Genomic DNA, 56,029 nt, shown 5'->3' on the forward strand with positions numbered 1-56,029 from the left:
GCCGGCAACCTCAAGCCCGGGGATGGACGGCGCGCCGGGGGGCGGCGGGTAATTACCCGCGCGCTGGAGCAGGTCGGGCCGGTTCACGCCGGCCGCCGCGACCCGGATCAGCACCTCGCCGGGTCCGGGCTGCGGCACCGGACGCTCGGCCGGCACCAGCACCTCGGGCCCGCCCGCCACCTCCGGGTCGATCGCGATCATGGTACCCGGAGTGCTCTCGGGAAGGTTCATCGGCATCTGGCTCCCTTTGCTTCCCCGCGCGTTGCCCAGCGTTATTGACATCGCGCAAAGGAGGGTCAACGCTGTGCCGATGGACGCCGAGGAATTTCTGCCGCGTCGCAAGGACGATCCGCTGGCGCAGCTGGCCCGCGAGGACCTAGACCCGTTGTCGGTCGCGGAGCTTCACGCACGCATCGCGGCGCTGGAGGCGGAGATCGCCCGGTGCCGAAGCCAGGTTGAGCGGGCGACGACCCATCGGGCCAGCGCCGACGCGCTCTTTCGAAGGTGACCATCGGGGCACTGGTCACGGGAACGTTCCTGGAACGCCGGGGCCGGCAGCCGCTTGATGTGGGCCCCTTGCGTTCCGACATAGATGCAAACGGCCGATGCACGCTCGTCGGCCCGGTTGGAGTATCCGTCTGATGCCATCCTTTGCCTCCGCCCTCGAAACCACGCTGCACAAGGCGCTCGAGGCTGCGTCCACCCGCCGGCACGAATATGCCACGCTCGAGCACCTGCTGTTCGCGCTGGTGGAGGACGAACATGCGTCCAAGGTCATGAACGCCTGCGGCGTCGACCTGGGCGAACTCAAGGCGACTGTCGCCCAGTATCTCGACACCGAACTCGACGCGCTGAAGGTCGACTCGGCCACCGATCCCTCGCCCACCTCCGGCTTCCAGCGCGTCGTCCAGCGCGCGATCCTTCACGTCCAGTCCTCCGGCCGCGACGAAGTGACCGGCGCCAACGTGCTCGTTGCGCTGTTTTCTGAACGCGAAAGCTACGCCGTCTACTTCCTCCAGCAGCAGGACATGAGCAGGCTCGATGCGGTCAGCTATATCAGCCACGGCGTCGGCAAGGGCGGCTCGCCGTCTGAGGCACGCGAAGTGAAGGGCGCCGACGAGGAAAAGCCCAAGGCCGATCCCAAGGGCAAGGGCGAGAGCGCGCTGAAGCAGTTCTGCGTCGATCTCAACGAAAAGGCGAAGAACGGCAAGGTCGATCCCCTGATCGGCCGCTCTGCCGAGGTCGATCGCACGGTGCAGATCCTGTGCCGCCGCTCCAAGAACAACCCGCTCTATGTGGGCGATCCCGGCGTCGGCAAGACCGCGATCGCGGAAGGGCTGGCGCGCAAGATCGTCGAGGGTGACGTGCCGGAAGTGCTGCTGCCCGCCGTCATCTATTCGCTCGACATGGGCGCGCTGCTCGCCGGCACCCGCTATCGCGGCGATTTCGAGGAGCGGCTGAAGCAGGTCGTCAACGAGCTCGAAAAGCTGCCGCACGCGATCCTGTTCATCGACGAGATCCACACGGTGATCGGCGCGGGCGCGACCTCGGGCGGCGCGATGGATGCGTCCAACCTCCTGAAGCCGGCGCTGTCGGGCGGCGCGATCCGTTGCATCGGCTCGACCACCTACAAGGAGTTCCGCAACCACTTCGAAAAGGATCGCGCGCTGCTGCGTCGGTTCCAGAAGATCGACGTCAACGAGCCGTCGGTCGAGGACACGATCAAGATCCTGACCGGCCTGCGCACCGCATTCGAGGGGCACCATTCGGTCAAGTACACCCCCGACGCGATCAAGTCGGCGGTGGAACTGTCGGCGCGCTACATCAACGACCGCAAGCTGCCGGACAAGGCGATCGACGTGATCGACGAGGTCGGTGCGATGCAGATGCTGGTGGCGCCGAACAAGCGCAAGAAGACCATCACCACCCGCGAAGTCGAGGCGGTGATCGCCACCATGGCGCGCATTCCGCCGAAGTCGGTGTCGACCGACGACACGCGCGTGCTCGCCAACCTCGACACCGATCTCAAGCGCGTCGTGTTCGGGCAGGACCCGGCGATTGAGGTGCTGTCCTCGGCGATCAAGCTCAGCCGGGCGGGCCTGCGCGATCCCGACAAGCCGATCGGCAACTACCTCTTCTCCGGCCCCACGGGCGTCGGCAAGACCGAGGTTGCGCGCCAGCTGGCCGAGATCCTGGGCATTCCGCTCCAGCGCTTCGACATGTCCGAGTATATGGAGCGCCATTCGGTCAGCCGGCTGATCGGTGCCCCTCCGGGTTATGTCGGCTATGACCAGGGCGGTCTGCTGACCGATGCGGTCGACCAGAACCCGCATTCGGTGCTGTTGCTCGACGAGATCGAAAAGGCGCATCCGGACCTGTTCAACATCCTGTTGCAGGTGATGGACAACGGCAAGCTGACCGACCACCACGGCAAGACCGTCGATTTCAGGAACACCATCCTGATCATGACGACCAACGCCGGTGCGTCGGACATGGCCAAGGAGTCGATCGGCTTCGGCCAGATCAGCCGCGAGGACGTGCAGGAGGAGGCGGTGAAGAAGCTCTTCACCCCTGAATTCCGCAACCGCCTCGATGCGATCGTGCCGTTCGGCTACCTGCCGACCGAGGTGGTCGAGCGCGTGGTGGAGAAGTTCATTCTCCAGCTCGAGCTCCAGCTCGCCGACCGCAACGTCCACATCCACCTGGATGAGGCCGCCAAGGCGTGGCTGACCGAGCGCGGTTATGACAAGCTTTATGGCGCACGGCCGATGGGGCGCCTGATCCAGGAGAAGATCAAGCAGCCGCTCGCCGAGGAGCTGCTGTTCGGCAAGCTCGTCCACGGGGGCGAGGTGTCGGTGAAGCTGAAGGACAGCGCGCTCGCCTTCGAGATCACCCCGGCAGCTCCGCGCAAGCCCAAGAAGGGCGGCCGGGCCAAGGCACCCGCCAAGGCGTAACCAATCTCCGGCCCCGGTCCTCGTGACCGGGGCCCAACTTTTTCCCTTCTCCGCGCTTAACGGATTTTTCGCACCGCGCGCGATAGGTCCGATCGCGTGAGCTGGAGCCTGAATCGACTGGCGCGGATCGTCTGCGCACTGGTGCTGGCGGGTCTCGCCCTCACCCAGCAGGCCGCCGCCGCCCCATCGCAACGTGCCGCATCCCTCCGGGCCTGCGTCCGGCCAGATGCGGATGGGCTAACGCCCGGGAGCCTCTTCTCACAGCCTCAAAGCTTCGACTGCGCCACTCCGCAGCGATCCTGGGGACCAGGCGACTATTGGGTCCTGTCCAGCCCGGTGACGCTCCGTCCCCCGGCCGACGAGCCGCTTCGAGTCCGGTCCGGAAGCGTCTGGATCCGCGGCATGTCGGTGTACGTGCTCTATGCCGACGGACACATCGCCTCGGTGACCGTCGACCAGCGCGGGCTCACGCAGCACCTCCAGCTCGGTGCGCTGATCGAGTTCGCGCTGCCCTCGCGGAGCGCGCCCGTGACACGGCTGCTCTGGCACGTTGAAGGAGCGGCGAACGTCCGGGGCATCGTGCTCGGGCCGCGGCTCCTCACCCGCGCCGAGGCCGAACGCCAGACATTGAAACTGGCGGCGATCTACGCAGCCTTCGCAGGTCTCTGCATCGCGCTCATCGTCTACAATCTCGCGCTGTGGAAGGCGCTGCGCCACCGCTTCCAGCTCGCCTACTGCGCGATGCTGCTTTGCCTGTTGTTCTACGCGGCATCTTCCTCGGCTGCGCTCGCCTGGCTGCTGCCGGACATCCAGAACAACCAGCGGATCACGATCAACTATGTAATGCTCGCCTGGGCCGGCGCGGCCGCGCTCGCCTTCAGCCGGAGCTTCTTCGAGGCGCGGATCTTCGATGGCTGGGTGGGCCGACTCACGGAACTGTCGGCGGCGGGCATGGCGGTGCTGGGGCTCCTGTTCCTGCTGATCGCACCGGTGAACATCCACGCTCTCGACGCGCTGTTCTCCCTGTCTTTCCTGGCACTGATCGGCGTGATCGCCCCGATCCTGTGGCGGGCGTGGCGGCGGCGGAGCAACTATCTGTGGCTGTTCGCGCTGACCTGGTCGTCACCGGTCGTCATGGTGATCGTGCGGGTGTCCAGCAACTTCGGGCTGCTTTCGTGGAGCTTCTGGATCGACAACAGCACCGTGCTCGCGATGAGCGCCGAGGCGCTGCTCACCAGCCTGGCGATCGCCTATCGCATCCGCCTGCTGAGCATGGAGCGGGATGCGGCAATCCGCCAGGAGATCAGCACGCGACGCCTGGCCGATACCGATCCGCTCACCGGCCTGCTGAACCGCCGCGCCTTCCTGGCCCAGGCGATCGGCCGCACGGCGGAACAGCAGCTGCTGGTCGCCGACATCGATCATTTCAAGCGGATCAACGACGCCATCGGCCACGACGGCGGCGACGAAGTGCTGCGGGTGGTGTCGCGCACCCTCCGTCGGGCAGCGCCGGCAGGCACGTTGATCGCGCGGATCGGAGGCGAGGAATTCGCGATCCTCGCCGATTCGCGCGCGGCACTGAACCCGGAGGCGCTGCTCGCGTCGCTCCGCACGGCGGCGATGCCCTATGGGTTGAAGGTCACGGCGAGCATCGGCAGCTGCATCGGGCCGTTGGCGACGGAAGCCGACTGGCAGCAGCTCTATCACCAGACCGACGCCGCACTGTTCGCTGCCAAGCACGCTGGCCGGGATCGGGTGCACTGGGCCGAGCCGTCGCGCAACGCCGCATGAGAAAAGGGGCGACGCTCCGGCGCCGCCCCATCGATGCTATTGCTCGTCGCCCATCCGCAAGGCGGCGATGAAGGCTTCCTGCGGGATGCTGACCGAGCCGTACTCGCGCATCTTCGCCTTGCCCTTCTTCTGCTTCTCCAGGAGCTTGCGCTTGCGGGTGGCGTCGCCGCCATAGCATTTGGCGGTCACGTCCTTGCGCATCGCGCTGATCGTCTCGCGCGCGATCACCTTGCCGCCGATCGCCGCTTGGATCGGGATCTTGAACATGTGCCTGGGGATCAACTCCTTCAGCCGCTCGACCATGCCGCGACCGCGCACTTCGGCCGTGCCACGGTGGACGATCATGCTGAGCGCATCGACCGGCTCCTCATTGACCAGGATGCTCATCTTGACGAGGTCGCCCTCCCGATAGCCGATCTGCTGGTAGTCGAAGCTCGCATAACCCTTCGACAGCGACTTCAGCCGATCGTAGAAGTCGAACACCACTTCGTTGAGCGGCAGTTCGTACGTCGCCTGCGCGCGACCGCTGACATAGGTCAGGTTCTTCTGGATGCCGCGCCGATCCTGGCAGAGCTTCAGGATCGAGCCGAGATATTCGTCGGGGACGTAGATCGTGGCTTCGATCCACGGCTCGCTGATGCTCGCGATCTTGTTGGGATCGGGCATGTCGGCCGGATTGTGCAGGTCGATCTTGGTCACACCCGCGGGATCGGGATGCGTCAGTTGGATCTCGTACACCACCGACGGCGCGGTGGTGATGAGGTCGAGGTCGTATTCGCGGGTCAGCCGCTCCTGGATGATCTCCAGGTGGAGCAGCCCAAGGAAGCCGCAGCGGAAGCCGAAGCCCAGCGCCGCCGAGGTCTCCATCTCGAAGCTGAAGCTCGCGTCGTTCAGCCGCAGCTTGCTGATCGATTCGCGCAGCTTCTCGAAGTCGTTGGCGTCGACCGGGAACAGGCCGCAGAACACCACCGGCTGCACTTCCTTGAAGCCCGGCACGGCTTCGGCCGCGGGTCGCTTGGCATCGGTGATGGTGTCGCCGACCGCGGTCTGGGCGACTTCCTTGATCTGCGCGGTGATGAAGCCGATCTCACCCGGACCCAGATCGGTCAGCTGCTCGATCTTCGGCCGGAAGCAGCCGACGCGGTCCACCAGGTGCGTGGTGCCGGCGTTCATGAACTTGATCTGCTGGCCCTTCTTCAGCGTGCCGTCGATCACGCGAACCAGGATGACGACGCCCAGATACGGGTCGTACCAGCTGTCGACGAGCATCGCCTTCAGCGGCGCGTCCGCATCGCCCTTGGGCGCGGGAATCCGCTCGACCACCGTGTCGAGGATTTCCTCGATGCCGATCCCGGCCTTTGCGGAGGCAAGCACTGCGTGGGACGTGTCGAGGCCGATCAGGTCCTCGATCTCGGCCTTCACGCGTTCGGGCTCGGCGGCGGGCAGGTCGATCTTGTTGATGACCGGGATGATCTCGTGATCGTGCTCGATCGACTGGTAGACGTTGGCGAGCGTCTGCGCCTCTACGCCCTGCGCCGCGTCCACCACCAGCAGCGCGCCTTCGCACGCGGCCAGGCTGCGCGAGACTTCATAGGCGAAGTCGACGTGGCCCGGCGTGTCCATCAGGTTGAGGACATGGCCCTTCCATTCCAGGCGCACGGTCTGCGCCTTGATGGTGATGCCGCGTTCCTTCTCGATCTCCATGTTGTCGAGCACCTGCGCCGACATCTCGCGGTCGGAGAGGCCGCCGGTGCGCTGGATCAGCCGGTCCGCAAGCGTCGATTTGCCGTGATCGATGTGCGCGATGATCGAGAAATTGCGGATCTTGCTGAGTTCTGTCGCCATGATTCCGCGCGGTTAGCACCGGGCCGGGCGGATGCGAAGGGGGCGCGCGCGCAGACCGCGCATCCCGACGGCAGAAAAGCGCAAAAGAGACGCTTGTCTCCTGCGAAATCGCTGATATAAGCCGCCGCCTGCCACCTGGTCAGCGACTGGGATGGCATCGGTCGGGGAATAGCTCAGCCTGGTAGAGCACTGTGTTCGGGACGCAGGGGCCGGAGGTTCGAATCCTCTTTCCCCGACCATTTTCTTTCAAGACATCGATGATACACCCCTTTTCGGGGAGCGTTCGCCCAGGCGAGGGCGGCGCCGGGCTACGGCGTTCGGCCCGCTTTCCGCGCCCGCTAGCGCGAGCCCTGCATAGCCGAGGCCCTGCTCCGCACGAACGCCTCTGCCTCGGCATGGCTGATCTGCTCGACCGGGCCGAAGGTTCCCGTCGAGCAATCCGTGGTCGCCTCGGTATCTTCGTCTGCCTGCACCTCCGCAAGCGAGGGGATGTGGCCATCCAGTCGGTAGCGAAACGACCAGCTCGCGATCGAGATCGCCAGGGGCGCATCGAAGGCGTAGACGGCAAGGAAGCCCGGCCGCTTGCCCGGTGCCGCGACGAGGAAATAGTTCGTCCCCTCGGAGACCATCGGCGAGCAGTATAGCGCCTGCACCGGATTGAACCCGAAGGGCTGACCGGGCGGGCCGTCCCATTCGAAGGTGAGTTCCGATACCAGGTCGGCGTTGGGCGCAAGAACGGTGCCGCCTGCAAGCTTGCCGATGGTTCGAAACGTTTCTTCAGCCGAGGGCGGTGCGTCGATCCACCGTATCGGTGAGGCCTTTGCCCGCAACGCAGTGATCGTGGGCGTGCCGACGGCATGCGCCTCCGGGGCGAGCGCGAGCAGGGTCTCCGCCAGGGCGTCCATCGGTGCGGAAGTCCTGGACCCCTGTCGACCAGCGGCGCGCACTTCCGCCGACCCTGAAGCCGCCAGAGCAGCAAGGCAGACACCCGCAACGACCGCGTAACGCATTCTGGTCCCCTTCCCTGCAATACCCCCGAACCTCCGCGAGAGCCGCGGTTTTGACATACCGCGACGGCCATGGCGGGCGTCAAGCGGCAGCCCGCGCGGCGTCTTTGTGCACCCGCAGCATTGCATCGCGGACTCCAGGCGCCAAATTGAAGGTTCATGTCTTTGCACCTCCCGCACGGACTCGATCCGCGCAACTTCCTTCGCCCGCGGCGCCGCGGCATCGCTTCCGTCCACTCCGAAGTGCGCGACGGCATCGTGCCGGCGGGCGAGCGGATCGCCGAGACCACCGACCAACAGGGCGGCGCGCCGGCGAGCGCCAACTATCGGACGGTCGCGCTGATCATCGCCTGCGCGATGTTCATGGAGAATCTTGACGCCACCGTGCTCGCGACAGCGCTGCCCACGATGGCACGCGACTTTGGCGTGCGCGCGCCGGAGATGAGTATCGCGCTCACCTCCTATCTGCTCGCGCTGGCGATGTTCATCCCGGCCTCTGGCTTCGTCGCCGATCGCTTCGGTGCCAAGCCCGTGTTCCGCTGGGCGATCGCGGTATTCGTGCTGGGCTCGCTTGCCTGTGGCCTGGCGCCCAACCTGCCGACCATGGCGGTCGCGCGCTTCCTGCAGGGCATCGGCGGCGCGATGATGATGCCGGTCGGGCGACTGGTGCTGCTGCGCTCCGTCGCCAAGCGCGACATGGTATCGGCGATGTCGTGGCTGATCATGCCGGCGCTGATCGGGCCGATCCTGGGCCCGCCGGTGGGCGGCTTCATCGTCACCTATGCCGACTGGCGGTGGATCTTCTGGCTCAACCTGCCGATCGGCATCCTCGGCTTCGTGCTGGTTGGCAAGTTCATCGCCGACATTCGCGAGGGGGAAGCGCAGCCCTTCGACCGAACCGGCTTCCTCCTGTCGGCAGCAGCGCTCGGCTGCCTGCTGCTGGGGTTCGAGATGGTGAGCCGATCGGAAGGGGCAGGTGTCGCGGTGCCGCTGATCGTCGTCGGCGCGGTGACCGGCCTGCTCTATGTGCTGCACGCACGCCGCACCGAGCACCCGATCCTCGACCTTTCGCTGATGCGCATCCCTACGTTCCGGCTTTCCGTCCTGGGCGGCTCGCTGGCGCGGATCACCCAGGGCGCGCAGCCGTTCCTCCTGCCGCTGATGATGCAGTTGGGCTTCGGCCTCACGGCCGCGCAGAGCGGCGCGATGACGGTTGCCACCGCAATCGGGTCGTTCGGGATGAAGGGCGTGGCACGCCGCCTGCTCCATCGCTTCGGCTTCCGGTCCAGCCTGGTGGTGATGGGCGTGCTCGGCACGGCCGCCTATGCGGTCTGCGGCCTGTTCCGCCCGGATTGGCCGCTGCCGGCGATCTTCGCAGTGCTGGTGGTCTCGGGCTTCCTGATGTCGTTCCAGTTCACCGCCTACAACACGATCGCCTATGACGAGATCGGCAAGGAGCGGATGAGCGCGGCGACCAGCTTCTACTCGACCTTCCAGCAGCTGATGCTGTCGCTTGGCATCTGCACGGCCAGCGTCGCGCTGCACGTGTCGATGGGCGCGAGCGGCCGGGCGAGCCCTGGCTTCCCCGACTTCTCCGCCGCATTCTGGACGGTGACGGCGATCTCGCTGGCGGCACTGCTGGTCAACCTGCGCTTCGACCCGCAGGCGGGCGCCGAGCTGAGCGGCCGGGCAAAGCCGGCCTAATCCGATCCCGCCGCTTGCCGCCGGGCGGTGCGCTGCATAGACCCGAACCACTGGAACTTGTGGGGGTCGTCGATGCGCTCTGGTCTGTTTGCCCTGTTGCTCCTGGCCGGGACGACGCTGCCCGGCAGCGCGATCGTCGCCAAGCCTGCAGCACCCGCCGCGGCTTCGGCACAGGACGAAGCGTTCGAGGCGCTGGGCAAGCGCTTCCTGGACGAGATGGCGCGGCTGCGCCCGACCTATGCGACGTATCTGGGCGACCATCGCTTTGATGCAGAGGTCGACGACCTGTCCGCCGCGGGCCGTGGGCGCGAGGTAGCGGCGCTGAAGCGTACCCAGGCGGCACTGGAGCGGATCGATCGCAGCAAGCTCAGCCGCGAGAACCAGGTCGATGCGGCGCTGCTCGCCAACGAGCTTGCTTACCAGCTGTGGACGATCGAGACGCTGAAGCCCCACGAATGGGATCCGCAGGGCGCCAACGAGTCCGTCTCCGGGGGACTCTACCTGCTCGCCGCGCGCGACTTTGCGCCGTGGCCGCAGCGGCTGCGGGCGGCGATCGCGCGGATGGAGAAGACGCCGCAGCTGTTCCAGCAGATGCGCGCCAGCCTGGTACCCGCACGCGTGCCGGAGGTGTTCGCCAAGACCGTGGCGCAGCAGAACTCGGGCGTGCTCCAGATCGCAGAAGGCATGCTGGCGCCGCACAAGGGCGAGCTTCCTGCCGCCGAGCAGAAGCGGTTCGACGCGGCGCTTGCGACGCTCAAGACGGCAGTCGCCGACCAGCAGAAGTGGCTGGACACGGTGCTGGTGCCGCAGGCGAAGGGAGACTTCCGGCTCGGCGCCGAGCGCTACGACCAGAAGCTGCGCTTTGCGCTGGTGACCGATCTCACCCGCCCCGAGATCAAGGCGCGGGCGCTCAAGGCCAAGGCGGATGCGCGGGCGGAGATGTATGCGATCGCGCGCACCGTGCTGGCGGGCAAGCCGAACGCGCCGGCGCTCCCCGCCTCCCCTACGCCCGCCCAGCAGCAGAAGGCGATCGAGGCGGCGCTGGAGCTGACCTATGCCAAGCACCCCGCACGGGGCGGCGTGATCGCGGAGGCGACCAAGACGCTCCAGCAGGCGACCGCGTTCGTGCGCGCCAAGAACCTCATCACCGTGCCCGACACGCCCGTCCAGATCATCGAGATGCCGAAGTTCCGTCAGGGCGTGGCCGTCGCCTATTGCGACAGCCCGGGGCCGTTCGAAAAGCAGCTCGGCACCTTCTTTGCCGTGTCGCCGATCCCCGAGGACTGGAGCGACGCGCAGGCGGAGTCCTTCCTGCGCGAATACAACGACTACATGATCCACGACCTGAGCGTGCATGAGGCGATGCCGGGGCATCACCTCCAGATCGCGCACGCCAACGAGTATCCGTCGATGCTGCGCGCGGTGCTCGCGTCCGGGCCGTTCATCGAGGGCTGGGCGGTCTATGCCGAGGGGATGATGGCGGACCAGGGCTATCTGAACGGCGATCCGCTGTTCAAGCTGACCGTCCTCAAGATGCGGCTGCGCTCGATCACCAACACGCTGCTCGACATCGGCATCCACACCGAGGGGATGACCGAGGCGCAGGCCATGCAGCTGATGATGGAGGGCGCATTCCAGCAGGAGCGTGAGGCCGCGGGCAAGTGGACGCGCGCGCGCCTCTCCTCCACCCAACTGCTGAGCTATTTCGTCGGCTATTCGGAGCATCTGGAACTGCGCGCGGCCGTCGAGAAGCGCGAGGGCGCGGCGTTCGACCTGAAGCGCTACAACGACGCGGTGCTGGCCCACGGATCCCCGCCGGTGCGCTATGTCCGCGCACTGATGCTGGGCGAGGCCATTCACTAAGGCGGGTTCGCCTCCTCGGATCATTTGCCGCTGCCGGTGGTTGCTGGCGAACGATCCGAGGGAGAAGCCGATTGCCCGAACCCAGCGCCGTGCCCGCCCTCCCCTGTCTGCGGCAGGGGTAAGGGCGTGTACCTGCTCTTCATCCTGTTCGCGGCCGGCGCCGGCATCACCAGCGCGCTCCAATCGGGCACCAACAATGCCCTGCAAAAAGCGCTGGGCACGCAGCTTTGGACGGTCTCGATCGTCTCGGTGGTGACGCTGTCCGTGTCGCTGCTGCTGTCGCTGGCAGCGGGCGAGCGGCTGCCGAGCGGCCAAGCGATCGCGCAGGCGCCGTGGTGGTCGTGGACCGGGGGCGTTCTCGGCATCGTATTCGTGCTGGCGACCGTCTATGCCTCCCCCCGGCTGGGGGCGGGGCTGTTCGTGGCGCTGATCGTCACCGCCTCCACGGTCGCGGCACTGGTGCTCGACCATTTCGGCTGGATGGGGTTCGAGGTGCACCAGGCGGGCTTCGGTCGCATCGCCGGCGCGGTGCTGATGATCCTGGGCGTCGCGCTGATCTCGATCTTCTAGGCAGCTGGCTTGCGGGGCGCCACGAACGCCGGCGCCTCGGGCGGAACCGCGGCGTTGCGCCAGCGGGCGACCGGCACCACCACCGGGCCCTCCTCGCCCGCGCGGCGCTGGATCAGGGTGGCGCCTTGCTGCGCGGTGCCGCCCACCGTGGCACGGGTGCGCACCCAGAAGGTGTTGGAGCGAAGGCTGGCGCCCGGCGGCATGGTCACGCCTTCGTCGGCCAAGTCCTGGAGCGACAGGAAGCCCTGGCGGGTGCGGGTCGCCACCAGCCGCTCGGCCACGACGGGATCGTCGAACAGCACCGTCATCAGTTCGGGCGAGGCGGCGTTCAAATTTATCGTCGTGCTGCCCGGCAATGCCGTCGCCAGCCGCTCGAGCCGGTCGGCGAGTTCGGACGGTACCCCGGAGTAGCGCAGGGGACGCAGGTCGCTGATCGGGCCGTATTCGCGGATCAACCCGACCGCGACGGCGAGCTGGTTGTCGTCGAAGCCGGCCGCGCGGCCGATCTTTGCGAACAGCAGCTGGGCCGAGAGGTCATCCTTGCGGACGGCGTTGACGTTGAAGCGCCCTTCGGCATCCGCGATCGCGAGGTCGAAGCGGCCGCCCTCGATCGGCACGTCGCTGTCGGCGATCGCCCCCCAGGGCTCGCTCGCATAGTCTGCATCCGGCGCGTCGCGCGCATCCCGGCGGAGCGCCACCAGCGCCGAAGTCTCGCCGCCGCGCACGATCGCGAGCGCGCGCGCGGCTTCCCGGGAGCGGATGGCGCGATCGAGCGCGATTTCCTCGCGGCTGATGAGCAGCAGCACGATGCCGCTGGCGATGGCCACGAACATCAGCACGTTGACGAGGATCATGCCCTCGTCGTCAGGCGCGCGCCGGTTCATTTCGGCTCGGCCGCCGGAATTGGGAGGGTGACGACGCGGCGGACGGTGCCTGCCATGCCGCTGGGGGCGGAGACTGCGAGCTCGACGGCCACGGCGCGTGGCCAGCTGTCGACCCGCGCCTCGTCGGGAGGCCAGGAGTGGAGCCAGCCGCCGTCGAAATAGCGCCAGCGCGCCGACTGGACGCCGCCGAGCACCCGCTGTGCCCGGCCGTCCACCGTGCGGACGAACACGCCGTCGGCGAGGCTGTAGGAGACCGCGAGCGCAGGGCCGCCGAAGCCGCCGGCAGCACGCGAGAAGGCGACCCGGCCGCCGTCCCCCTGCACGCGCCCGCGCGCGAGCTGGTCGAAGTCGCTGGCCACGACGAACATCGCGCGCTGCACCTCGGCGATGCGGTCGAGCCGCTTTTCGGTGCGGCCCTGGACCGAGAGGATGCTGTCGACGAGCGTCACGCCGGCGACCGCGATCAGCGCGAACAGTCCGAGCGAGATCATCAGCTCGATGAGGGTGAAGCCGCCCTCCCCGTGCCGGACGGGCTGAGTCACGCGCCCTGGCTCACCGCCACCTTGGAGTAGCCGTCGCGCCCGGCGAGCAGGATCGCGAAGCTGCGCGCGCAGCTGCCATCGGTGCGGAAGCGGACCGCGCCCGTCGCGCACTGGAAGCCGCTCTCGGCGAGCAGCCCCTCGCGGTTGAGGCTATTGGCGGCACGCAGCTGGCGAGCGATGCCGGCCGCGTCATAGGCGAGCGCCGCGATGGTGCCTGGGCGGCCGCCATTGCGCGCCGCATAGGCCCCGGCGAAGCCCTCGAACGCCTCCGGATCGGGGCTGGCGATCCAGGCGCCTTCGAGTGCGGCGAGCGCTTCGGGGCGATAGTCCACGCCCTGGAAGGTCGCGAGCAGTTGCACGCCGGCATCGCGCAACGCGCGGGCCGCGGCGAGGAGCGTCGTACCGCCACCCGGCACCAAGACCGCATCGGGCGCGTCGCCGACCGCAGGCAAGGGCGTGCCGGGGGCGACCGTCACCGTCCGAACGGTCATTCCGAGCTCTGCCTCCATCGCCTTTGCCGCATCGACCGAGGCGATGGACCAGGCGCCGCCGTCGCCGATCACCAGCACGGTCCGCACGCCACGGGAGCGGGCATAGCGCAGGATCGCCTGGGCGCTCTGCGACGCGGTGATGCCGAACAGGAAGGCGCCGCTGTTGCGCAGCGCCATGTCGTTGGAGAAGGCGAGCACCGGCACCTTCCCGCCGGCCGCCTGCACCACCGCCGGCACCTCCGCCGCGGTGAGCGGCCCGAGCAGCATGCCGGCCTTCGCCTTCAACGCCAGCCGGGCGGCAGCGGCGGCACCCGCGGGAGTGCCGGCGGTGTCGAACACGCGCAGCATGCCCGTTTCGGCCGGTGCGCCGGATTGCGGAAGCATCGCCGCTTGCTGCATGCTAAGGCCCAGCGCCGCATGGCTGCCGGTCAGCGGCACCAGCAGCGCCACGGGCCGGGTTTCCTTCCGCGCCGCCAGCAAGGGAGCAGCGGCCCATGCCGCAGACGATAGCACTAGGGTCGACCGCAGCAGCCGAAGCGTCTGCCGCCGCGATACTTCCGGAAGGGGCGCGAGCTCAGGCACGGCGGCGCTCTATCGCGTTCGCGGGGTTGGGCATAGCCTCGTTCGCCGTCGCCATGATCGCAACGCTGCCGGCCAGCGCAGTGCTGACCGATCGGCCGTGGCGCAGCGGCGTCGCGGGCACGATCTGGAACGGCGAAGTGGGCGTCGCTGGAGGCAGCAAGGTCGAATGGCAATGGGCGCCGCTCCGCTCGCTCACTTCCCTGGGCTTTGCGGTCGACTGGCGTGCGACGGGGCCGGACACCGACCTGGGCGGCCAGGCACTGTTTCGCTTGGGGGGCACGGTGCGGCTGGACCGGGTGAGCGGATCGGCCGACGCAACCTTGCTCCAGGCGGTGGCGCCGGACCTGCCCTTCACCTGCGACATGACCATGCAGGTCGAGCTTCCGCGACTGGTGGCCGGCGGCAGCGACCAGCAGGCGCAGGCAACGATCCTATCCGATGCCGGCAGCTGCATGGCAAAGCCGGCAGGCGCGGGAAGCACGGTGCCGGCGATGATCCTGACCGCCGAGCACGTCGGCCGCGAGACGCGCGTCCGCCTGGCGCCGCAGACCCAGCGCCGCCAGACGCTGGTGGAGGCGGTGCTGGCCGAGGACGGCGCATATCGGGTGACGCTCACCAGCGACGGCGCAGCGGTGCTGCCGTTCACCGGGTTGCCACCGGGCGTGACGATCGAGAGCCGGCTGTAGGGCGGCACATCAGATCGTCACCAGATTGTTGAGGTTGATGATCGGCAGCAGGATCGCGAGCACCATCAGCAGCACCAGCCCGCCCATCAGCAGCAGCACCAGCGGCTCGACCAGGACGACCAGCGTGGCGGTGAGTGCGTCGAGTTCGCGCTCCAGCTCGGTCGCGGCACGATCCAGTGCCGGGGCAAGCCGGCCGCTCGATTCGCCCGAGGCGACGATCGCGACCAGCATCGACGGGAAGGCCTCCGCCTCCGCCATCGCGGCGCGCAGGCTGAGTCCCTCGCGGACGCGATGGGCGACGCCGAGCGCCTTGTCGCGCACCCAGCGGTTGGGGGTGACGGCGGCGGCGGCGTGGAGCGCCTCCACCAGCGGCACCGCGCTGCCGACCAGGGTCGCGAGGCTGCCGGCGAAGCGCGCGGCATTGTGCTGGCGGCTGAAGCGGCGGAAGGGGCGCCGTTCGGACAGGAACCGGTCCACGCGCAGCCGGTTGGCGGGCACCTTTGCCCAGCGGCCGGCGACGAGCCCCAGCACCAGCGCCGCGACCGCGACATAGAGGCCGTAGTTCTGGATGAAGGCCGACAGTGCGATCAGCGCGCGGGTGAGGAAGGGTAGCTCAGCGCCGCGTGAGACGAACACGCGCACGATGTCCGGCACGACATAGACCATCAGCAGCACCATCATCCCGAAGGAGACGGCGGCGAGCAGCGCGGGATAGAGCAGCGCGAGCTGGAGCTTCTGCCCGTTGGCGTGGCGCGTCTCGACGAAGGCGGCCAAGTGGTTGAGCACGTCCGTCAACCGTCCGGACTGTTCGCCGGCCGCGACGGAGGCGGTGTAGAAACCCGGAAAGGCACGCGGGTGCTTCGAGAGAGCCGCGGCGAAGCTGCGGCCGTCGAGGATTGCCGAGCGGACGTCGAGCAACAGCGCGCTCACCGCGGCCTGTTCGGCCTGCCCGGCTACCAGGCGCAGCGACTCCTCGATCGAGACATCGGAGCCGACCAGGGTGGAAATCTGGCGGGTGATGGTGGCGAGCTGGCGCGGAGTGATGCCGCGCCTCCGGAAGCTGGGCAGCCGCAGCGTTCCCAGCGAGGCGCGCTTCTCCCCCGCGACCTCCACCGACAGCGGCAACAGGGACTGGTCGCGCAGCATCGCGCGGGCCGAAGCGGGGCTCGACGCCTCGATGATCCCCTTGCGGGTGGCGCCGCCACGATCGGCGGCGCGATAGGCATAGGCGGTCATGCGAGGCCTTCGGGAGCGCGGAAGTTGAGGAAGTTGAGGCTCAAACGCACTTCTGCCTCAACCATGTCAGCACCGTGACACAGGCGGCGAGCGGACAAGGAAGCGAGGAAAGGCATCGCCGGCCACGAAAGCACAGGCGCGCGGCGTAGGACAGGGGCAAGCGCACTGTCCTCTTGAGCATCACGCCGAAGTGCCGTCATACAGCAGATAAATATGAGGAGAGAGGTTGATGCGCGCGTTCCGGTGGATCCTGCCTGCCCTGGCTTCGGCCACCCTGGTGTCGGAAGCGGGGGTGGCGCGCACTCCGGCCGGCGGGTCGGCGGCGCAAGTGGCGATCAACCCGCTGCTCCCCGGCGGACCGGACCCGTGGATCGTCCGGCAAGGCGACACCTATTATTACATGGCGACGCTGGGCGACCGGCTGGCGATCCGGGCGACGCGCGACCTTTCCCGGCTGGCTGAGGCGAAGGAAACGGTGGTATGGCGGCCGCCGGTGACCGGCCCCAATGCCCAGTCGATCTGGGCGCCCGAGCTGCATCGCATCGAGGGCAAATGGTACATCTATTATACGGCCGCGGCCGCCGGGCATGACGACGACGCGCACCGCGGCGTGTTCGTGCTGGAGAATGCGAGTGCCGACCCGCTGACGGGCACGTGGATCGACCGCGGACGCGTCGCGACCGCGCGGCCGGGGATCGACGGCACCACCTTCGAGCATCGCGGCAAGCGCTATTTCGTCTATTCGCCTTATGTCGGAAGCGAGAGCGACCTGGCGATCGTCGCCATGACGAACCCGTGGACGGTGACGGGGCCGGAGACGATCCTCGCGCGGCCGGACCGCGCGTGGGAACGGCAGGGCGGGCGGCAGATCCTGGAGGGGCCAGCGTTCCTGAAGGGGCCAAAGGGCGACCTGTTCCTCGCCTATTCGGGCAGCGCCTGCTGGTCGGATGGCTATGCGGTGGGGCTGCTGCGTGCGCCCGCCGGTGCGGATCCGCTGAAGGCGTCGTCCTGGACCAAGGCGCCGGAGCCGATCTTGAAGACCACGCCCTCGGCCGGGGTGTACGCGCCCGGGCACAACGGCTTCTTCACGGGCAAGGATGGGGCGACCTGGATGGTCTACCACGCCAACACCGCCGCCGAGATGGGCTGCACGGGCAAGCGCGCGCCGCACATCCAGCGGGTGACGTTCGATGCCAGCGGCGCACCGGCGCTGCCGACGCTGGAGCGGGAGGCACCCGCGCCCTGAGATTCGTGCTCCTGCGAAAGCAGGAGCCCAGGGTTACGGGCGTTGCGCTGCTTGGCCCTGGGCTCCTGCCTGCGCAGGAGCACAATCAGAGTGGACCCCTCAGCCCTCGTCGCGGACGACGCGGGCGACTTCCTCGACCGTGGTAATGCCGGCGCGGACCTTGGAGGCGCCGTCATCGAGCATGGAGGGGTTGTCGCGGCGGGCGGCCCGCTCGAGTTCGGCTTCGGAAGCGCCGTCGTGGATCAGCGCCTGGAAGGCGTCGTCCACCGCGACCACTTCGTAGAGGCCGGCGCGGCCGGTGTAGCCGTCGCCGTGACAGGCGTCGCAGCCGTTCGCCCGCCACAGCGGTTCGCCGGCTTGAATTGCGCCGCCCATCAGCAGCACGTCGCCCTCTCCCGCCACATCCTCGCGCCGGCATTCGGGGCAGAGCTTGCGGACGAGCCGCTGCGCGACCAGGCCCACGACCATCGGTGCCAGCAGATAGCGCTCGACGCCCATGTCGATCAGCCGCGTGACGGAGCCGACCGCGGAGTTGGTGTGCAGCGTCGACAGCACGAAGTGGCCGGTCATCGACGAGCGGACGGCCACCTGGGCGGTCTCCTGGTCGCGGATCTCGCCGACCATGATGACGTCGGGGTCCTGGCGCAGGATAGCGCGCAGGCCGCGGGCGAAGGTGAGGTCGGTGCGCGGGTTGACCTGGGTCTGGCCGATGCCGGGCAGCTCATATTCAATCGGGTCCTCGACCGTCATGATGTTGCGGCGGCGGTCATTGAGGCGGGTGAGCGCGGTGTAGAGCGTCGTCGTCTTGCCCGAGCCGGTCGGGCCGGTGACGAGCAGCATGCCGTGCGGGCGTTCGAGCAGGCGGGTGAAGACGGTGACGTCACGGTCCGACATGCCCAGACTCGGCAGGTCGAGACGCAGCCCGCCGCGTTCCAGAAGGCGCAGCACCACGCGCTCGCCATGCTGGGTCGGGATGGTCGAGACGCGCGCATCGACGTCGTGGCCACCGATGCGCAGCGTCACGCGGCCGTCCTGGGGCACGCGCTTTTCGGCGATGTCGAGCTTGGCCATCACCTTGATGCGGCTGACCAGCAGCGGCGCGAGCGCACGCTGCGGCTCGACGATGTCGCGCAGCACGCCGTCGATGCGGAAGCGGACGACGAGGCGCTTTTCCTGCGTCTCGACATGCACGTCCGACGCGCGCTCCTTCACCGCTTCGAGCAGCAGCGCGTTGATGAGGCGGATGACCGGCGAATCGTCGCGGCTGTCGAGGAGATCGTCGACCGACGCCGCGCTGTCGGCGAGGGCCGCCAGGTCCTGCTCCGCAAGCTCGATGTCGGCGGCGGTCGTGGCACTGCTGCCGCCATAGGCCTGGGCGAGCGCGGTTTCGAACGCGTCGTCGGCGACGGGCACGAACGGGACGCCGGGCGCGATGCGCTGCACCTCCAGCAGCGCGTCGAGCGGCGCGCTGGTGCGGTGGAGGCACTCGACGCCCGCGCTCCCCGGCCGCAGCAGCACGCCGGCGCGGCGAGCATAGCCATAGGGGAGCCGCTCGGCAGGCGCGTCCTCGATCAGGAGCAGCGTGTCGGTCATGCGCCGAACTCCACGGTGGCCGAGACGTGGCCGGGGGCGGTGCCGCGCACGATCGACACCTGGCGAATGCCGAGCGTGGTGGTGCGCGCGACGTCGTCGATCCAGCGGATCACGCCGTCATAGGCGCCGTCGGCGACGGTGACGCGATAGCCGCCGGTGACCATCGGCACCGTCTGGACGGAGAGCCCGGCGCGACCGGCGGCGGCGGCGATCGCGGCATCGGGCGGGCCGGCGGCGAGCGGCTGCACCGGCGGCAGCGTGCCGGCCGCGCGGATGCGGGCGTTCAGCGTCTCGAACTGGCGGATGTCGGCGCGGGCATCGGCGCGCGCGGCCTGGATGGGCTTCACCACGCCATAGACGGCGACCAGCAGCACCAGCAGCACTGCGAGGCTGCCGACCAATCTGCGTTCCCGCTGGCTGAGATTGCTCCACCACGCGTCGAAGCGGGCGAGCCCCGCCTCCAGCCGCGAACGTCCGGGCAGCCGCACGATCATGCGCCGGCCGCCGTCACGCGGATGCCGCCCGCGGGATCGGGGGTGACGGTCGCGTCGATCCGGGCACCGCTGAGTGCCGCACGAAGCCGGTCGGCGGCGCCCACTTCGCCCGCGTCGAGATCCACCACCAGCTGGTTGCCGCTCCACTGCATCGAGCGCACGACGATAGCGGGCCCCATGGGGGCGAGCGCTGCCGAGACGCGGGCGAGTGCGGGAACGAAGCGGTTGTCGCCGGTGGCGCGCGGGAGCCGATCGGTGATGCTGCCGGGCAGGTCCTCCGCCTGGGCGAGATCGGGTGCGGCGGTGGCGAGCAGGGTCCGCGTCTCCGCCTCGCGCCGGTCGGCGATCGCACGCAGCATCAGCGTATCGGCGGCGGCGATGACGCCGTGCGCGACCAGCGCGGCGAGCCCGACCATCGCGAGCTTGCGCACGAACGCCGATCCGGTGCGGCGGCGTGCATAGCGGCCCTGGCGCAGATCGAGCGCCGGCACCGCGAGCGTCATGCCGAGCGGCTGCGGCACCGCCGCCTGCGCGACGATCGGCTGGGCGAGCGGATCGCCGAACGCCGTGACCTCGGGCCGGGCGGCGGCTTGCCAGGCGGCCGGCAGCAGCGCGGCGGGCACCGCAAAGCCGGTGCCGTCCCCTGCCCGCACGACCGCACGGCCTTCGCGCTGCGCGACGTTCCACGCGCCCTCGGCCGGACGCGGCAGCGACAGCGCATCGGGCACCAGCGCCGCATCGCCCAAGCCGTTCACGTCCGCCAATGTGACCCACTCGGCCATGACGCTGTGCCGCACGACCGCAACCAGATAGCGCTGCGGCGCCAGCATCTCCCCGATCGCCAGGTGCACCGAATCGAGCGGGTCGGCGATGCGATCCTCGACCGCGAAGGGCAGTGCTTCCAACCGCTGAGCACGCGTGGCGAGCGGCAGGTCGACGGCGAGCAGCAGCAGACGCTCGGAAGGCACCAGCAAGGTTGCGGGCCCCTCCGCATCGGCTATGATCGGGCGTTCGCCCTCGAGCGTCCACACGCCGGCAGCGGGGCCGGCCGGCGGGACAGTCATATTTGAGTCATCAGGCGAACGCATGGGGCCGGGATGCGCATCTTTTCACAACAGTTTCATGACAGCGTGACGGGCACCGTGGCAGCCCGGACGAAAAGCCGCAAGCCGCGCGTGCGTGCCGTCCCCGCCTCGCAGGCGGGCCTGACGCTGGTCGAGATGATCGTGGTGCTCGCGATCATCGCGATCGTCGCGGCCCTGATCGTCCCCAACGTCATCAGCCGCCCGGACCAGGCGCGTGTCACCACCGCCAACACCGACATCAAGAGCATCTCCGCGGCGCTCAAGATGTATCGGCTCGACAATGGCGACTATCCGACGACGCAGCAGGGGCTGAAGGCGCTGGTGGAGCGGCCGAGCACCCCGCCGGTCCCGAGCAGCTGGGCGCCGGGCGGCTATCTCTCCGACATGCCGGTGGATCCGTGGGGCAACCGCTATGCCTATAGCTCGACCGGCAGCGGCAGCTTCGAGCTGAAGTCGCTCGGCAAGGACGGAAAGCCCGGCGGCGAGGATCTGGACGCCGACATCGACGGCAAGCGTCCCTGACATGATGCCGCCCGCCCGGGTTGCGGGCACCATTCCGGCCGTCTCCACGCGCGGATGCGTGCGGAACCCTGCGCCTGCGCAGGAAGGCAAGCGGCGCGCCGGCGAGGCCGGCATGACGCTGGTCGAGATGCTGGTGGTGCTCGCCATCCTGGGGGTGGCGGCTGGCGCCGTCACGCTCGGCATCGGGGCTGCGACGCGCGCGCCCACCGTCGAGACCGAAGCCCGGCGGCTTGCCACCCAGCTGCAGGCGGCGGCGGACGACGCGATGCTGGGGGATCGCGCGATCGCCTTTACCGCAGGCGAGCATGGCTATGGCTTTGCGACCCTGAACGCCAAGGGTGGTTGGACGCCGCGCGCGGGCGCCGGCATGGCATTCCACCCGCTGCCGGGCGGCATGGTGATGGCGCTGTCGGCACGGCCGCCGGTGCTGCTGGGCGTCGATGGCACCGGCCAGCCGCTGACCGCCGAGATCAGCGCGGGCGGGGATCGCTGGATCGTCACCTATGACGGGATGACGGCAGAGGCCGTGCACGCGCCCGCCGACCCCGAAAAGGCGGCGGCAGCATGACGGCGCATCCGGCCGAGGGAGGATTTTCGCTGATCGAGGCGCTGGTCGCGCTCGCAGTGCTGGCAATCGCGACCGTCGGGCTGATCGGCGCGGTCGAACAGCACATCGATTCGACCCGCGGGATCGAGCGGCGCACGATCGCCATGCTGATTGCCGAGAACCGGCTGGCGGAGCTGGAGGTCGGCGCGCCCGAGGCGGATGCGCGCGACGTGGAGATGCTGGGCCGCCGCTGGCAGGTGGCAGTCGCGCGGCGCGGGACCGACGATCCCGCGCTCGACCGGGTGCGCATCGCCGTCTCGGCAGCGGGCGAGGAAAGGCCGCTTGCGCAGCTCGACGGCTTCCTGGAAGGACGCGGATCATGAGGATGCCGCCCGCGCTGACGCCGCGCCAGAAACGCCGGACGCTCGACCTGGCGATCGCGCTGGCGTTCATATCCGTGGCGTTCGCGCTGGCCGGCCTGGTGTGGCGCATGGCAGGGCATGCCGGCACCGGCGCGGTGACGGTGCCGAGCGAAGGGCGCGCGCGCCCGTCCGCCGTCAGCGACCTGGGGCCGCTGCTCGGCTGGGCTCCGTTCGGCCAGGCGACAGTAGGCGAGCCTACGCAGAAGACGGGCATCCAGGCCGAACTGAAGGGGCTGATCTTCACCGTCCCGGCCGAGCAGGCGGTGGCGTTCGTGGCCACCGGCTCCGAGCCGGCGCGCGCCTATCACGTCGGCGACACGCTGGCGGGCTTGAGGATCGAGGGCATCCAGCGCGATCGCATCCTGCTGAACAACGGCGGCCGCATCGAATATCTGGGCTTCCCCGATCCTTCGGTGCTGACGGGTGCGGCTGCGCAACCGGGCGGCGGTACCGCCGCTGCCGCTCCCGGCTCCGCGCCAATGTCCTCCACGCCGCAGCCCGCGCCTCCCGCGGCGCCGCTGCCCGCGGCCTCCGCGCTGATCGACCGGTTGGGCGCGACCCAGGTCCCCGGCGGCTATGCGATCGGCGCGAACGCGCCGCCGGGCATGCGGGCGGGCGACGTCGTCCAGTCGATCAACGGCGTCGCGCTCAGCGACCCGGCAGCGGCCGACGCCGCGCTTGCCGGTGCCGGCACCGGCCCGGCCCAGGTCACCATCCTTCGCGACGGCAAGCCGATTACCGTCACCATACCGATCCGTTAGGTCAAAGCATCGTGCCGCATCCGATCCGTATTCCTCTCCTTGCGCTCTGCCTCGCCGCGACCGCGCTCCAGCCGCTCGCCGCGCAGACCGCGCCCGCGGGCGACATCGTCGTCAACATGCGCGGCGTGGAAATCGCCGACGTCGCCGAGCAGATCAGCCGGCTGACCGGGCGCACGCTGATCCTGGACCCAACCGTGAAGGGCCAGGTCACCGTCACGTCGGCGGAACCGCTGTCCCCGGCCGGCGTGTGGGAGCTGTTCCAGTCGGTGCTGCGCGCCAACGGCTTTGCCGCGGTGCGATCGGGCGGCGCGTGGCGGATCGTGCCGGCGGCCAATGCGGTGCGCGACGGCGGGGTGCGCGGCGGCGGCGGCCAGGCGCTGGTGACGCGCATGGTCCGGCTGGCGAACGTTCCCTCGGCGGACGCCGCGCGCATCGTCCGTCCGCTGGTCGCGAGCTTCGGCAGCGTGGAGCCGCTTTCGGCGCCGAATGCGATCGTCGTCACCGACTATGCCGACAATGTCGCGCGGATCGAGGCGCTGGCACGCTCGCTGGACGGCGGCGGCGGTTCGAGCTTTGCGACCATCCCCTTGCAGAACGGCAATGCCAGCGATGTCGCGCAGGCGATGCAGGGCGTGCTGGGCGATGCCGCCGGCGGCACCGGCGCGCGCGTGGCGGCCGATCCGCGGAGCAACACCATCGTGGTGCGCGGCACCCCGGCGGCCGTGGCGGAGGCGCGGCGGATCGCACACGCGCTCGATGCACCGGGCGGCGCCACGCCGGTCACGCGCGTCTTCCGGCTGAACCACGCCGATGCCGAGGCGGTGACCGAGGTGCTGCGCGGCATCCTGGGCCAGGAGGCCAGCGCGTCCAATCCGGTCGCGCGCAGCCTCTCCTCCCGCCCGCGCGCCGGCAGCGGTGCGCAGAGCCCGACGGCGGCGCTGTCGAGCCTGATCAGCGGCAACGCCGCCGCACAGGCAGCAGCGGCAGGGAGCACCACGGCCGGCCTGTCCGGCGGCAGCAGCGGCGGCGCGATGGGCGAGCAGGCGCCGACCCCGCAGGGCTTTTCGACACCCGACCTGACGGTGCAGCCGGCCCCGGACATCAACGCGCTGGTGGTGCGCGGCACGCCGACGGCGGTGGCGCAGATCGACCGGCTGATCCCCGACTTGGACGTGCGGCGCCCGCAGGTGCTGATCGAGGCGGCGATCGCCGAGATCGTTGGCGATGACGCCGAACGGCTGGCAATTCAGCTAGGCACCAGCGGCGCCGCGCTGACGTCGGTAACCGGCGCCGGCACTTCATTTAGCGGGCCCGGCAACATAACGCCGCTTTCGGCGATCCTGCAGACGCTGGGCGTGCCCGCGGGCCGGCTGCTCGGCGAAGGCCTCACCGCCAACATCGGCATCGGCAACGACTTCTCGATCCTGGTGCAGGCGCTGGGCACGTCCTCCAAGGCGAACCTGCTCTCCACCCCGCAGATCACCACGCTCGACAACAAGATGGGCGAGATCGTGGTGGCGCAGGAAGTGCCGTTCATCACCGGGTCGATCCTGACCGACACGACCAACGCCAACCCCTATACCTCGATCGAGCGGCGAGACGTCGGCATCACGCTGCGGGTGCTGCCGCGGATCAATGCCGGCGACACGATCCGGCTGGAGGTGGCGCAGGAAGCCTCCTCGATCTCGCCCACGCAGCTGCAGGCCGCGTCCGACATCATCACCAACAAGCGCATGATCAACACGACCGTGCTGGCGGAGAACGGCCAGACCATCGTGCTGGGGGGCCTGACCGCGGACGACTACAACCGGCTGAAGAGCCAGGTGCCGATCCTGGGCGACATCCCGGTGCTCGGCGAGCTGTTCAAGAGCCGCCAGGAACAGCGCGTCAAGCGCACGCTGTTCATTTTCCTGAAGCCGACGATCCTGCGCGACGGCACGGCGGCAGCGGCGGAGACGCAGGCGCGCTACGACCGGCTGCGCGGCGACGAGGCGCAACTGGGCGAGAAGCGCAGCCTGTTGCTCGATCCGCCGCGGCCGCGGCTGTCGGTGGAGATCGACGGGATCTACTGAGGCGGGTCTTCGCCCGGCATCGGCACCCGCGCACGCTGGCCGCCGCGGGTGAAATAGGCGGCGTCGGCGGCGAGGGATTCGAGCCGCCAGCCGTCGACGCTCTCGCCCGGCGCAAGCGTGCGCGTGCTCCCGTCGGCGGTGCGGACGAGCGCGACCGCATCGTGCATCAGCCGCCCGACCACACCCACCAGCGCGGGCGCATCCTCGGCAGCCGGCGCCTCTTGCCCGCCGGCCGCGAACAGCGGGCGGGTGAAGGCGGCGGCGAGCGGCGGCGCTTCCGGCGGCGCGGCGAGCGGCGGAAAGGCGCCCTGCGGCGCCTCCGATGCGCGGGGCGGCGTCAGCAGCAGCGCCGGCATCGCGCCGGCAAGCAGCGCGGCCGGCAGCAGCAGCCAGCGGGGGCTCAGCCGCGCCATGGCATCATCAATTGGGCGTCGAGACGGATGCTGCCGCCCTCCCCGGCCTCCACGCGCCAGCGGGCGAAGCGGGCGAGCGGACGGCCGCGTTCGGCGCGGTCGGCAAAGGCGAGTACCGCTTTTTCCGGACCCGAGAGGCGCAGGTCGAGCAGGACCAGGCCGGGCGGCGGGGCAGCGGCAGGGGCGATCCCCTCGACCAGCAGGCCGGCGGCGGTGGCAGCGGCGCGCAGCTGGCCGGCCGCCCGGCGCGTGGCGGTCGCACGATCGGGCGCGGCGAGCGCTAACTCGGGCGCGATCGGCGCCGGGGGCGGCGGTGCGTGGAGCGCGACGGCCAAGCGGCTGCGGGTCTCTCGCGCATCCGCCAGGCGATCGAGCGTCGCCGCCATCGGGATGCAGAACGCCGCCGCCATCAGGAGCCCCGCCACGACCGCCGCTGCCCAGAGCCGCGTGGTCATTGCGGACGCCCCCGCAGGGTCACGCGCATGACCGCTTCGTCGCGCTGCTGCCCCGCCTCCCGCAGTTGCGCCAGCACCGGCTCCCGGCGCAGGGCGTCGCGAAGCGCGTCGGGATCGGCGGTGAGGATCGCGACCTCCAGCGTACCGTCGGGGTCGCTCGATACCCGTGCCAAGCGGTCCTCGGCAGGAAGCGTCGTTGCCATACGCTCCAGGGTGCTGCCCAGCGTCGGCCGTTCAACCTGTGGCGCCCAGGCGGCGCGAGTCCCGGCAGCGGCGCGGGCGCGGGCGAGCAACGGCTCGGCGGCGGGTGCGAGGGCCGCGACGTCGGCGCGGGCGCGGTGTTCGAGGACGGCGGCACAGGCCCAGGTCAGCGCGGGGCCGAGCGCCAGCAGCAGCGCCAGGGCGCCCGGCCAGCGGAGATCCTTGGCGACGACGCGATCCGAGGATGCGGTCCTAGTCGCCCGGGACCGCACACGCGGGGCTTCGGCAGCGAGAGGGTGCTCGCGGCGGGGCGCGGCCGCCTTCGCCCGCGCTGCCGAGAGCGCCCGCGCCATCAGACTCGGCGGATTTCCGGGACGGGAGGGCGGCGCGGCCATGGGATCGCCCCTAGCCGCGCCGCACCGGTAAGTCACCCGTCGGGCGCGCTCACTTGCGCGTCATGCTGGTGACCTTGGCCATCCCGTCGGGGGTGAAAGCGATGATGTGCTTGGAGCCGTCGGTGCAGGTGGCGGTCCAGGTCGCCTGGGCATCGCCCGAGCGTTCGGAGGCGGTGACGCCTTGGCACGGCAGCCCTGCGTCGCGGATCGCGCGGATGAACACGCCGTTGCGCTGTCCTTCCGAAAGTGCGGCGACCTTGGCGTCCAGCTGCTGGGTGGCCTCGGCCGTCGCGCCATTGTCGGCAGCGTTCGGCTGGGGCTCGCTGTTGCCGCCGCATGCGGTGAGCGCCAGGGCGAGCGCGGGAACGATCAGGGTCGGAAAGCGCATCGGAATAGACCTCCTCTGGTGCCGCGGGCGGCGGCTCTCCTGACAAAGCGCGTGCCGCCCGCGCGGTTCCCGCGGGCGGCACGAAGGGTCAGTATTGATATGCCTTGGGCAACGCGCCCCCGGTGGGATCGAGGTAGCGGTCGCGCAACCGCTGCTGGCGGTGGACGAGCGGCTGCTCGACCCCGTCGACGAACACCTGTGTCGGCATCGAGCCGATCTCCAGCGGATCGCCATCCCAGATCACCACGTCGCCGCGGCGGCCGGGCTGGAGCGAGCCGAACTCGCCGCCCATGCCCAGCGCCTCGGCAGGACGCGAGCTGATTGCCGCAAAGGCGCTGCCCCAGTCGAGCCCGGCGGCACCGGGAATGCGGCTGAGCGCCACGAGGTTGCCGGCGTACTGCTTCACCAGCCGCGCCTGGCGCGCCTCGTCGTTGTTGATCATGCCGATCGCGACGGGGACGCCCGCCGCCTTCAGCCGGCCGATGTTCGACTGGGTGGCGGCGAGTTGCTCGAAGGAGGACGGCAGGTCGGCAAGCGCGCTGGCGATCACCGGCACGCCGGCCGCCGCGATGTCGGCGGCGACGGTCCAGCCTTCCGTGGCGCCGACCAGCACGAGCTTGACGGTGCCGAGTTCGCGCTTGAGATCGAGCAGCGCGCGGATGTCCGACGCGCGCTCGACATGGGCGAGCAGCGGCATGCGCCCCTCGATCACCGGCACCAGCGCCTGCGCGTCGAGGCGGGTGAGCAGCGCGTCCTTGCCGCGATCGGCGAAGCTCGCGGGGCTGCGGGCATATTCGCGCGCCTCGAACAGCGCGTTGCGCAGCATGGCGAAGGCGGCCGGGCGGCTCCCGCCGGCGGCACGCGCACCGCTTTCGCCCCACTCCATGAACTGGAACGCGCGCGGGCGGGTGACCGCGTCCATGTCCGCGGCGAGATCGATGACGGCGCCCTGACCGGCAAAGATCGAGCCGCCATTCTCGGGCGCGACGACGGCGCGGGTGACGCCCTCGGCCCGATTGAGCGCGATTGCGGAGGTGCGCGGGTTCACCGCAGGGGCGATGTCGAGCGCGGCGTTGAACACCGTCTCGTCGGCGCTGGCATCGTTGGTGCCGCGCACCGCATCGACCTCGACGATGCCCATGCGCGTGAAGCCGGCGAAGATGCCGGGCGTCACCCATTTGCCGCCGGCATCGACGGTGCGCATGCCGGCGGGCACCGCCACGCCGGGACCGGCGGCGACGACGCGGCCGTCGCGTACCACCACCGTGCCGCCATCGACCGGGCCGGCGCCGGTGCCGACCACCAGCTTGGCGTTGGTGATCGCCATCGTCTGCGCGGAGGCGGGCAGCGCCGCGGCCGTGGCGAGCAGCGCGGCCGCCGTGGAATGGATCAGGCGCTTCACTTCACATCCCCCTCGCCCGGCTGGCCGAGCTCGAAATCGGAAACCGGCCGCAGCCGCTTGTCATTGGCGTCGAACAGCAGCGCGCCATCGACCCACACCTTCTCGGGGCGGGTGTAGACGCTGAACGGATCGCCGTTCCACAGCACGACGTCGGCCATCTTGCCGGGCTTCAGGCTGCCGGTGACCTGGTCGATGCCGAGCGCACGCGCGGGCGCGATGGCGAGCCAGGTCCAGGCATGTTCGGGAGTGACCGCGATGCCGGCGCGGCGCGCCGAGCCCATCACCTTGGCGACTTCCTGGTTCAGCCGCTGGATGCCGTTCTCGTCGTCCGAATGGATCATCGCGCAGGCACCGGCGCGATCGAGGATGGCGAGATTCTCGCCGACCGCGTCATAGGCCTCCATCTTGAAGCCCCACCAGTCGGCCCAGACCGCCGCACAGGTGCCGTTCGCCTTCAGCAGATCGGCGATCTTGTAGGCCTCCACCGCGTGGTGGAAGGCGGTGACCTTGTAGCCGAACTCTTTGGCCATATCGAGGACGACGGCCATTTCGTCGGCGCGGTAGCAGTGGTTGTGGACGAGAATCTCGCCGTCGAGGACACCGCGCAGCGTGTCCATGGCGAGGTCGCGATCGGGCGCGTCGCCGCCGTCCTCCTCGTACTTGTCCCACTTGCGGTCATAGGCGCGGGCCTTGGCCCAGGTGGCGCGATCGACCGCGACATTGCCCATGCGGGTCGTCGGCATCCGGCCCTTGCTGCCATAGACGCGCTTGGGGTTTTCTCCGCAGGCCATCTTGAGGCCATAGGGGGCGCCGGGGAACTTCATCCCCTGCATCGTGCGCGCGTAGACGTTCTTCACCGTCACCGAGCGGCCGCCGAAAAGGTTGGCAGAGCCGGGCAGGATCTGCAGCGTGGTGACGCCGCCGTTCGCGAGCGCGCGGCCGAAGCCGGGGTCCTGCGGCCAAACGCTGTGCTCGGCCCAGACTTCTGCGGTGACCGGCGCCGACATCTCGTTGCCGTCGGACAGCGCCTCGACGCCCGGCGAGGGATAGTCGCCGAGGTGGCTGTGGACGTCGATCACGCCCGGTGTCACCCATTTGCCGGTGCCGTCGATCACCGTCACGCCGTCGGCAGGCGCGGTCGACTGAGCGACCTCGACGATCTTGCCGTCGCGGAACAGCACCGCGCCGCCGTCGATGCGGCCCCCCTCGCCATCATAGATGGTGACGTTGGTGAGGAGCGTCGGCCGGCCGGGATAGGCGCGGTAGGTGGAGGGATAGGGATCGTGGTTATACCCCTTGCCCGCGCCGGGCGCCTCCTCGCCCTTTTCCTTCTTGGCGCTGGCCGAACGATCGCCGGCGGTATGCGCCCGCGTCCCATCGGCCGCGCAGGCGGCGAGCCCGCCGGCCGCGGCAAGCATCAGCAACGTTCGTAGCAAGCCTGTTCTCCGTTCCTGTCGATGTCGGGCGGTCATGCGAACACCGCCTCCAGATCCTCGCCCACCAGCCCTTCGCGTTCGGACTTGAGCTGGTGGTAGATGGTGGAAAGCCCGGCCGCACCCATCGCGCCGGTGAGGGTGGCGACCAGCGTCTGGATGACGATGCTGCCGATCCGGGCGCCGCTGGTCTGGCTGGCGAGCGCGAAGCCCTGGCCCATGCCGCCGAACAGCGACCAGGCCACGAACACGATCGCGAAGAGCAGCAGCAGCCGCCAGCGGGCGCCGCGCAGGAGCTCCCCGCTGCGCGCGAAGCTGGCAAAGATGCCGGGACGCTCGGCGACCAGGACCGGGAGCACGATCGCCCAGGTCAGCATCAGCACCAGTCCCGGGATGATGAAGAGCATCAACCCGAGGGCGACGCCCACCCACAGCAGCAGCCGGACGAGAATGGCGGGCAGCAACAGCCGCAGTCCCTGCGCCAGCGCCGGCCCGAACTGCACCGGCCGCCCGGCAAGCACGTCGAGCGCGATCGCGATCATCACGACTTCGCCCAGCGTGCCCACCAGCAGGCTGACGAGCCAGCCGATGCCGAGGGCGGTCAGCACCTGCTCGTCCGGCATGGTAAACATCCGGGCCGTCGCGTCGAAGCCGAGTGCCGTCTGGAGGGCGGTGGCTGGCAGCGCGATCGTCACCAGGCTGGTCGCCAGCATCGGCAGGCGCGCACGGCCGATCGTCGAGAAGCTCTGCGAGACCACGTCGGTGATGCGGAAGCGCCAGGGATCTCGTCGCGCCTCGGTACGCGCCGCGAAGATCAGGGCGGCGATGAACAGGAACGGCAGCGCAAGCAGCACCACCAACATCAATATGACTGCCATGGATCCCCCGCCCCCCGCCGGTTCGCCAAGCCTAGGCGAAAAGCGTTGCGTGTAAATCGGCGATTTGCTCCAACGGCGCGCAGGGGGACGAATGACGGCACGCGCATCCATGGAGGCCGCATCGGCGGCAGCGCCGCCCGACCCCGCGCGCGTGGCCGAGGCGCATCGCACGATCCTGGCCGACAAGAGCATCCAGTTCGACCTGCCGATGCGGCACATCGAGGCGCGCGAGGCGCCCGAGTGGCTGAAAGCGCTGGGCAGAGCGATCGCGCGCTTCGTCGCCTGGGTCGGAGACGGCTGGACCGTGATCGGCTGGATCGCGGCGGCGGTGGTGGTCGCGGTGCTGCTGTTCGCGCTGGTTCCGGGACTGCGTGAGTGGGTGCTCTCGATCGTGCGGCGCGGCCGCAGCGACGTGGACGAGACGCCGCAGTGGGCGCCGACCGAAGGCCAGGCACGCGCGCTGCTGGAAGAGGCGGACGCGCTGGCTGCCGGCGGCCGCTATGACGAGGCGGTGCACCTGATCCTGTTCCGCAGCATCGACGACATTGCCGCCTGGCGGGGCGAGCTGGTGCGCCCCTCCTCCACCAGCCGCGACATCGCGCGGGCCGAGGGGCTGCCGGGCGAGGCGCGCGGGGTGTTCGCGCGGATCGTGGCTGCGGTGGAGCGCAGCTGGTTCGGCGGGCGTGCGCTGGAGGTGGCCGACTGGGAAGCTGCCCGCGCGGATTACGCCCGGTTCGCACTGAAGACCGCATGAGCGCGACGACCGAGCCCTTTGCGCGGCGCACCGCGATCGTGCTGGTGGTGGCCGGCACGCTGCTGGCGCTGGCAGCGATCCTGCTCAACGGCTTTTCCGACGTGCTTTCGCGCCAGCTGGGCTCGCTTCCGGCCGCGGACGAGAAGCATGGCGCCGGCTATTATGCGCTTCGCCAGCTGGTCGACCGCACCGGCGGCGGCGGATCGCTGGTGGTCGATCCGGACGATCTGGCCGCGATGCCGGAGCTGGCCGTGCTGACGCCGGCGATCGACACCCAGCCCGAGCAGGTGGCCAAGCTGGTGCAGGCGCGCGAGGCGCATGCGGCCGCAGCGGAGGCGGAGGACGCGGAGGAAAGCGGCGACTTCCCGACGCTGATCGTGCTGCCCAAGTGGCACGTGGCGGCGCTGCCGCTGCAGCCCAATCGGGTGCAGCGCGTGGGGCTGCTGAGTTCCGAGAAGGTCGCAGCGCTGGTGCCCGCCAAGGCTGTCGACACGACCTATGGCGCGACGCAGGAGATGCGCAGCGCCCCGGGCTGGAAGTTCCGGCCCTTCCTGGCGCCCCGTTTTCTGAGCGCCGTAACGGGCAAGGCACTGGTCCCGGTCCTGCGGGACGAAGACGGGGCGGCGGTGCTGGCGCGGATCGGGCAGTCGAACACCTATGTGCTGTCCGACCCGGACCTCCTCAACAATGCCGCGCTCAAGCACCCGCAGAATGCGCAGGCGGCGATCGCGCTGCTCGCGGCGCTCGACCCGAAATATCCAGGTGCGGCCGTGTTCGACGCCTCGCTGCACTATGGCCCAGGCGACCGCAACCTGGTGAAGCTGCTGTTCACGCCGCCGTTCCTGGCCGCGACCCTGGCGATGATCGCCGCCGCAGTACTCGCCGGGCTAGCAACCGCGGTGCGGTTCGGCCCGGTGCTGCGCGAGCGGCGGGCGGTGGCGCTGGGGAAAGCGGCGCTGATCGACAACATCGCCGCGCTCACCCGCCTGTCCGGCCGCACCCTGTCGGCCGGCGCCCGCTATGCCGACATCGCGCGCGAGGGGCTGGTTCGCACCATGGACCTGCCGCGCGACCTGGACGAGGCCGGCGTGCTGGAGCGCCTTGACCGGCTGGGCGACCGCCCCGCCCCCTATTCGCAAATCGACCATCGCCTGCGCACCGCCCGTACCGAGGCGGAGCTGGTGGCGGCGGCCCGACAACTCCACGCATGGAAGGACGCATTGGCATGACGCTCGAAGAGGTCCGGTCGCTCGGACAGGCGATCGACCGCGAGATCGCAAAGGCCGTGGTGGACCAGGGGCCGGTGGTACGCTTCCTGGCGATCGCGCTGTTTTCCGCCGGCCATGTGCTGCTGGAGGGGCCGCCGGGCACCGCCAAGACGCTGCTGGCGCAGAGCTTCGCACGCTCGCTGAGCCTGAACTTCGGGCGCATCCAGTTCACGCCCGACCTGATGCCGGGCGACATCATCGGCGCGAACCTGTTCAACTTCCAGACGTCGAGCTTCGCGCTCACCAAGGGGCCGGTGTTCTGCGAGCTGCTGCTGGCCGACGAGATCAACCGCACCCCGCCCAAGACTCAGGCGGCGCTGCTGGAGGCGATGCAGGAGCGCGCGATCACCACCGACGGGCGCACCGAGCGGCTGTCGGACCGCTTCACCGTGGTCGCGACCCAGAACCCGATCGAGCAGCAGGGCGTATATCCCCTACCAGAGGCACAGCTCGACCGCTTCCTCTTCAAGCTGTCGATCGGCTGGCCGTCCGAGGAATCGGAGCGCGCGATCGTCGCGCAGTACGGCAACCGCACCGGTACGCCGCGCCCCGAGGATTCGGGCGTGCAGCCGGTCGCGGGTGCCGCGGAGATTGCAGCCGCCATTGCTGCGGTGTCGGAGGTACGACTGGTCGATCCGGTGATCGACTATATCGTGCGGCTGGTGCGGGCGACCCGCGAGCACCCCGACATCGCCAGTGGCGCCTCCCCGCGTGCGGCTTCGGCGATGGCGGCGGCGGCACGGGCGGCGGCAGCGCTGGAGGGGCGGGACTATGTCATCCCCGACGACGTGAAGCTGCTTGCCCCGGCGCTGCTGCGCCACCGGCTGATCCTGTCGCCTGCGGCCGAGATCGACGGGCGGCGGATCGACGATGTCGTGACCGGCCTGATCGACGCGACCGAGGCGCCGCGTTGATCTATCCCACCCAGCGCGCGGTGTGGCTGGTCGCCGCGGCGGCCCCGGTGGCGCTCGCCATCGGCATCGTCGCGCCCGGCGCCTGGGTGGCAGCACTCGGCTGGGTGGTCTTGATGGTGGTGCTGGTCGTCGTCGATGCGCTGCTGGCGCCGCCGCTCGGCAGCGCCCGGCTGTCGATCGCGACCCCGGCGGCGATCCATGTCGGCGAGACGTTCGACCTGGCACCCCGACTGGAGCAGGACACGCGCGTGCTGCCTGCCGCCTTCGCCGCGGAGATTTCCGGCCCGCTGGAGCGCGAGGGGCCGCGCACCAGCACACGCTTTCGGGCCGTGCGGCGCGGGCGCGCGGTGGTCGAGGCGCTGTGGGCGCGCCATGCCGGGCCGATGGGGCTCGCCTGGCGGCAGACGCGTCGGCCAGGCGGCCAGGCGATCGCCGTCATGCCCGACATCCGTCCCGTCCGCGACGAGGGGATGCGCCAGTATCTCAACAGCCAGCATACCGGCCTGCGCATGCGGCGCGACAGCGGCGAGGGGCAGGAATTCCAGGTACTCACCGACTTCCAGCCCGGCATGGAACGGCGCACCATCGACTGGAAGGCGTCGGCCAAGCACGCGTCGCTGCTTGCCCGCGAGTACCAGACCGAGCGCGACAATGCGGTGGTGTTCGCGGTCGACGCCGGGCGCGCGATGAGCGATCCCGTCGGCGGCGTGCCGCGGGTCGACAGGGCGGTCTCGGCAGCGCTGCTCGCCGCGTTCGTGGCGCTGAAGTCGGGCGACCGGGCGCGGCTCTATTCCTTTGCCGCCCGGCCGCAGGTGGATTCGGGCACGCTGTCGGGCACGCGCGGCTTTGCCCGGCTCCATCATGCCGCGGCCGACATCGACTATGGCACCGACGAGAGCAACTACACCCTGTCGCTGGTGACGCTGGACGGCCGTCTGGAGCGGCGATCGCTGGTGGTGCTGTTCACCGAGTTCACCGATCCCACCAGCGCGGAATTGATGCTCGCCGCCGCCCAGCGCATGCTCAAGCGCCACCGGCTGCTGTTCGTGCTGTTCCGCGACGAAGAGCTGGAGGGGATCCAGGATGCCGAGCCGAAGGAGGCCGACGATGTGGTGCGCGCGACTGTCGCCCATGCGCTGCTGCGCGAGCGGCGGATCGTGATCCAACGGCTGCGACGGATGGGCGTGGACGTGATCGAGGCGCCGGCCGAGGCGATGGCGCTCCGGCTGGTCGAGCGGTATCTCCGCCACCGGGAGCGGGTGGCATGAACGCGCCACTGTTCGCCAGCCGCCACTTCCGTGCCGAGCGCGAGGCCGATTGGGCGCGGCTGGAGGCGTTGCTCGACGTCGTCGAGAGCAAGAGCCCGCGCCGCCTGTCCGAAGAGGATCTGTTCGAGCTGCCGCGGTTGTATCGCGCGACCTTGTCGGCACTGTCGGTCGCGCGCGAGACGTCGCTGGACGCGTCGCTGGTCGACTATCTCGAGCGGCTGTCGACCCGCGCCTATTTCGTGCTCTACGGCTGCCGCGCGCCGTGGGGGCGGCAGATCGTCGATTTCTTTGGGCGCGGGCTGCCGCAGGCGGTGCGCACGCTGTGGCCCGAGATCCTGGTGGCGACGCTGCTCACCATCTTGAGCGCCGTTGCCGCCTACGCCTTGATCCGCGCCGAACCGGCGTGGTTCGGCGCGATCATGCCTCCCGAGATGGCGAGCGGCCGCGACATGAGCGCCTCCACCGAGTTCCTGCGCAAGTCGCTCTACGACAAGCCGGAGGACGGCGGGCTGGAGGTGTTCGCGGCCTTTCTGTTCACCCATAACGCGCAGGTCTCGTTCCTGTGCTTTGCGCTGGGCTTTGCGCTCGGCATTCCGACGCTGATCCTGCTGGTGCAGAACGGCGCGATGCTGGGTGCGATCTTCGCGGTCTATACGCCGCATGGCCTCGCGCCCGGGCTGTTCGGCTGGCTGATGATCCACGGATCGACCGAGTTGAGCGCGATCGTCCTGGCCGCCGCCGCAGGGCTGCGGATCGGACGCACCATCGCCTTTCCGGGCGAGCGCGGACGCGTCGCTGCCGCAGGGGCGGCCGGCCGGACCGCCGCCACCGTGATGCTGGGCGTCATCCTGATGCTGCTGGTGGCCGGCCTGCTGGAGGGGTTCGCGCGCCAGCTGGTGACCAGCGACAGCGCACGGTACGCCATCGCCGGTGCGATGTTCGCCCTGTGGGTCGGCTATTTCAGCCTCGTCGGACGCCGTCACCGTGGCTAGGCGCCCGCGCAAGCCACGCCCGCCGCTGTCGCTCGACCGCGCGCTGGTGACGCCCGAGGGGGTGACGCTCCACGTGCGGTTGGGCAGCGGCGGCGCGCGCGCCGGCGCACTGGTGCTGGACCTGCTGGTCATGCTGGCGATCCTGATCGGCTTCACCCTGCTGGTGGTGCTGCTCGCCCAAGCGGGAGGAACCGCGACCGGCCCGCTGCTGATGGTCGTGTGGCTGCTCGGGTTCTTCCTGCTGCGCAACTTCTACTTCGTGGCGTTCGAGGCGGGCGGGCGCGCGGCGACGCCGGGCAAGCGGATGCAGAAGCTGCGGGTGGTGGCGCGGGACGGGGGGCGGCTGACCCCGACGGCCGTGCTGGCGCGCAACCTGATGCGCGAGGTCGAGCTGTTCCTGCCGCTGAGCTTCCTCCCCTTTGCCTTTGCGGAAGGGACGATCGACGGCTGGGTCGGCTTTCTGGCGCTCGGCTGGGCGTGCCTGTTCCTGTTCTTCCTGCTGTTCAACCGCGACCGATTGCGCGCGGGCGACCTGGTGGCGGGCACCTGGGTGGTGGAGAACGAGCGCGGGCAGATCGGCGCGGAACTGCTCGATCCGGCCGCGCTGGAGGGCGATCGCTATCGCTTCGCGCCGCACGAACTCGCCGCCTATGGCGCATTCGAGTTGCACAAGCTGGAGGACGTGCTGCGCCGGAACGACCGGCACGACCAGTTCATGGTGGCGCGCACCATCCGCACCAAGCTCGGCCGCAACCCCGACGAGGGCTATGACCGTGAGTTTCTGGAAGCCTATTACGCAGCGCTGCGGCTGGAACTCGAACGCAAGCTCCTGTTCGGCAAGCGCAAGAAGGACAAGCACGACCAGCAGGGTTGAGGGGGAGACGGTTCGATGGAAGGCACCCACGCGCGCGGCGAACCGGTACTCGAGACCGAGCGCCTCCTCCTCACCCGCCCCACGCTCGCGGACCTGGACGACAGCCACGCGATGCTGAGCGATGCGGGCGTGATGGCCTTCATCGGCGGCCAGCCGATCCGCCGTGAGGATGCGTGGAACAAGCTGCTGCGCAACATCGGCCACTGGACGGCCTTTGGCTATGGCATCTTCACCGTCCGCGAGAAGGACGGCGGGCGCTTCCTGGGCGAAGTGGGAATCGCCCATTTCGCGCGCGGGTTCGGCGCCGCCTTTGATCCCTTTCCGGAGGCGGCTTGGATCCTGGCGGCGCAGGGCCATGGCAGGGGCTATGCCACGGAAGCGGTGCAGGCAGCGCATGCGTGGATGGCCGAGGTGCATGGCACGGAACGCACGGTGTGCCTCATCCACCCCGACAATCAGCCGTCGCGGCGGGTGGCGGAGAAGCTCGGCTACCGGCGCTTCGGCGAGGTCCGCTATCGCGACGCGCCGGGCATCCTGTTCGAGCGGGGCGAGCTCGGCGCTGAGGTGATACCGTAGCAAGAGCTTATCCGTACCCCGGCGAAGGCCGGGGGCCAGTTGCGGTGCAATCGCGATGTGCCACGCGCCTCAACCGTTCCCCAACTGGGCCCCGGCCTTCGCCGGGGTACGGGCTCACCGCGGCTCTGATGCCGGCACCGTGATAGCGAAGAGGCACCAAGGTTGGCGGGTGACAGCGAGGACGTTTGTTCCTATCCTGTTCGCGTGCCATGACCCGCAAGATCATCCATGTCGACATGGACGCCTTTTTCGCGTCGGTGGAGCAGCGCGACGCGCCGGAGCTGCGCGGGCGGCCCGTGGCGGTGGGCGGCTCGAGCGGGCGCGGGGTGGTCGCGGCGGCGAGCTACGAGGCGCGGCGCTTCGGGGTACGCTCGGCGATGCCCTCGGCGCGGGCGATCCGACAGTGCCCGGAACTGGTGTTCGTGCGGCCGCGCTTCGATGTCTATCGCGCGGTGTCGCAGCAGATCCGCGCGATCTTCCACAGCTATACGCCGCTGGTCGAGCCGCTGTCGCTGGACGAGGCCTATCTGGACGTGACCGAGAACCTCGCGGGGCTGCCGTCCGCGACCGAGACGGCGCTGGAGATCCGGCGGCGCATCCGCGAGGAAACCGGCCTCACCGCGTCGGCCGGCATTTCCTACAACAAGTTTCTGGCGAAGCTCGCCTCCGACGCCAACAAGCCGGACGGGCAGTGCGTCATCCCGCCAGGGGCCGGCGAGGCGTTCGTCGCCAAGCTGGAGGTGGGGCGCTTCCACGGCATCGGCCCGCGCACGGCCGAGAAGATGGCCGGGCTCGGCATCCACACCGGCGCCGACCTGCGGGCGCAGGAACTGCCCTGGCTGCGCGCCCATTTCGGCAAGTCGGGCGAATGGTATTACCGCGTCGCCCGCGGCGAGGACCACCGTCCCGTGACGCCGGACCGGGTGCGCAAGTCGTCCGGATCGGAAACCACCTACGCCACCAACCTCGTCACGCCCGAGGCGGTGGAGGACGGAATCCGCGCCATGGCCGATGATGTCTGGGAATGGTGTGAACGCACGCGCAGTTCCGGACGCACCGTGACGACCAAGATCCGCTTTGCCGACTTCCGCACCCTGACGCGCAGTCGCAGCCTGGCCGATCCGGTCGGCGACCGGGAAACGCTGCACGCGGTCGCGGTGGAGCTGGTGCGCGGGCTGTACCCGCTGCCGATGGGCGTGCGGCTGCTGGGCGTCACCCTCTCCAACCTTGGCCCCCTGCCCGATCCGGCGACACCGGGCGTGCAGATGGCGCTGGACCTGGCGCGATGACGGTGCGGACGATCGCAGTGGCGGGCTGCGGCCCCGCCGGCTTGGCAGCCGCGCTGCTGCTCGCGCGGGACGGCCACCGCGTCACCCTGTTCGAGCGGTTCGCGACGCCGCAGCCGATCGGATCAGGGCTGATGCTGCAGCCGACCGGGCTTGCGGTAATGCAGGAGCTGGGGCTGACGGAGGCGGTGCTGGCGCGGGGGGCGCGCGTCGACCGCCTGCTCGGGTGCACGGCCAAGGGCAGCGTCGTGCTGGATGTCGCCTATCGGGCGCTCAAGGGCGAGCGCTTCGGGCTCGGCATCCACCGGGCGAGCCTATTCGGCGTGTTGTTCGATGCTGCGATCGCAGCCGCTATCCCGATCGAGACGGGTCGGACGGTGATCGGCAGCGAGCCGGCGAGCGACGACGGTCGCCGCCTGCTCTTCGAAGACGGCACCCGCAGCGTGCGGTTCGACCTGGTGGTCGACGCGCTGGGCAGCCGCACGCCGCTGGCACCGCCCACGGGCCGCGAACTCGCCTATGGCGCGCTGTGGACGAGCCTCGCCTGGCCCGAAGGGAGCGCGCTGTCGCCGAGCACGCTGGAGCAGCGCTATCACCGGGCGAGCCAAATGGTCGGCGTGCTGCCGACGGGCAAGCGCGCCAGTGGCGGTGGCGCCGAAGCCTCGCTGTTCTGGTCGCTGCGGCTCGACCGGCTGGAAGCGTGGCGGGCGGCTGGACTGGCGGCGTGGAAGGCGGAGGTGCAGGCGCTGTGGCCGGCAACCGAGCCGCTGCTCGCCCGGATCGACCATCCCGACCAACTCGCCGTCGCGCGCTATGCGCACCGTACGCTCTCGCACCCGGCCGGGCATGGCATGATCCACATCGGCGACGCCTGGCACTCGGCGAGCCCGCAGTTGGGCCAGGGGGCGAACATGGCGCTGCTCGATGCCTTTGCGCTGCGGCAGGGGCTGCGCGGTGCCGCGACGATGGAGGCAGGGTTGGCGCGCACGGTGGCGCTACGACGGCGGCACGTCGGGCTGTACCAGGCGCTGACGGCGCTGCTGACGCCGGTCTATCAGTCCGATAGCCGGGTGATTCCCGCATCCCGCGACCGGCTGGTGGCGCCGCTCTCCCGCCTGCCGCTGGTGGAGCGGATCCAGGCTGCGCTGGTGGCGGGACTGGTCGGCCGGCCGCTCGCGAAGCTGGCCCTGCACGCGTGAGTCGATTTTTGCCGCGGCTGGCGGCATAGCGCTCCCAAAGCCGGGCTCTGGGTCCGGCGCAGGCTGAAAGGACAGGTAATGGGGCTGCTCAACGATCTCGGCGCCAAGGGCACCGCACCGTGGCTCGACTTCGTCGACCGCAAGTTCCTGGAAGCGGGCGGGCTGGAAAAGCTCGTCGCAGAGGACGGGCTGACCGGCGTCACCTCCAACCCCGCCATCTTCGAAAAGGCGATGGGCTATGGCGATGCCTATGACGCGACGCTGGCGGCCTATGACGCCGCCCATCCGGGTGCGGCGACCATCGATCGCTATGAGCATCTGGCGATCCAGGACATCAAGGCCGCGGCTGAGACGCTGCGCCCGGTCTATGACCGTACCGATGCCAGGGACGGCTATGTCAGCCTGGAAGTGTCGCCCTATATCGCCGACGATACCGACGCGACCATCGCCGAGGCGCAGAAGCTGTGGGCGGCGGTCGACCGGCCGAACCTCATGATCAAGATCCCGGGCACGCCGGCAGGTGCGCCCGCGATCGCGGCGACGGTTGCGGCCGGCATCAACGTCAACGTGACGCTGCTGTTTTCGCTGGAGGCGTATCAGCGCGTCGCCGAGGCGCATGTCGCGGGTCTTGAGCAGCGCGCGGCACAGGGCCTGCCGATCGACCGGATCGCGGGCGTCGCGAGCTTCTTCGTCAGCCGCATCGACGCGGTGATGGACAAGGCGATCGACACGCGCGTCGCCGAGGGCGATCCCGAGGCCGAGGCGCTGAAGGCGCTGCGCGGCAAGGTCGCGATCGCCAACGCCAAGGCCGCCTATGCCTGGTACCAGGACTTCATCGGGAGCGAGCGCTGGCAGGCACTCGCCGCCAAGGGCGCACAGCCGCAGCGGCTGTTGTGGGCGTCGACCGGGACCAAGGACCCGGCGTACCCGGATACGCTCTACGTCGACGCGCTGATTGGCGCCGACACGGTCAACACCATGCCGCCCAAGACCATGGACGCGTTCCGCGAGCGCGGCACCGTCGCCGACACGCTCACCGCCGATCTGGACGGCGCGCGCTACGTGCTGGCGGAGGCCGAGCGGCTGGGCCTGGACCTGGACGGCGTCACCCAGCGGCTGGTGGAAGAAGGCGTTGCTCAGTTCGTGAAGGCATTCGACGACCTGCTGGGGGCCATCGCCAAGAAGCACCCCGGCGCCTGAACGACAAACGGGAGGTGCGGCATCCCGCACCTCCCGCACTGTCCCGGCGCTGATGCCGGGCGAAGACCTGGACGCGGCGTCGGTGCGCCGCGCAGGTTCAGGCGGCGGCGACCGGCTTCGGTTCGCGCGCCTCGCTGTGGCGACGGCCATAGGCGAAGTAGATCACCAGACCGATGACGTTCCACAGCGCGAAGCGGGTGATGGTGGAGCTCGGCAGGCTGATGAACAGATAGATGCAGCCGAGGATCGCGAGCGTGCCGACCACATAGGGCGCCGGGCAGCGGAACAGCCGCGGCAGCTCCGGGAAGCGGCGGCGCAGGATCATCAGGCAGGCGCCGACCGCGATGAAGGCAACCAGCGTGCCCGCATTGGCGAGCTCGGCGATCTCGTCGAGGCGGAAGAAGCCGGCGACGGCGGCGACCGACACGCCGGTCACGAGCGTGATCAGGGTCGGGGCGCCGGTACGCGCGCTGACCTTCGCAAGGCCGCGCGGAAGCAGGCCGTCGCGCGCCATCACGAAGAAGATGCGGCTCTGCCCATACATCATCACCAGGATCACCGAGGGCAGCGCCACCACCGCAGCAAGCGCGATCAGGTGGGCGGCGACCGGCTGCTGGAGCGAGCGCAGCACCAGCGCGAGCGGCTCCGGCGAGTTGGCGAGCGCGGTGTAGGGCAACGCACCGACGGCTGCGACCGCGACCGCCATGTAGATGATCGTGCACACCAGCATCGAGCCGACGATGCCGATGGTGAGGTCACGCCCCGGGTTCTTGGCCTCTTCGGCCGAGGTCGCCACCGCGTCGAAGCCATAGAAGGCGAAGAACACGATCGCGGCCGCCGCCATGACGCCGCGCTTCTCGCCCATCACCTCGGTGCTGCCGAAGCCATAGGGCATGAACGGCTGGAGGTTGTCGGCCTGGAACGCGGGCAGCGCAAAGGCGACGAAGACGCTGAGCGCAACCAGCTTGATGATGACGAGGATGATGTTGAGGGTCGCGCTCTCGCGCGTGCCGGCGATCAGCATGCCCATGACGGAGAGCGCGACCAGCACGGCCGGCAGGTTGATGATGCCGCCATCATGCGGCCCCACCAGCAGCGCCTGCGGCAGGGTCACGCCCGCCGCCTGGATCCAGCCGACGAGATAACCGGACCAGCCGACCGCAACGGTCGAGCAGGCGAGCGAATATTCGAGGATCAGGCTCCAGCCGACGATCCAGGCGATCCCCTCGCCCATCGCGGTATAGCTGAAGGTATAGGCGCTGCCCGCGGCCGGGATCAGCGTCGCCATCTCGGCATAGGCGAGTGCCGCGCAGGCGCAGACCGCCCCGGCGATGGCGAAGGCGAGGATCACGGCAGGGCCGGCACGCTCGGCACCGACGCCGGTGAGCGTGTAGATGCCGGTGCCGACGATGGCGCCGACCCCCAGCGCGATCAGGTGCGGCCAGCTCAGCGTCTTGGCGAGCCGGTGCCCCTCCTGTTGACTGCTCATCGTGTGGATCGATTTACGCGGCCCGAACATCGGCTCTCCCCCCTGGTTTTTCGTCTTAGCCGGACAATTCCGAGCCGAACTGGCTCCGAAGATCGTCCAGCGTTGCCTGGATGTGTGCGCTCAGCAGCCGTTCCACCGTTGGCCCGTCGCCGGCGAGCCAGGCGTCGAGCAGGTCGCGATGCTCCAGGTGCGCGCGATCCTCGCGTCCGGCGGGCTGGAGGTGCGCGATGACATAGCGTTCGGACAGCACCGTCAGCCGCTCGACCAGCTGGGTGGTGAGCAACCGCCCGCTCGGGCGCACGAGCGCGGTGTGAAAGGTCCGGTTGCAGCTGGCGACGCTCGCGAGATTGTTGCTGGCGGCGCTGTCCAGCGCCTCGAACGCTGCGATGGTGGCCGCACGGTCTGCGTCATCGGCGCGTTCCGCCGCGCGGGCAGCGGCCGGCGGCTCCAGCACCAGCCGCAGCTCGAAGATCTCCTCCGCTTCCGCGGCCGACATTGGACGCACGAAATAGCCGCGGTTCGCCTGGCTGGTGAGCAGCCCCTCCTGCTCCAGCCGCGCCAGCGCCTCACGCAGGGGGATTTTGCTCACCCCCAGTTCGTTGGCGAGCGCATCCTGGCGGATCGGCACCTCCCGCGGAAGAACGCCGGTGATGATCCGCTCGCGGATGATTTCGAATACCTGTTCAGAGAGCGTGCGGACGACGATGCTCATCTGCGAAAAACCTCCGGAGGGCCGCGACGGACCCGCCGACAATCGACTTTGGCCGCCAGGGTCACTTGACCTGGAAACCCTTCCAGAAAGGATCGGCGCGATCAATCCAGATCGTGTTGAAGCCGGTGGCGACCGCCGATCCCTCGATCGATGGGATGATCGCCGGCTGGTCGCCGATCGCGGTCTCCGCCTCCACCCGGCCGATGAAGCGGCTCCCGATGTAGCTTTCGTGGACGAAGCGCTCGCCCGTCTTCAACTGCCCCTTGGAGGCGAGATGGGCGAGACGCGCCGAGGTGCCGGTGCCGCAGGGGCTGCGATCGATCGCCCGGTCGCCGTAGAAGACGGCGTTGCGGCCAACGGCGCCATCGCCGCGCGGCTTGTCCGCCCACAGGATGTGGCTGACGCCGCGGATGGTGGGATCGAGCGGATGGACCGGCTCGAACTTCTGGCGGATCGCCGCCCGCAGGCGGCCGCTGAGTTCGACCAGTCGCGAGGCGCCGAGATCGTCGAGGCCGGGATAGGCACCCTGCGGCTCGACGATCGCGTAGTAGTTGCCGCCATAGGAGACGTCGACGCTGAGCGGCCCCAGCCCCTCCAGATCGACCTGGATGCCGGTCGCCGCGACATAGGCGGAGACGTTGGTGATGCGCACCGCCGTCACCTTGTCGCCTTGCGTCTCGTAGGCGACGTCGATCACCCCGGCCGGCACCTCGATGCGCAGCTTGCCGGGCGTGGCGGGCTGGATGAGGCCATGCTCCAGGCCGAAGGTGACCATGCCGATGGTCCCGTGCCCGCACATCGGCAGGCAGCCCGAGGTCTCGATGAACAGGATGCCGATGTCGGTGTCGGCCTGCGTCGGCGGGTAGAGGAATCCGCCCGACATCATGTCGTGCCCGCGCGGTTCGAAGCACAGGCCCGTGCGGATCCAGTCGAAGCGGGCCAAGAAGTCCTGGCGCCGCTCCGACATGGATGCCCCCTTCAAGAGCGGCGCGCCGCCCGCGACTAGGCGGACCGGATTGCCGGCGGTGTGGCCGTCGATACAGAAGAAGGTGTGCCGCATGGGTGTCTCGTGTCAGGCTGCCTTGGCGATGTCGAGGGTCGGGCGGGTCGCCGCGGCCTTTTCCACCATGGCGATCACCTCTGCACGGCGTTCGCCGGTCAGCACCTGGCGCGGTGGGAGCACGCGCTCCGAACCCCGGCCCATCACCTGCTCGGCGAGCTTGATGGTCTGCACCAGATCATGCTCGGCATCGAGGTGAAGGAGCGGCATGAACCAGCGGTAGATCTCCAGCGCCTTGGCATGGTCGCCGCGTTCGAACGCGCGCACCAGCTCGACCGACTCGCGCGGGAACGCGTTTGTGAGGCCCGAGACCCAGCCCTTGGCGCCCAGGAACAGGCCTTCCAGCGCCACGTCGTCGAGCCCTGCGAACAGCACGAAGCGGTCGCCGAACTCGTTACGGAAATCGGTGAAGCGGCGGGTGTCGGGGGCCGACTCCTTGACCGCGACGATGTTCTTCACGTCGTCGAGCGCCGCCAGCACGCCGCGGTCGATCACGGTGCGATAGGCCGGCGGGTTGTTGTAGAGCATGATCGGCAGGCTCACCGCCTCCGCCACGCCGCGGAAGTGCGCGACCAGTTCCTCGGCCTTGGGCACATAGACCATCGGCGGGAGCAGCATCAGGCCATCAGCGCCGATCTTTTCGGCCGCCTGGGCATAACGGGTGGCGCGGCGCTGATCATATTCGGAAACGCCGGTGAGCACGGGCACACGGCCGGCGACCACTTCCACGATCGCGGAGAGGACCTGCTGCTTTTCCTCGAACATCAGCGAGTTGTTTTCACCCACGGTGCCGAGCGCGATCACGCCGGTCACCCCGTCGCGGATCAGGTCGTCCACCACCCGCTGGGTTTCACCCAAGTCGATCGTCAGATCCTCACGGAGCTGCGTCGTCACGGCGGGGAACACGCCCTTCCATTCGACCATCATCGGAACCATTCTCTTCTCGTTGCGGACATATACCGTATACGATAGGGATTGCTGTGCCGCAACAGGAGAACGGGCGTGGGTGCGACAAATGTGGTCGGGGGGGGCGTTGTCGGGCTGGCGAGCGCATTGGCGCTGGCGCGTGCCGGCCATTCCGTGACGCTGCTGGAGCCGGACTCCGCCCGCACGGCCGCCTCCTGGGGAAATGCCGGCCACATCGCCACGGAGCAGGTGGCGCCGCTCGCCTCGCCGGCTGCGATCCGGTCCGCGCCGCGGCGGCTGTTCGTGCGCGGGGGGGCGCTCGACCTGCCGCTCGGTCAACTCGCGAACTGGCTGCCGTTCGCGCTGCGGCTGGTCGGTCGATCGACCCCGAGCCGCTTTGCCGCGGGCAGCGCCGCGCTCGGCAGCCTGTTGCAGGAGGCGATGCCCGCCTGGGAGCGGCTGGCGGCGACGATCGACGCCCCCGAGCTGCTGACGCAGGACGGGCATCTGGTGCTGTGGGAATCGCCGGAGACCGCGCGCGCCGGACGCGCCGCCTGGACGGCGGCCGACACCGGCACGGCGACGTTCCGCGATGCCGACGCTGCCGAGCTCGACGCGATCGCCAGCGTGATCCAGGCTCCGGTGGCAGGTGCGATTCGCTTTGCCGGCAGCGGGCAGATCCGCGATCTCTCGGTGCTGGCGGGCGCGCTGGAGGAGGCGTTCCTTCGTGCAGGGGGCCGCATCGTTCGCGCCCGCGCGCAGCTGCGCATCATCGACGGGGTGGCGCTGGTTCCCGGGCATCCGGCCGAACTGGTGCTGGTGGCGGCCGGCATCGGCTCGCGCGCGCTGATGGAGGCGACCGGCCACGCCGCCCCGATGATCGCCGAGCGCGGCTATCACATCCGTGCCGCCGCGGATCGCTGGCCGGCGGACCTGCCGCCGCTGGTGTTCGAGGACCGGTCGATGATCGTCACCCGCTACGCCGACCGCGTGCAGGCCGCGAGCTTCGTCGAGCTGAGCAGCCCCGACGCGCCGCCCGATCCGCGCAAGTGGGAGCGGCTGGAAGCGCACGTCCGCGCCCTCGGCCTCCCCATCACGGGCCCTTTCCGCCGGTGGATGGGATCGCGCCCCACCCTTCCCGACTATCTGCCCGCGATCGGCCGCTCGCCTCGCGCGAACAACCTGCTCTATGCATCCGGCCACCAGCATCTGGGGCTGACGCTGGCGCCGATCACGGCCGAGCTCGTCGCCGCCCTGGTCGCAGGCGAGCGGCCGCCGGTCGACTTGGCGCCCTTCGACCTCGCACGGTTTTGAACAAGGAAGAACAGGCATGACCATCGGCGGATCGAGCGCAGAGGCCGAACTCGCGGCCATCACCCCCTGGGCGAAGCGCGCCGCACCGATCGGCAGCGCCGAGCGCCAGGCGCGGCTCGAGCGTGCCCGCACGCTGGCGGACGCGAGCGGCGCGGACGGGCTGCTGCTCAACGTGGGTGCGACGCTGCGCTATTTCGCGGGTGTGCCCTGGGGTCCCAGCGAGCGGCTGGTGGCGATGCTGCTGCCGGCACGCGGGCGGCCGGTGCTGCTGTGCCCGGCGTTCGAACTCGGCACGCTGGAGGCCGACCTCGCGATCGACGCCGATATCCGGCTGTGGGAGGAGGACGAGGATCCGATCGCGCTGCTCGCCGATACGCTGGCGGCGACCGGGATCACGAAGCTGGGCGTCGACCCGCTGTTTCCGTTCCAATGGGCCGAGCGGCTGCGGGCCAAGGCGGGCAGCGTCCGGCTGCTCGATGGCGCGCCCGCGATCGACGGCTGCCGGATGGTGAAATCCCCCGCCGAGCTGGCGCTGCTTGCCCAGGCCAAGGCGATGACGCTGGAGGTGCATCGCCGCACCGCGCGCATCCTGCGCCCGGGCATCGCCGCAAGCGAGGTGGTGCGCTTCATCGACGCCGCGCACCGCGCGATCGGGGCTGCGGGATCGAGCTTCTGCATCGTCCAGTTCGGCCGCGCGACCGCCTTTCCGCACGGGCTGCCGGGCGAACAATATCTGCAGGAGGGCGAGCTGGTGCTGGTCGACACCGGCTGCCTGGTCGAGGGCTATCACTCGGACATCACCCGTACCTATGCGTTCGGGGCGGTTCCGGACGAGGTGCGCAGCATCTGGTCGCTGGAAAAGGAAGCACAGCAGGCGGCGTTCGACGCCGTGGTGCCCGGCGCTCCGTGCGAGAGTGTCGATGCGGCGGCGCGGCGCGTGCTGGAGGCGGCGGGGCTCGGCCCGGACTATCGCCTTCCAGGGCTACCCCACCGCACCGGGCATGGCATCGGCCTGTCGATCCATGAGCCGGCCTATCTGGTGCGCGGCGACAAGACGCCGCTTGCGCCCGGCATGTGCTTTTCCAACGAGCCGATGATCGTCGTGCCGGATCGCTTCGGCGTGCGGCTGGAGGATCATTTCCACGTCACCGAAACGGGTGCGGCGTGGTTCACCCAACCGCAGCATGCCATCGACCAGCCGTTCGCGGAATAATCAACGGACGTGATCGGTACCCCGGCGCAGGCCGGGGTCCAGTTGGGGTCGGTTCCGGGCTTTCGCGCAACACCGCCGGATAGCACCCCCGGCCTTGCGGGAGCACGCTCCGCTGACAGCTTTCCCGCAACCCCGCACTGGCGACGCAAGCGTCAGCGCACTTAATCCCCACCATCGCAACTGGGCCCCGGCCTTCGCCGGGGTACAGGTAAGCGCTGAGGGGTGCGCTCAGCTCTCCAGGATGTGCATCCACATCGGCTCGCCCACTAGGCTTGGGGAGCCGCGCAGCCGTTCGAGCGAGGCGGCGACGGCGCGCTCCGGGCCCTCGTGGGTGACGATCGCCACCAGCACGCTGCCGTCGGCATTGGCGCCGCGCTGCATCAGCCGTTCGATCGACACGCCGGCGTCGCGCATCGCCGCCGCGATCTCTGCCAGCACGCCCACCTTGTCGGCGACCATCAGCCGCAGATAGGCGCGGCCGCGGCGCTCGCCGGTGGGCGCGGCGGGCTGCTGGGCGAGGGCCTCGGCCGGCTCCGCATAGGGGGGGCCGAACTCGCCGCGGGCGATGTCGATCAGGTCCGCCACCACCGCGCTGGCGGTCGGTCCGTCGCCGGCGCCGCGGCCCTGGAAGAACAGCCTCCCGACGAAATTGCCCTCGGCCACCACGGCGTTCAGCGAGCCGGTGACATGCGCGAGCGGATGGTCGAGGGGGACAAGGTGCGGGTGGACGCGCTGGAACAGGCCGTTCTTGCCGGCCTCCGCCACGCCCACCAGCCGCACGCGATAGCCGAGGGTCGCCGCCTCGGCGATGTCGGCGGCGAGGACGTGGCGCACGCCGGTGATCGCGACATCCGAAAAGGCCGGGCGGGTACCGAACGCAAAGCTCGCCAGGATCGAAAGCTTGTGCGCGGCATCGACGCCATCGATGTCGAAGCTGGGATCCGCTTCGGCAAAGCCGAGCCGCTGCGCTTCGTCCAGCACCTCGGCGAAGTCGCGGCCCTCGGCCTCCATCTTCGAGAGGATGAAATTGCAGGTACCGTTGAGGATGCCATAGACATGGCCGATCTCGTTGGCCGCCGCACCTTCGCGCAGCCCCTTGATGACCGGCACGCCGCCTGCGACCGCAGCCTCGAACTTGAGCGCGACGCCGCGCCCTTCCGCGGCGCGGGCGAGTTCGAGGCCATGATGCGCGATCATCGCCTTGTTGGCGGTGACGACGCTCTTGCCATTGGCGAGCGCCGCACGGGTGAGCGTCAGCGCGGGCCCGTCGGCCCCGCCGACGAGTTCCACCACGACATCCGCCCGCGGGTCGGCCGCGAGCGAGGCGGTGTCGTCCACCCAGTCGAAGCGCGAAAGGTCGACGCCGCGATCCTTGGCACGATCCCGCGCAGACACCGCCACGATCTCGATTGGGCGGCCGGCGCGGCGGGCAATCAATGCCCCGTTTGCGTCGAGCAGACGAATGACGCCCGCGCCGACCGTACCAAGTCCTGCGATCGCGACGCGTAGCTGTTCCGTCATGCCTGCCTCTTCCATTTCGCCGCCGGGCACGTCCCGACGGAGCGGCAGGCGTTAGCGGAGGGGCCGTGGTATAAACAACCCAACACGACCAGAAGGCTTTGCAAAAGTTACCGGGCCGCTTTCGCCGCCCGGAGGCGGAACACGCGCCCGTTCCGGGAAACGGGCGCGCGTCGCATCACTTCTTCAGAAGACCGATCTCGACCAGCCGCTGGTGCAGATAATCGTGGGCGGTGATCGGCTCCGGGTAGCGGTTGCCCTCCCCCACGCAGCTCGGCAGCGTCTCGATCAGGAAATCGGGCGCCGGGTGGAGGAAGAAGGGCATGGAGTAGCGCGAGTTGCCGCGCCGCTCGGGCGCCGGGTTCACCACGCGGTGCGTGGTCGACGGCAACACATGGTTGGTCAGCCGCTGCAGCATGTCGCCGACGTTCACGACCATCGCGCCCACCGGCGGCTTCACCGCGAGCCAGTCGCCGTCCCTGTCGAGCAGTTCCAGCCCGGCTTCCTCGGCGCCCAGCAGCAGCGTGATGAGATTGATGTCCTCATGCGCCTCTGCACGCACCCCCGGCGCATCGGCGGGGATCGGCGGATAGTGGAGCAGGCGCAGCACCGAATTGCCGTCCTTGACCGCGTGCTCGAACCAGTTGGGATCGAGCTTCAGGTAGCGGGCGATTGCGGAGAGCAGCTTGAGCCCGGCGGTGTCGAAAGCGGCGAACAGCTCGAGGAACGTCTCCTTGAAGCCCGCGGGCGCCGACGGCCAGATGTTGTCCGGCATCACGTCGCGGAAGCGGTGGCCGGCCGGCAATTCCCGGCCGATGTGCCAGAACTCCTTGAGGTCGGTGACCTTCGCGTTCTTCGCGATCTCGGTGCGGAAGGGCGTGTAGCCGCGCGCGCCGCCGCCGCCCGGCGTGTGATAAGCGCGTTTCTCCTCCTCCGGCAGGCGGAAGAACTCTTCGGTCAGCGCCCAAGCGCGGTCGATCAGCGCCGGGTTGATGCCGTGGTCCGCGACCATGGCGAAGCCGAAGCGTTCGAACGAGCCGCCGAACGCCTGTGCGAAACCCTCCGGATCGTTCTGCTGGTCGGCCAGCGAGACGAGCGGCACCTGGGTCATGGGAACGTCGAGCATGGGGAATCCTGTAGGGGTATGAATAGCGGCGTGAATACGCCCGCAACCCGCGCGGGAACAGCCCCTTGGAACGGCCGGCGAGGAGTATACCGCAGGCACGCCCCCGCCCGTCCGCCGCCCGGATCGTCCTGCGGCTCGGGAACACGCGGGCTCGCCCGCCGTTCGCGCTTTGACGGCCCCGCTGCTGGTGGGCCAGACGAAGGAGCGAACCATGGGTGGTCACCAGGTACCGGGGCTGGGCTCCGGCGACAGCTTTGACGAAGAAGGCTATGACGAGAGCCAGCGCGCCGAAATCCTGGAGGTAACCAGCGACGGTCCCTCGGACGGCACCCTGCTGACGGACATCGAGCCCGACCTCGGCGATGACGAGGATGAGGACGACCTCCTCATGGAAGACGATGAGCTCGGCAGCGAGGATGACGACGACGACATCGTTGTCGACCCTGAGGACCAGGAGGAAGACGAGCTTCAGGAAGACTTCGACGAGGACGACCTCGCCGAGGACGACGATCTCGAGGATACCGACAGGGCCGCGCTGGAACCGTGACCCGCACCACGACCGCTGCCGCACTGGCGTTGTTGCTCGCTGGTTGCGGCGGCGGCGTGTCGGAGCCGGAGGGGAATACCCCCGAGGCGGCAGCAGATACCGCGGCGCCGGCCGAGAAGTCGGCCGGCCCGGTCCCGCGTCCCACCTCCGTGGCGGCTCCAGCGCCGTCGCCGCGGTCGAGCCCGACGCCCCCTGTGGCTTCGGCCGTCGGCGACCCGGATGAAGAGACCGCTGAGGCGGCGCGCGCGGTGGTACAGCGCTATTACGCGCTGCTTGCCCGCGGCGACTATGCAGCGGCGCGGGCACTGTGGCGCCGGGGTAGCGAAGGTTCCGGCAGGGACGCGCGGGCCTTTGCGCGCAGCTTCGTCCGCTATGCGAGCTACGGCGCGCGCGTGGGCGCGCCCGGGCCGGTCGATGCCGGTGCCGGTCAGCGGTACGTCACCGTTCCCGTCACCGTGCGCGGGACGCTGAAGGATGGTGGTGCTCCCTTCGAGCAAGCCGGCGAGGTCACGCTGCACCGCGCCGGCAACATCGATGGCGCAACCGTCGAACAGCGAACCTGGCGTATCGAGAAAATCGAGTTGTCCGCTGGCGAGGCGCCGGCAGGCGATCTGCCGCAGCGCGTGACCGCGCGGTATCAATGCGAGGACGGCACCGTGTTGGTCGCAGCCTTCGACAATCGAGCAGACACGGTGACGCTGCGTGCGCGTGGCAGGACGCTGGGCGTGCTGAAGGGGCAGCGACCGGCATCGGGGATCTGGTATGCCGGCGACGGCATGACCCTGCGGGGCAAGGGCCGCGTCGCGAGTTTCGAAGCCGAGGGGCAGGCCCCCGTCCACTGCGTCGCGAGCGACGCGCGCTGACGAAAAAAGGGGCCGGCGGTGCCGACCCCTTGAAAGATTTGGCGCGTCCGGCGAGGTCTCCCCCGCCAGCGGCTTACATGGAGAAGCGCAGGCCCACCGCGAAGGTGCGGCTCAGCAGCGTCGTGCCAAGGTTGTCCGTGTCCTGGCCGCCGGCGCTGCCGAAGCGGTAGTAGGACTGCTGCTTCTGGTTGGTGAGGTTCACCGCGTCGAAGGTGAGGCCGATCTGGTCGTTGACCTTGTAGCTCAGCTGGAAATCCAGGCTGCTCTCCGGACGGTACCAGACGCCGATCGGGTTGGCGAACAGGCGTGCCTCGTTGTTGTGCAGGAACTCCTTGCGCCAGACATACGACAGGCGGGCACCGACCGGGCCGTTGTCGTAGGCAAGCGTCGCGTTGTACGAGAAGTCCGACACGTTGAAGAACGACGAGGTCGCCTCGCCAGTGATGTTGCCGGCGGAGTCGGTCTGCGGAATGTTCTGCTTGGAATCCAGCACGGTCAGGCTGCCGACGAAGCCCAGGCCGTCGAGGAAGCTCGGCAGGTACTTCGGGAAGTAGGTCAGGCCCACTTCGACACCCTTCAGCACGCCGTCCGAGGCGTTCGCCGGACGGGTAATGGCGAAGTTGTTCGTCGCACCTGCGACGATCCCGTTGTTGGGGATATACTCCATGACGGTGAGCGGAACGACCAGACCCTCGATCTCGCGACGGAAGCCGGTCACGTAGATCGCGCTGTCGCGATCGAAGTACCACTCGACCGCGAGGTCGTAGTTCTTCGAATGGGTGGGCTGCAGGTCCGCGGTGCCCGCCGTGCCGCTGCCGTAGCCGACGTTGGTGAGGTCACCCGTCAGCGAGTAGTTCGGGTTGATGTCGCCGAAGTTCGGACGGCGCAGCGTTTCGCCATAGTTGAAGCGCACGCGCAGCGTCGGCGTGACTTCGTAGCGCGCGGTGAAGCTCGGCAGCCAGCGATGCGAACCGCTGGAAACGGAGGTCTGGGCGCCGTTGTTGTAGCGATCGAAGAAGTCATAGTCGGTGTCGACATCCACATAGCGGATACCGCCCTGAATCTTCAGCGGACGCCCGAACACCGAAATCTCGCCATCGGCCAGCAGGTAGGCCGACATGGTCACTTCTTCGATGTTGAAGGTCTTGACCATGCGCAGCTGGTCCGAGGTCGGGAGGCCATAGAGGCCGCGGACCGTGTCTGCGTTGTCATAGAGCCAGCTGCCCTTCGGCAGCACCCAGCTGGTCGGCACGTCGGCGCGACCATCGAAGAAGTCGGAGTTGGTGAACAGCGCGTCTTCGCCGAGCGTCGTCAGGCTGCGACCGAGCACGCCGGCGTCCTGGGTGCGGACGTAGCTCGATGCCTTGCGGTCGTCGACGCGGATGCCTGCCTTGATCTGGCGCAGGAAGCCCTCGTCCCAGGTATAATAGCCGTCCAGGGTACCGGTCAGCGCGCTACCCTTGTCGCGACCACCGTTGTCGTAGAGCTGCGCGATGTTCCAAGACGCGGGATCGGTCAGCAGCGAATCGTCGCTGAAGTGGTAGGAGGGGATGCCACCGCCGGCATTGAAGTCGACCGTGATCTGATCCGCCACCCGCTCGGTGCGCATCGCGATGAACGAGGTCTGGTACTTGCTGGTCTGATAGGCGAGGTCGGCGGTGATCTTGCCGCGCTGACCCAGGTCCCATTGCCCGTTCAGTGCGTAGACGAAGCTGTCGGTCTTGTTGCGGGTGTAATCCGCGCTGTTGAAGCCGTACACGTCGTTCGCGACGCGCGACTTGACGATGTTGGTGCCCTCATAGAGCTCGACCGGCTGCGGATTCGCCCAGAAATCCACGAAGCTGAACATCATGCTGTTGGAGGTCTCTCCGCGGAAGCCCGCGTAGAAGACCTCGGCCGTGTAGACCGAGCTGCTGTTCGGGGCCCACTGCAGCGCCGCATTGAACGACGGGCGCTCACGCTTGCCATAGAGATCCGAGCTGAAGACCGCGTCGCGCGAGAGGTAATAGGGCGTGTCGACGCCGTTGATGTCGAGCGTCGAGCCCGGTGCGGTCGGAAGCCCGGCATCGAGGCCCGGCTGCCAATTGACGTTGCCCTCACCCGGGAAGATGCGCTCGAGCGGCGCGAGGCCGGAGCCTGCGGGCGGCGTCTCGGTCGCGAAGGGAACGAGCGCACCGGCCGTCACCGACATGTTGCGATACTTGGTGCGGCTGTAGCTGCCGTTCACCAACAGGCCGATGTCGCCGATGCCGGTTTCCCAGCGATCCGACACGAGCAGCGCGATGTTGGGGTTAAAGCTGTCGGCCTGCTCGTTGTAGATGCCGCGCGCGAGGCCGGAGATGGTGAAGCCGTCGAAGTCGAGCGGACGGCGCGTCTTCACGTCGATCTGGCCCGCCAGACCGGTCTCGATCTGGTCGGCCGAGCGGGTCTTGTAGACGTCGACCTGCTTGACGAGGTTCGCCGAGACGTCCTGCAGCGAGAAGGACTGGCCGGCAGCGGTGAAGATGTTGCGGCCGTTGAGCGTGGTCAGCGGGTCGCTGAGGCCGCGGATGGTGATGGTGGCCGCTTCGCCGCCGGTGCGATCGGTGACCTGGACACCAGTGACGCGCTGGAGCGCTTCCACGACGTTATTGTCGGGCAATTTGCCGACATCTTCGGCCACGATCGAGTCGACGATCTGCGTGGCTTCGCGGCGCACGTTGAGCGCGCCGACGATGCTGCCGCGCACGCCGGTGACGATGATGTCGCCGCTGGTGGCTTCATCCGGAGTGGAATTGACGGGCTCTGCGGCCTCAGTGGTCTGCGTCGCGTCGTCCGCAGTGGTCTGCGCGAAGGCCGGCGGCGCCAGCACCAGGGCAACAACGGACGCGGTACGCAAGAAAATCGGCTTGAAAGCCATGTGCCTCTCCCCTCGCCGGGCTTGGCGCCCGGGCGTAATTGATCGAAACTTTACTCCTACAAAATTACGGCAACAGCTGGGCAACGGCAAGCCGCATTCGCAAGGCCGCTGCACAGCAAGCGGGCAGCGTTGCCCGAAAGTCACGCAGCACTGGCCCCGCAGCGGCAGAGCCGTGCGGGGCCAGCAGGTTCAGGAGGGAAAAGCGGGCGAAACTTCCGCGTCAGCTGACGCGGAAGACGCTGTTCTGGGCGGTGCCGCGCGTGGCGCGCGCCACGAGCCGGAGCTCGCCGCCGACATGGGCGAGTACCATATTGGGACGACCCGCGAGCGCGAACCGCACCGTATCGCGGTCGACGGCCTCGCGCACGAAGCTGCTGCGGAGCACGAACTGGCGGTCGCGTAGCGGCTGGGCCAGACGGACGCTGCCGTCGGGAGCGGCAAACAGCACCCGGTCGGCCACGTCGATCGGTGCCAGCGAGATGGCGCCGGACCCCGCCATGCTCTCGACGCTGCGGAACTGGCTCGACGGGATCGAGCCCTGCCCCACGAGCACGCGATCGCCGTCATGGCGCACGAACTGCTTCGGCGCAGTCGCGGGCGAGAAGCGGTCCGGCACCGGCCCGTTGCCGACCGGGATGCCGAAGTCGGGGGTGCCGTCCTCGCGGTAGTAGATGCGCTGGACGCGGGTGTGGCGGTTCGGGTCGAACAGCGGATCGCCGGTGATCGCCTTGTAATCGCGGCCGTGGTAAACGAGCACGTCGCGGCCCTGCTCGTCGACGGTGAAGCTGTTGTGGCCGGGGCCATAGACGCTGGTCACCTCCGAGCTCACGAACACCGGCTGCGGCGACTTCACCCAGCTCTTGGGGTCCATGATGTCCGCATCGTCGCGCGCGGTCAGCATGCCCAGGCTGTAGCGATCGTCGGTGGCGCTCGCCGAATAGGTCATGAACAGGCGGCCGTTGCGCGCGAGCACCGCCGGTGCCTCGGCGACCTTGAACCCGCGGATCTCCCAGTCGAGCGTCGGCACGGTCAGGCGCACGGCCTTGGCGCCGAGCGTCAGCGGCGTCTTGAGCGGCGCCAGATAGAGGTTGGAGTTGGTCTCGATCCCCGGCTCGCGCTCTGCCCAGCAGAAATAGGAGACCCCGCGATGCTCGAAGATCGTCGAATCGAGGTTGAAGCCGTCGAACGGCGACTCGAACTTGCCGAGCACCTTCCAGTTGCCGGTCATCGGATCGGGGCCGTCGCACACGATCGCATAGGTGCGGATGCGGAACACGTCCTCGCCGCCGCCGCTGGGGCCGGCTGCGAAATACATGATCCACTTGCCCTGGAAGAGGTGCAGTTCGGGCGCCCAGAGGAAGCCGGACATCGGGCCGGTGGCTTCGTGGCGCCACAGCACGCGCTCCTCAGCGGTGGCAAGGCCCGCCAGGGTGCGCGAGCGGCGCAGCACCAGCCGGTCATACTCCGGCACCGAGCCGGTCAGGTAATAATAGCCGTCGGTGTGGCGGAACACCTGCGCATCGGCGCGCTGCTTGACGAGCGGGTTCACCGGCACCGGGGCGGCGGGAGTGGTACCGGGTGCGCGCATG

Annotated in this window: 52 protein-coding genes and 1 tRNA gene (2 of these 53 cut by a window edge); 28 read left to right on the forward strand and 25 right to left on the reverse strand. The window is 69.4% G+C overall.

From position 1 onward, the window contains the following. Positions 1-231, reverse strand: partial view of an NAD(P)H-quinone oxidoreductase gene (locus tag MHZ35_RS06235; protein ID WP_239434824.1) — the start only. Its footprint begins 783 nt before the window's first position; only the first 231 of its 1,014 coding nucleotides appear in the window; it begins with the start codon at positions 229-231; its stop codon lies beyond the left edge, outside the window. Between the two features lie 79 nt (positions 232-310). Here MHZ35_RS06235 and MHZ35_RS06240 point away from each other — a divergent pair, with 79 nt between their 5' ends. The 3 genes from MHZ35_RS06240 to MHZ35_RS06250 all read left to right on the forward strand — a co-directional run bounded on the left by MHZ35_RS06240 (position 311) and on the right by MHZ35_RS06250 (position 4,745). Beyond that, complete coding sequence (locus MHZ35_RS06240; protein ID WP_125960698.1) at positions 311-508, forward strand: DUF1192 domain-containing protein; 198 nt, start codon at positions 311-313, stop codon at positions 506-508. 133 nt (positions 509-641) lie between these two features. Beyond that, positions 642-2,954: an ATP-dependent Clp protease ATP-binding subunit ClpA gene (gene clpA, locus MHZ35_RS06245; RefSeq protein ID WP_239434825.1), complete on the forward strand. Its 2,313-nt coding sequence runs from the start codon at positions 642-644 to the stop codon at positions 2,952-2,954. Between the two features lie 336 nt (positions 2,955-3,290). Continuing rightward, positions 3,291-4,745 (forward strand): GGDEF domain-containing protein, encoded by a 1,455-nt coding sequence (locus tag MHZ35_RS06250; protein ID WP_239434826.1) that lies wholly within the window; start codon positions 3,291-3,293, stop codon positions 4,743-4,745. Positions 4,746-4,781: 36 nt separating this feature from the next. Here MHZ35_RS06250 and lepA read toward each other — a convergent pair whose 3' ends face one another. Beyond that, positions 4,782-6,590: a translation elongation factor 4 gene (gene lepA, locus MHZ35_RS06255; RefSeq protein ID WP_239434827.1), complete on the reverse strand. Its 1,809-nt coding sequence runs from the start codon at positions 6,588-6,590 to the stop codon at positions 4,782-4,784. A 162-nt stretch (positions 6,591-6,752) separates the two neighbouring features. Between lepA and MHZ35_RS06260 the strand changes: the two genes are divergently transcribed. Beyond that, positions 6,753-6,829, forward strand: a tRNA-Pro gene (locus tag MHZ35_RS06260). Between the two features lie 99 nt (positions 6,830-6,928). On the opposite strand, the gene MHZ35_RS06265 is transcribed toward MHZ35_RS06260, so the two are convergent. Next, on the reverse strand, positions 6,929-7,495 hold the full coding sequence (locus MHZ35_RS06265; RefSeq protein ID WP_239434828.1) for a hypothetical protein: 567 nt from the start codon (positions 7,493-7,495) through the stop codon (positions 6,929-6,931). Positions 7,496-7,756: 261 nt separating this feature from the next. On the opposite strand from MHZ35_RS06265, the gene MHZ35_RS06270 reads away from it, so the two are divergent. The 3 genes from MHZ35_RS06270 to MHZ35_RS06280 all read left to right on the forward strand — a co-directional run bounded on the left by MHZ35_RS06270 (position 7,757) and on the right by MHZ35_RS06280 (position 11,734). Then, positions 7,757-9,301: an MDR family MFS transporter gene (locus MHZ35_RS06270; protein ID WP_239434829.1), complete on the forward strand. Its 1,545-nt coding sequence runs from the start codon at positions 7,757-7,759 to the stop codon at positions 9,299-9,301. Between the two features lie 72 nt (positions 9,302-9,373). Continuing rightward, the gene (locus MHZ35_RS06275) at positions 9,374-11,164 is read left to right on the forward strand and encodes a DUF885 domain-containing protein (RefSeq protein ID WP_239434830.1); all 1,791 of its coding nucleotides are present in this window, start codon (positions 9,374-9,376) and stop codon (positions 11,162-11,164) included. A 126-nt stretch (positions 11,165-11,290) separates the two neighbouring features. Then, positions 11,291-11,734, forward strand: coding sequence for a DMT family transporter (locus MHZ35_RS06280; protein ID WP_239434831.1), 444 nt, complete (start codon positions 11,291-11,293; stop codon positions 11,732-11,734). On the opposite strand, the gene MHZ35_RS06285 is transcribed toward MHZ35_RS06280, so the two are convergent. From MHZ35_RS06285 to MHZ35_RS06295, 3 genes are read right to left on the reverse strand one after another with little or no spacing between them, the layout of a single operon-like run. After that, the gene (locus tag MHZ35_RS06285) at positions 11,731-12,618 is read right to left on the reverse strand and encodes a general secretion pathway protein GspK (RefSeq protein WP_239434832.1); all 888 of its coding nucleotides are present in this window, start codon (positions 12,616-12,618) and stop codon (positions 11,731-11,733) included. The two genes, MHZ35_RS06280 and MHZ35_RS06285, sit on opposite strands and share 4 nt — an antisense overlap. Further along, positions 12,615-13,160, reverse strand: coding sequence for a type II secretion system protein GspJ (locus MHZ35_RS06290; RefSeq protein ID WP_239434833.1), 546 nt, complete (start codon positions 13,158-13,160; stop codon positions 12,615-12,617). The genes MHZ35_RS06285 and MHZ35_RS06290 overlap by 4 nt, the downstream gene beginning before the upstream one ends. Beyond that, positions 13,157-14,101, reverse strand: coding sequence for an ABC transporter substrate-binding protein (locus MHZ35_RS06295; protein ID WP_239434834.1), 945 nt, complete (start codon positions 14,099-14,101; stop codon positions 13,157-13,159). The genes MHZ35_RS06290 and MHZ35_RS06295 overlap by 4 nt, the downstream gene beginning before the upstream one ends. A gap of 185 nt (positions 14,102-14,286) precedes the next feature. On the opposite strand from MHZ35_RS06295, the gene gspN reads away from it, so the two are divergent. Continuing rightward, positions 14,287-14,919, forward strand: coding sequence for a type II secretion system protein N (gspN, locus tag MHZ35_RS06300; protein WP_239434835.1), 633 nt, complete (start codon positions 14,287-14,289; stop codon positions 14,917-14,919). A 9-nt stretch (positions 14,920-14,928) separates the two neighbouring features. Here the strand turns inward: gspN and MHZ35_RS06305 are convergent, their stop codons facing one another. Next, the gene (locus MHZ35_RS06305) at positions 14,929-16,155 is read right to left on the reverse strand and encodes a type II secretion system F family protein (RefSeq protein ID WP_239434836.1); all 1,227 of its coding nucleotides are present in this window, start codon (positions 16,153-16,155) and stop codon (positions 14,929-14,931) included. 229 nt (positions 16,156-16,384) lie between these two features. On the opposite strand from MHZ35_RS06305, the gene MHZ35_RS06310 reads away from it, so the two are divergent. Continuing rightward, positions 16,385-17,401: a glycoside hydrolase family 43 protein gene (locus tag MHZ35_RS06310; protein ID WP_239434837.1), complete on the forward strand. Its 1,017-nt coding sequence runs from the start codon at positions 16,385-16,387 to the stop codon at positions 17,399-17,401. A 99-nt stretch (positions 17,402-17,500) separates the two neighbouring features. Here MHZ35_RS06310 and gspE read toward each other — a convergent pair whose 3' ends face one another. The 3 genes from gspE to gspL are packed head-to-tail and all read right to left on the reverse strand — an operon-like array spanning position 17,501 to position 20,552. Then, entirely contained in the window at positions 17,501-18,994 is a 1,494-nt protein-coding gene (gspE, locus tag MHZ35_RS06315; RefSeq protein WP_239434838.1) for a type II secretion system ATPase GspE, read from the reverse strand. Beyond that, the gene (gspM, locus tag MHZ35_RS06320; protein ID WP_239434839.1) at positions 18,991-19,488 is read right to left on the reverse strand and encodes a type II secretion system protein GspM; all 498 of its coding nucleotides are present in this window, start codon (positions 19,486-19,488) and stop codon (positions 18,991-18,993) included. Before gspM ends, gspE begins: the two co-directional genes overlap by 4 nt. After that, the gene (gene gspL, locus MHZ35_RS06325) at positions 19,485-20,552 is read right to left on the reverse strand and encodes a type II secretion system protein GspL (protein WP_239434840.1); all 1,068 of its coding nucleotides are present in this window, start codon (positions 20,550-20,552) and stop codon (positions 19,485-19,487) included. The genes gspM and gspL overlap by 4 nt, the downstream gene beginning before the upstream one ends. 33 nt (positions 20,553-20,585) lie before the next feature. Here gspL and gspG point away from each other — a divergent pair, with 33 nt between their 5' ends. The 5 genes from gspG to gspD are packed head-to-tail and all read left to right on the forward strand — an operon-like array spanning position 20,586 to position 24,897. After that, positions 20,586-21,095, forward strand: a complete 510-nt coding sequence (gspG, locus tag MHZ35_RS06330) for a type II secretion system major pseudopilin GspG (RefSeq protein ID WP_274615690.1) — start codon at positions 20,586-20,588, stop codon at positions 21,093-21,095. 1 nt (position 21,096) lies between these two features. Further along, positions 21,097-21,663: a prepilin-type N-terminal cleavage/methylation domain-containing protein gene (locus MHZ35_RS06335; RefSeq protein WP_239434841.1), complete on the forward strand. Its 567-nt coding sequence runs from the start codon at positions 21,097-21,099 to the stop codon at positions 21,661-21,663. Beyond that, positions 21,660-22,025 carry a type II secretion system minor pseudopilin GspI gene (gene gspI, locus MHZ35_RS06340; protein ID WP_239434842.1) on the forward strand — a complete coding sequence of 122 codons (366 nt, stop codon included), beginning with the start codon at positions 21,660-21,662 and terminating at the stop codon, positions 22,023-22,025. The genes MHZ35_RS06335 and gspI overlap by 4 nt, the downstream gene beginning before the upstream one ends. Continuing rightward, entirely contained in the window at positions 22,022-22,825 is an 804-nt protein-coding gene (locus MHZ35_RS06345; protein ID WP_239434843.1) for a type II secretion system protein N, read from the forward strand. Before gspI ends, MHZ35_RS06345 begins: the two co-directional genes overlap by 4 nt. Positions 22,826-22,836: 11 nt before the next feature. Further along, the gene (gspD, locus tag MHZ35_RS06350) at positions 22,837-24,897 is read left to right on the forward strand and encodes a type II secretion system secretin GspD (protein WP_239434844.1); all 2,061 of its coding nucleotides are present in this window, start codon (positions 22,837-22,839) and stop codon (positions 24,895-24,897) included. On the opposite strand, the gene MHZ35_RS06355 is transcribed toward gspD, so the two are convergent. From MHZ35_RS06355 to MHZ35_RS06385, 7 genes are all read right to left on the reverse strand, one after another. Next, positions 24,891-25,310 (reverse strand): hypothetical protein, encoded by a 420-nt coding sequence (locus MHZ35_RS06355; protein ID WP_239434845.1) that lies wholly within the window; start codon positions 25,308-25,310, stop codon positions 24,891-24,893. The genes gspD and MHZ35_RS06355 overlap by 7 nt on opposite strands. Then, a complete protein-coding gene (locus MHZ35_RS06360; RefSeq protein WP_239434846.1) occupies positions 25,298-25,765 on the reverse strand; it encodes a hypothetical protein in 468 nt (155 codons plus the stop codon). Before MHZ35_RS06360 ends, MHZ35_RS06355 begins: the two co-directional genes overlap by 13 nt. Continuing rightward, positions 25,762-26,319 (reverse strand): hypothetical protein, encoded by a 558-nt coding sequence (locus MHZ35_RS06365; protein WP_239434847.1) that lies wholly within the window; start codon positions 26,317-26,319, stop codon positions 25,762-25,764. The genes MHZ35_RS06360 and MHZ35_RS06365 overlap by 4 nt, the downstream gene beginning before the upstream one ends. A 91-nt stretch (positions 26,320-26,410) precedes the next feature. Continuing rightward, positions 26,411-26,749, reverse strand: coding sequence for a hypothetical protein (locus tag MHZ35_RS06370; protein ID WP_239434848.1), 339 nt, complete (start codon positions 26,747-26,749; stop codon positions 26,411-26,413). 88 nt (positions 26,750-26,837) lie between these two features. Then, a complete protein-coding gene (locus MHZ35_RS06375; protein ID WP_239434849.1) occupies positions 26,838-28,151 on the reverse strand; it encodes an amidohydrolase family protein in 1,314 nt (437 codons plus the stop codon). Beyond that, positions 28,148-29,569, reverse strand: coding sequence for an amidohydrolase (locus MHZ35_RS06380; RefSeq protein ID WP_239434850.1), 1,422 nt, complete (start codon positions 29,567-29,569; stop codon positions 28,148-28,150). The genes MHZ35_RS06375 and MHZ35_RS06380 overlap by 4 nt, the downstream gene beginning before the upstream one ends. Positions 29,570-29,619: 50 nt before the next feature. After that, positions 29,620-30,462, reverse strand: a complete 843-nt coding sequence (locus tag MHZ35_RS06385) for a hypothetical protein (protein ID WP_239434851.1) — start codon at positions 30,460-30,462, stop codon at positions 29,620-29,622. A 91-nt stretch (positions 30,463-30,553) separates the two neighbouring features. Here MHZ35_RS06385 and MHZ35_RS06390 point away from each other — a divergent pair, with 91 nt between their 5' ends. From MHZ35_RS06390 to tal, 10 genes are all read left to right on the forward strand, one after another. Next, positions 30,554-31,216 carry a DUF4129 domain-containing protein gene (locus MHZ35_RS06390; protein WP_239434852.1) on the forward strand — a complete coding sequence of 221 codons (663 nt, stop codon included), beginning with the start codon at positions 30,554-30,556 and terminating at the stop codon, positions 31,214-31,216. Next, a complete protein-coding gene (locus MHZ35_RS06395; RefSeq protein WP_239434853.1) occupies positions 31,213-32,445 on the forward strand; it encodes a hypothetical protein in 1,233 nt (410 codons plus the stop codon). The genes MHZ35_RS06390 and MHZ35_RS06395 overlap by 4 nt, the downstream gene beginning before the upstream one ends. Beyond that, positions 32,442-33,398 (forward strand): AAA family ATPase, encoded by a 957-nt coding sequence (locus tag MHZ35_RS06400; protein ID WP_239434854.1) that lies wholly within the window; start codon positions 32,442-32,444, stop codon positions 33,396-33,398. Before MHZ35_RS06395 ends, MHZ35_RS06400 begins: the two co-directional genes overlap by 4 nt. After that, positions 33,395-34,666: a DUF58 domain-containing protein gene (locus MHZ35_RS06405; RefSeq protein WP_239434855.1), complete on the forward strand. Its 1,272-nt coding sequence runs from the start codon at positions 33,395-33,397 to the stop codon at positions 34,664-34,666. Before MHZ35_RS06400 ends, MHZ35_RS06405 begins: the two co-directional genes overlap by 4 nt. Beyond that, positions 34,663-35,658 (forward strand): stage II sporulation protein M, encoded by a 996-nt coding sequence (locus tag MHZ35_RS06410; RefSeq protein ID WP_239434856.1) that lies wholly within the window; start codon positions 34,663-34,665, stop codon positions 35,656-35,658. Before MHZ35_RS06405 ends, MHZ35_RS06410 begins: the two co-directional genes overlap by 4 nt. Then, positions 35,651-36,532 (forward strand): RDD family protein, encoded by an 882-nt coding sequence (locus MHZ35_RS06415; protein WP_239434857.1) that lies wholly within the window; start codon positions 35,651-35,653, stop codon positions 36,530-36,532. Before MHZ35_RS06410 ends, MHZ35_RS06415 begins: the two co-directional genes overlap by 8 nt. Before the next feature lie 15 nt (positions 36,533-36,547). After that, a complete protein-coding gene (locus MHZ35_RS06420) occupies positions 36,548-37,108 on the forward strand; it encodes a GNAT family N-acetyltransferase (protein WP_239434858.1) in 561 nt (186 codons plus the stop codon). A 209-nt stretch (positions 37,109-37,317) separates the two neighbouring features. Then, positions 37,318-38,397, forward strand: coding sequence for a DNA polymerase IV (gene dinB / locus MHZ35_RS06425; protein WP_239434859.1), 1,080 nt, complete (start codon positions 37,318-37,320; stop codon positions 38,395-38,397). Further along, positions 38,394-39,593 (forward strand): FAD-dependent oxidoreductase, encoded by a 1,200-nt coding sequence (locus MHZ35_RS06430; RefSeq protein WP_239434860.1) that lies wholly within the window; start codon positions 38,394-38,396, stop codon positions 39,591-39,593. Before dinB ends, MHZ35_RS06430 begins: the two co-directional genes overlap by 4 nt. 78 nt (positions 39,594-39,671) lie before the next feature. Then, on the forward strand, positions 39,672-40,793 hold the full coding sequence (gene tal, locus MHZ35_RS06435; protein WP_239434861.1) for a transaldolase: 1,122 nt from the start codon (positions 39,672-39,674) through the stop codon (positions 40,791-40,793). A 97-nt stretch (positions 40,794-40,890) separates the two neighbouring features. On the opposite strand, the gene MHZ35_RS06440 is transcribed toward tal, so the two are convergent. The 4 genes from MHZ35_RS06440 to MHZ35_RS06455 all read right to left on the reverse strand — a co-directional run bounded on the left by MHZ35_RS06440 (position 40,891) and on the right by MHZ35_RS06455 (position 44,981). Further along, complete coding sequence (locus MHZ35_RS06440; RefSeq protein ID WP_446741019.1) at positions 40,891-42,312, reverse strand: amino acid permease; 1,422 nt, start codon at positions 42,310-42,312, stop codon at positions 40,891-40,893. 25 nt (positions 42,313-42,337) lie between these two features. Beyond that, positions 42,338-42,994 carry a GntR family transcriptional regulator gene (locus MHZ35_RS06445; RefSeq protein ID WP_239434863.1) on the reverse strand — a complete coding sequence of 219 codons (657 nt, stop codon included), beginning with the start codon at positions 42,992-42,994 and terminating at the stop codon, positions 42,338-42,340. Between the two features lie 61 nt (positions 42,995-43,055). Further along, on the reverse strand, positions 43,056-44,054 hold the full coding sequence (locus tag MHZ35_RS06450; protein WP_239434864.1) for a 4-hydroxyproline epimerase: 999 nt from the start codon (positions 44,052-44,054) through the stop codon (positions 43,056-43,058). Positions 44,055-44,066: 12 nt separating this feature from the next. Next, complete coding sequence (locus MHZ35_RS06455; RefSeq protein WP_239434884.1) at positions 44,067-44,981, reverse strand: dihydrodipicolinate synthase family protein; 915 nt, start codon at positions 44,979-44,981, stop codon at positions 44,067-44,069. A 75-nt stretch (positions 44,982-45,056) separates the two neighbouring features. On the opposite strand from MHZ35_RS06455, the gene MHZ35_RS06460 reads away from it, so the two are divergent. After that, entirely contained in the window at positions 45,057-46,274 is a 1,218-nt protein-coding gene (locus tag MHZ35_RS06460) for an NAD(P)/FAD-dependent oxidoreductase (protein WP_239434865.1), read from the forward strand. Positions 46,275-46,290: 16 nt separating this feature from the next. Further along, on the forward strand, positions 46,291-47,487 hold the full coding sequence (locus MHZ35_RS06465) for a M24 family metallopeptidase (RefSeq protein WP_239434866.1): 1,197 nt from the start codon (positions 46,291-46,293) through the stop codon (positions 47,485-47,487). A gap of 228 nt (positions 47,488-47,715) precedes the next feature. Here MHZ35_RS06465 and MHZ35_RS06470 read toward each other — a convergent pair whose 3' ends face one another. Both MHZ35_RS06470 and MHZ35_RS06475 read right to left on the reverse strand, forming a co-directional pair. Next, on the reverse strand, positions 47,716-49,008 hold the full coding sequence (locus tag MHZ35_RS06470; RefSeq protein ID WP_239434867.1) for a homoserine dehydrogenase: 1,293 nt from the start codon (positions 49,006-49,008) through the stop codon (positions 47,716-47,718). Positions 49,009-49,183: 175 nt separating this feature from the next. Continuing rightward, entirely contained in the window at positions 49,184-50,131 is a 948-nt protein-coding gene (locus tag MHZ35_RS06475; RefSeq protein WP_239434868.1) for an isopenicillin N synthase family dioxygenase, read from the reverse strand. Positions 50,132-50,342: 211 nt separating this feature from the next. Here MHZ35_RS06475 and MHZ35_RS06480 point away from each other — a divergent pair, with 211 nt between their 5' ends. Both MHZ35_RS06480 and MHZ35_RS18135 read left to right on the forward strand, forming a co-directional pair. Then, positions 50,343-50,678 (forward strand): DNA primase, encoded by a 336-nt coding sequence (locus MHZ35_RS06480; RefSeq protein ID WP_125960660.1) that lies wholly within the window; start codon positions 50,343-50,345, stop codon positions 50,676-50,678. Beyond that, a complete protein-coding gene (locus MHZ35_RS18135; RefSeq protein ID WP_239434869.1) occupies positions 50,675-51,541 on the forward strand; it encodes an MliC family protein in 867 nt (288 codons plus the stop codon). The genes MHZ35_RS06480 and MHZ35_RS18135 overlap by 4 nt, the downstream gene beginning before the upstream one ends. Positions 51,542-51,614: 73 nt before the next feature. Here MHZ35_RS18135 and MHZ35_RS06490 read toward each other — a convergent pair whose 3' ends face one another. Together MHZ35_RS06490 and MHZ35_RS06495 are read right to left on the reverse strand one after the other, a co-directional pair. Beyond that, positions 51,615-54,440, reverse strand: a complete 2,826-nt coding sequence (locus MHZ35_RS06490) for a TonB-dependent receptor (RefSeq protein ID WP_239434870.1) — start codon at positions 54,438-54,440, stop codon at positions 51,615-51,617. A 220-nt stretch (positions 54,441-54,660) separates the two neighbouring features. Continuing rightward, positions 54,661-56,029 carry the 3' portion of a family 43 glycosylhydrolase gene (locus tag MHZ35_RS06495; RefSeq protein WP_239434871.1) on the reverse strand. The gene runs 77 nt beyond the window's last position, so 1,369 of the gene's 1,446 nt are visible here — the last part of the coding sequence; its start codon lies off the right edge, out of view; its stop codon occupies positions 54,661-54,663.

It is taken from the genome of Sphingomonas sp. ACRSK, assembly GCF_022346685.1.
GTDB classification, from domain to species: domain Bacteria; phylum Pseudomonadota; class Alphaproteobacteria; order Sphingomonadales; family Sphingomonadaceae; genus Sphingomonas; species Sphingomonas molluscorum.

Excerpts from the sequence above, each read along its gene's own strand:
- MHZ35_RS06240 (WP_125960698.1), top strand. The coding sequence starts at position 311 with ATGGACGCCGAGGAATTTCTGCCGCGTCGCAAGGACGATCCGCTGGCG.
- MHZ35_RS06360 (WP_239434846.1), bottom strand. The coding sequence starts at position 25,765 with ATGACCACGCGGCTCTGGGCAGCGGCGGTCGTGGCGGGGCTCCTGATG.
- MHZ35_RS06420 (WP_239434858.1), top strand. The coding sequence starts at position 36,548 with ATGGAAGGCACCCACGCGCGCGGCGAACCGGTACTCGAGACCGAGCGC.
- gspL (WP_239434840.1), bottom strand. The coding sequence starts at position 20,552 with ATGACTGTCCCGCCGGCCGGCCCCGCTGCCGGCGTGTGGACGCTCGAG.
- MHZ35_RS06345 (WP_239434843.1), top strand. The coding sequence starts at position 22,022 with ATGAGGATGCCGCCCGCGCTGACGCCGCGCCAGAAACGCCGGACGCTC.
- clpA (WP_239434825.1), top strand. The coding sequence starts at position 642 with ATGCCATCCTTTGCCTCCGCCCTCGAAACCACGCTGCACAAGGCGCTC.
- MHZ35_RS06465 (WP_239434866.1), top strand. The coding sequence starts at position 46,291 with ATGACCATCGGCGGATCGAGCGCAGAGGCCGAACTCGCGGCCATCACC.
- MHZ35_RS06310 (WP_239434837.1), top strand. The coding sequence starts at position 16,385 with ATGCGCGCGTTCCGGTGGATCCTGCCTGCCCTGGCTTCGGCCACCCTG.
- MHZ35_RS06365 (WP_239434847.1), bottom strand. The coding sequence starts at position 26,319 with ATGGCGCGGGCGCTCTCGGCAGCGCGGGCGAAGGCGGCCGCGCCCCGC.
- dinB (WP_239434859.1), top strand. The coding sequence starts at position 37,318 with ATGACCCGCAAGATCATCCATGTCGACATGGACGCCTTTTTCGCGTCG.
- gspN (WP_239434835.1), top strand. The coding sequence starts at position 14,287 with ATGATCGCAACGCTGCCGGCCAGCGCAGTGCTGACCGATCGGCCGTGG.
- gspE (WP_239434838.1), bottom strand. The coding sequence starts at position 18,994 with ATGACCGACACGCTGCTCCTGATCGAGGACGCGCCTGCCGAGCGGCTC.
- MHZ35_RS06400 (WP_239434854.1), top strand. The coding sequence starts at position 32,442 with ATGACGCTCGAAGAGGTCCGGTCGCTCGGACAGGCGATCGACCGCGAG.
- MHZ35_RS06275 (WP_239434830.1), top strand. The coding sequence starts at position 9,374 with ATGCGCTCTGGTCTGTTTGCCCTGTTGCTCCTGGCCGGGACGACGCTG.
- MHZ35_RS06440 (WP_446741019.1), bottom strand. The coding sequence starts at position 42,312 with ATGTTCGGGCCGCGTAAATCGATCCACACGATGAGCAGTCAACAGGAG.
- gspI (WP_239434842.1), top strand. The coding sequence starts at position 21,660 with ATGACGGCGCATCCGGCCGAGGGAGGATTTTCGCTGATCGAGGCGCTG.
- MHZ35_RS06445 (WP_239434863.1), bottom strand. The coding sequence starts at position 42,994 with ATGAGCATCGTCGTCCGCACGCTCTCTGAACAGGTATTCGAAATCATC.
- MHZ35_RS06265 (WP_239434828.1), bottom strand. The coding sequence starts at position 7,495 with ATGGACGCCCTGGCGGAGACCCTGCTCGCGCTCGCCCCGGAGGCGCAT.
- MHZ35_RS06430 (WP_239434860.1), top strand. The coding sequence starts at position 38,394 with ATGACGGTGCGGACGATCGCAGTGGCGGGCTGCGGCCCCGCCGGCTTG.
- MHZ35_RS06390 (WP_239434852.1), top strand. The coding sequence starts at position 30,554 with ATGACGGCACGCGCATCCATGGAGGCCGCATCGGCGGCAGCGCCGCCC.
- MHZ35_RS06285 (WP_239434832.1), bottom strand. The coding sequence starts at position 12,618 with ATGAACCGGCGCGCGCCTGACGACGAGGGCATGATCCTCGTCAACGTG.
- MHZ35_RS06305 (WP_239434836.1), bottom strand. The coding sequence starts at position 16,155 with ATGACCGCCTATGCCTATCGCGCCGCCGATCGTGGCGGCGCCACCCGC.
- MHZ35_RS06355 (WP_239434845.1), bottom strand. The coding sequence starts at position 25,310 with ATGGCGCGGCTGAGCCCCCGCTGGCTGCTGCTGCCGGCCGCGCTGCTT.
- gspM (WP_239434839.1), bottom strand. The coding sequence starts at position 19,488 with ATGATCGTGCGGCTGCCCGGACGTTCGCGGCTGGAGGCGGGGCTCGCC.
- MHZ35_RS06410 (WP_239434856.1), top strand. The coding sequence starts at position 34,663 with ATGAACGCGCCACTGTTCGCCAGCCGCCACTTCCGTGCCGAGCGCGAG.
- tal (WP_239434861.1), top strand. The coding sequence starts at position 39,672 with ATGGGGCTGCTCAACGATCTCGGCGCCAAGGGCACCGCACCGTGGCTC.
- MHZ35_RS06455 (WP_239434884.1), bottom strand. The coding sequence starts at position 44,981 with ATGATGGTCGAATGGAAGGGCGTGTTCCCCGCCGTGACGACGCAGCTC.
- MHZ35_RS06475 (WP_239434868.1), bottom strand. The coding sequence starts at position 50,131 with ATGCTCGACGTTCCCATGACCCAGGTGCCGCTCGTCTCGCTGGCCGAC.
- MHZ35_RS06450 (WP_239434864.1), bottom strand. The coding sequence starts at position 44,054 with ATGCGGCACACCTTCTTCTGTATCGACGGCCACACCGCCGGCAATCCG.
- MHZ35_RS06370 (WP_239434848.1), bottom strand. The coding sequence starts at position 26,749 with ATGCGCTTTCCGACCCTGATCGTTCCCGCGCTCGCCCTGGCGCTCACC.
- MHZ35_RS06380 (WP_239434850.1), bottom strand. The coding sequence starts at position 29,569 with ATGCTTGCCGCGGCCGGCGGGCTCGCCGCCTGCGCGGCCGATGGGACG.
- MHZ35_RS06385 (WP_239434851.1), bottom strand. The coding sequence starts at position 30,462 with ATGGCAGTCATATTGATGTTGGTGGTGCTGCTTGCGCTGCCGTTCCTG.
- gspG (WP_274615690.1), top strand. The coding sequence starts at position 20,586 with ATGCGCATCTTTTCACAACAGTTTCATGACAGCGTGACGGGCACCGTG.
- lepA (WP_239434827.1), bottom strand. The coding sequence starts at position 6,590 with ATGGCGACAGAACTCAGCAAGATCCGCAATTTCTCGATCATCGCGCAC.
- MHZ35_RS06395 (WP_239434853.1), top strand. The coding sequence starts at position 31,213 with ATGAGCGCGACGACCGAGCCCTTTGCGCGGCGCACCGCGATCGTGCTG.
- MHZ35_RS06490 (WP_239434870.1), bottom strand. The coding sequence starts at position 54,440 with ATGGCTTTCAAGCCGATTTTCTTGCGTACCGCGTCCGTTGTTGCCCTG.
- MHZ35_RS06270 (WP_239434829.1), top strand. The coding sequence starts at position 7,757 with ATGTCTTTGCACCTCCCGCACGGACTCGATCCGCGCAACTTCCTTCGC.
- MHZ35_RS06470 (WP_239434867.1), bottom strand. The coding sequence starts at position 49,008 with ATGACGGAACAGCTACGCGTCGCGATCGCAGGACTTGGTACGGTCGGC.
- MHZ35_RS06480 (WP_125960660.1), top strand. The coding sequence starts at position 50,343 with ATGGGTGGTCACCAGGTACCGGGGCTGGGCTCCGGCGACAGCTTTGAC.
- MHZ35_RS06335 (WP_239434841.1), top strand. The coding sequence starts at position 21,097 with ATGATGCCGCCCGCCCGGGTTGCGGGCACCATTCCGGCCGTCTCCACG.